The organism is Candidatus Nanosynbacter featherlites (assembly GCF_005697565.1).
Classification (GTDB): Bacteria; Patescibacteriota; Saccharimonadia; order Saccharimonadales; family Saccharimonadaceae; genus Nanosynbacter; species Nanosynbacter featherlites.
Window position 1 is genome coordinate 1 of sequence record NZ_CP040004.1, and the last position, 57,671, is coordinate 57,671.

Sequence of the window (57,671 nt, forward strand, 5' to 3'; positions counted from 1 at the left end):
ATGAAAGAACAAGCAATCTGGCAGGGAGTGTTGGGTCAATTAGAATTGACCATTCCGTCTTCTTCATTTTCTGCATGGTTTACAAAAACAAAATTAGAACTAGTTTCCGACAAAGAAGCCGTTATCATCGTTCCAAATATTTTCGTAGAGGCTCAGTTGGAGAAAAAATTTCATACCGATATTCAAGCGGCTTTAAAATCAAATGGTTTTGAAGGAGTGGTGCGGTATCGGATTGGTTCTGGTTCACGAAAAAGAACTGTCAACCGGGAGCAACCAGAAGAAGTTACCCGTCCAAAGGAACGTCGCATCATTGCGCCGACGCAAAAAAACAATAGTAATCTCAATCCGCGTTACACTTTTGATAATTTCATCGTCGGATCAAGTAATGACCTGGCTTACGCTGCATGCCAAGCGGTCGCGTCGCACCCTGGTCTTAAATATAATCCACTGTATCTATATGGTGGTTCGGGTCTTGGTAAAACTCACCTCATGCAAGCAGTCGGTAATGAGATTATCAAACAGCAGCCGTCAGCTCGAGTGTTATACACAACAACTGAGGCTTTTGTGAATGAATTCCTTGACTATATCCGTTTCAAGAAAAAGGGGTTTTCTGATAAATATCGCAATGTTGACGTGCTGATCGTTGATGATATGCAGTTTATTGCCGGTAAAGAAAAAACTCAGGATGAATTTTTTCACACGTTTAACGACCTCCACCAAAACAATAAACAAATTATCATCAGCTCCGATAAACCACCCAAAAGCATCCCTACCCTCACCGACCGACTGCGCAGCCGTTTTGAATGGGGCATGGCGATTGATATTCAAATGCCTGACTATGAAACGCGGTGTGCCATTGTCAAAGCAAAAGCTGGCCTCAGTGGCACTGAGTTAGAATCAGGTGTTGTTGAATATTTGGCAGCTAATTTTAAAACTAACATCCGAGAGTTAGAGGGCGCGCTTAACCGTCTGTTGGCCTATGCTGACATGCAAGGCTTCGTGCCAGACGTAGCAGCAGCTGAAAGTGTTCTGGGAGACATGAAACGGGTTCGCCCACAACACATTACCGCTAAGCAGATCATTGATCGTACAGCACGCTATTTTAATCTGGATCCAAAAGATATGTGTTCAGCCAGGCGCGACAAGTTCATCGTCCAGCCACGACAAATCGCCATGTATCTGTTGCGTAGCGAATTGAAAATGAGTTTTCCAAAAATCGCTCAAGAACTTGGTCGTAAAGACCACACCACAGCCATGCACTCTGTCGAAAAAATCACCAAAGAAAGCTTAACCAACCAACTGGTGCGTGAACAAATCAATGACGTCAAGGATAAACTCTATGTGCAAAATTAGTGGAAAACCTGTGCAAGACCTATGGAATTCTGTCCGCAGCCTGCGACTAACCTTGTGGCAAAATTTAGTAGACTCTGCACAGCTGTGGGTTACCACCGCTTTATCCACTGCTATATACCACACCCATCCACACCGCTATCCACAGCTATTTTTGCCTAGCCACCTCTGTTTGAATAATTGTTTTACTCAGTTTCCACAGCACCTATTATTACTAACACCAGATAAAAAATAAGAAAGGTTATATAATAGTAACTATGAAGCTTTCAGTCACACAAGAAAATTTTGCAAAAGCGCTTAGTAATATTGGAAGAGTGGCTTCTGGTCGCGTTGAACTTCCTATTCTGAACAATATTTTGCTTCGTACGGACGGAGGAAGATTATTGATTGCAGCTACCAATTTGGAAATTGCTTCCACCCAGTATATTGGTGCCAAAATACAATCGCCAGGTTCGATCACCATCCCGGCACGACTGATCTCAGAATTTATCTCAACCTTGCCAAGCGGTACTATCGACCTGGAGACCAAAGACGATCATCTGCACATCACTTCTGGTAAATTTAAATCAGTTATCAATGGCGTCATTGCTGATGAATTTCCAGAATTACCAACCATCAATGAAGATACAGCAGTGCGCTACGAAATCGCCACTGATGATCTGAAAAAAGCAGTGTCACAAACCATTTTGGCGGCCAGCTCTGATATGGCTCGGGCAGTGCTGACTGGCGTGTATTGGCATACGTTTGAAAATGAGCTATATCTAGCGGCGACTGATGGCTACCGGTTGGCTGAGCGAAAACTCATGAAAGCGGATGGTGAAGTTGCAGCCATCATCCCGACGTCTGCGCTACAGGAAGTGATTCGTAGTTTAAGTGATGCCACAGAAACCATCGTGATATTGTTTGGTGATGATCAAGTTTGTTTCCAGACACCAGAACTAGAAATTATTAGTCGCTTGATTGACGGAAAATTCCCAGACTATCGCCAGCTGATTCCTCAGCAGTCACAGACGGAAATCATCGTCTCACGCGCCGACCTCAGCCGCATCACCAAAGTTGCTAGCTTGTTTGCTCGAGAGTCAGGCGGCGGCGTTACTATCAATGCTTCAGCTGAAGACAATATCATTTCCATCCACTCCATCGCCTCAGAACTTGGTGAAAACACCTCAGAAGCAACTGCTAAGATTTCTGCTGACGGTCAAATTACGCTCAACTCTCGGTATTTGACTGAAGCTTTGAATGTTACAGACGGAGAGGAAGTATCATTTGCCTTCAGTGGTAAGCTCTCCCCGTGTATCATTCAGTCCACGGCTAAGAAGCGTGACTATATTCACATCATTATGCCGCTAAAAAGTTAGCTTAACGATCACGGAATTTGTAGCACCACGATGGCTGTCCATTGCCACACGGTACAGCGGCTCGACTATCTTTTTCTTTCTTGGTTGGTATGATGTAGTTATTAATCTTCAAGTCGTAGTTATCTGGTGTCGCGCCAAGCCTGGCGAGTCGTTCTAATATTTGACTCAGAAGCGCGTCACCGTTGCGCCCGACCATGGTGATACAGATGCCGATTTTATGCGATTTCTTGATATCCGTGCGATATGGCTGACACGAGAAGACTCGGTAATCTCTGTCTTCAAATGGTAGATGCTGCAATATTGGATTAGCCTCATCGATTTCCTTACCGACCCTGTTTACTTGTCGACTACCTAGTCCATCCAAGACTTTGGCATATTTTTTCTGCTTCAGTTCATTTTTTGCTTTATCACTTTTCGGTGTCAGGGCAAACAACAGTTTTCGTTCTTTTCCCTTCTCCAGGTCAAGTACAATAGTATATGTTTCATAGCCATCAGCACTGAAACTGAAAGTATGTTTACCGCTTTTAACCGTTACGGGTTTATCAGAGGTGATGGTCTGGTTTTTCACTGAATCATAAGACATTTTGACAGTTTCTGGCGCAAAGGTTGCCAGCAGTGTGGTATCGCGGGTGACGGTTTGGAATACATAGTATGAAATGAAAGCAACAAGCAGCGCGCCAATGATCACTGCACCGCCAATAATTTTTTGTTTAGTAATGACTGGCTGCATGATATTTCCTTTCTAGGTTTTGTTTGATTGAATGACGCGAACTAAGATGTTGCCTGCCTGGCTGAGTTGGTAATCAACTGATCCTTGCTTGATGAATATCGGCACCGTATCATCAAGTGAGGCATTAGCGGCGACATACCCTCCGCCGACGTCACCGGTGTAAATCAAGGTATGTCCGTAACCACCATGGCTTGGGTGGAGGAGAATATCACCCGGCTGCAAGTCTGAGGCAGATGGGCGCTCGATGATTTTGAATTTTTCTGGATGAGATTTTACATAAGAATATTGTGCTGTAGTGCCAATCGGTTCATAATCTTTATCTGCACCAGAGGTACGCATCACCGTCGCTATAAATCGACCGCAGTCAGTGTCTGAACTACCGACGACACTCGGGTTATTTTTCTTGACCGCATCAATATATTCAGCTTTAGCCGTGTGGTTATTAGCTCCTTTATCAGTGTTTGGATTCCATGCTAATTGTTTGGCTGTATCGACGATACTTTGTCCGGCGACGCTTGACCCATCACCACTACAACCAGTTGCTGATGCTGAACTAATTTGTGCGCCGCCCGAATCACTACCAGCGCTTGGCGCGATTTTCGATGGATCGCCATCTTGGATTTTACCCTTATAACTGTTGAAAATCTCAGAAGCATACTGGGCACGGTTACCTTCTTCATTTGGGCCATAGCGCTCAAATGTTTCACCAAACTCGACCGCCAAAGCGCTGACACTACTTCCTGATTTATCGGTGTGTTTAAGTAATACCTTTAAACCAGCGTTTTCTGCTCCATTTAACTCTTCCCAGAGATATTCTAATTGTCCTTCAATGGTACTGTAGTTTGGCTTCTTTTCCAGATTCGTGCGGCGTCCACCCAGCCACTGAGCGATGCCGAAGGCACCGATGCTGTTGAGTGCACTTGGATCAATGCGAGACTCCTGTTGGAGGTTACCAGCCACAGCTGCTGCTTGTACCAAAGTTAGGCCCTTACCGGTAAAGAATTTAAGAACCTTTTCTACATTTTCGCCAGAAAGTTCACCAGTTGCGGTGTTTTGGGTTGAGCAGATTTGGCTATTTGGATTGGTAATATTAATGTCGTTTTTAATATAATCTTGGTAAGGGATGCCAGCTGGCTGATTCTTCTTTTCTTCTTTTTTATCTTTTTCTGGTGCTGCTGAAGAATTTGCGGTCAAAAATATGATACAGCCCGCCAAAGCCAACAGTAGACCAACAGTTACTCGTTTCATTGTACTCTCCTTGCGTAATCCCAGTGCCATGGTTCATCTTTATACCAACCAGGATTATTGCGATCCCTTGCCCATGGTGGGTTGACGAAGCCGTATTTTGAAGCATTGGCGGCTAGCCATAGGTAGATTGGTGTATTAAAACTAGAGCCACCAACATTAATATCCAAGGCTAGCCCATGACCGTGTTTTGAAGTTCCTGGAGATGCCTGTGTTATGCCGCTTGAAAAGTAATCCTGTTGAGTCGCTAGAGTTCGGTATGATTCAGTAATGGTCATATGTTGACCACCGTGTTCCTGGGCGTACGCTTCATTCATCGCGTCAAAGGCTTGAGCGGCCTTTGGATGCATATAGTGACCTGGCGCGGTTTTTAGCTCACTCATGGCTGACAGCGGAATCTCACCGTTTTTATGTCCACCCCATGATGCGGGCTCAGCGCCAAAGGTTTGTGCTTCTTCAAGTTCTGGCGGGCCAATGGCATCTCCAACCGGTCCGCTACTTGGCTGTTGCGCTCCAGTGTTAGCTGATGGATCATCAATTTCCTTTGGGTAATATTTACCTTCCTTGTCGTCGGCCATCAGCGCCAGGTTACCAGCCACTGTTAATTCCAGTGCGCATGGGTCAGCTACACTATATGTTGGAACTAAGTCACCTTCGTGAATTCCGTAACTTTCTTCACGTGCTTTGGCTTTGGCTGAACAGACATTGTCGGTGTATTGACTTGGGTCGGCTTTATAGACTGCTTCATCACTAAAGCCATGCCATGTCACGCCAAAGGCCCGTAAGACGGCTGCTTGATCGTATTTAGCAGCGTGAGTATGAGCCGGTGTGACGGCAGACGCCAAAGCAACTGGCGCGCGTGCAAGTAGTCGCGCGGTCGAAAATCCAGACGTTGGCATGACGGCTAGTAATTGTCCAGCTACTGAGCGTTTGAGCGTTGGGTCGAACAATTTTGCCATCAATGGTTGTTCACGGAATTCTTCGTCGCGCTCCTGCTCAATTTGTTTTGCCAGTACACTAACCTGCTGGTTGGTTAATCGCGCTCCACCAATTCCATCCGGCTGTTTGGAGCCTGAATCAGCCCCAGCCTGCCCAGCTTCAGTGCTACTTTGCATGGTTGTTGTGAGTCCACCATGGAGAGCCTCAAAGTTATTATTACCTGGAGCATCAACTCCCACCTCTGGTATACCGAACAGTAGACTTACTGCCCAGCCCATGGCTTTTTCAATCAAACCTTCCGAAAGTTCAACAAGCTGCTTCAATCCTGGTAGTTCCTGTAGATAACTAAAGAACCAACTGAATACCTTGCCGACTGTGTCGCCAACAAAGTCGATGATTGCACCAAAGGTGCTGTTCCAGGCTTCGGCAATTCCTGCTAGCACTCGCCAAACAGGATATTTCGTAAAGGTAGTGTAGTCTTTGACGATTTTTTTCTCTGGACAGACAAGTTCACCAGGATCCAAAGCAACAACCTTTTGTTCACCACCAACGTCACATTTGGTGCGAATACCACCGTCCTCAGCATATGCCGTTGGATATAGTAGTGAGGCTGCGGTGTTATTACCGCCAAACGTCGCTTGGAATATTGGTGCTGATTCAGCGCCGTCAAACAGTGAGGTTGCTAATTCAACGTGCTGAATATTGTCGATTGTTCCGGCACGAATTTGGTCTCGGGTTAAGACTGGGCTGGCTTCCTCGTCATAGGTAAAAGCGGTGTATAATTGCTTCTTCTGGTCCGCTCCAACGATCTCAATAATTTTTTCATTAACCGCTCCCACGATTTTTGCAACAAGGTCAATTGCTCCAATGATGGCATTGGCAGCCGCTATTTTCTTAAATAATTGTTTGCTGATAATTTTACCTAGTGGTGTGTCCGGTGCTGCTTTGGACAGAGAGTCGATATTGTTAATGGCTTCTTTTTGACCTTTAATTTTCTTCACTTTTTCATCAGCTTTTGTCTTATTATCGCCAGTGGCCTTTTCAGCCTCTTTCTCCGCCTCGCTGATCTTTGAATCAAGATCATTATTTAGTTTATCTAACGTATCTTGACATTTTTTAGCGTCAGTACCATCTAAACATCCCAAATATGCTGCAAAGCGAGGTGACATTTTGGCAGTGATGCGGGTATTCATGTTCAGTTTAATTTTAGCCTTAAAATCAGCATATTTCTGACCAGCTTTTTCCGGTATGATATTAAACTTTTTCACCCCATATTTTCGGTACAAAACACGTTTGGATAGATAGCGCATGAAGTAATTACGGCCATGAACTTTACGTGTCATCTTTTTGATGTGACGACGCATATCTTTGTGAGATAGTTCTTTCTCTACCCCCTTTAAAACAGAGTCCATATCTTTTGACTCAAGATGCATAGAAAATGATGTTGCCTTACCACCCAAGGTATTTCGCCCGCTGGCATTAAACACAACTTTAACCTTTCTTCCTTCTTGTTCAAACTTAGCGTCAAGCTGTTCCTCAAACCAGGTACTGTACTTTGTGGCTCCTAAGTGACACAACACACCACCGCCAGCACAAAATACGATGTTTGCGTCACCCGGATATGCGGTTTGCATCATTTTCATGGCAACCCAGCGTGTGGTGATATATTCTAGCCGTTGGTTAATGGCGTGTTGTGGCACAGAGCTGAGCTGGTCGGTGATGGTGGAGACCATGGCATCAAGCTTATATGGCAAAATTGTGAAAAATAACATCATTAAGCCAAATAATCCTCCACCAATGCCGGCTGTGGCACCCCATTTTTTGCGAGTCATATTCGCCAAGAGGTTGCCGCGCTTTTTACCGCCAGCCTTACCCAAAGGAGACCGAGAATATAGCTGCTCTTGATTGTTAACACTGTCCGCGGCGTTTAGTCCATCATCTTTCTTGTCGTCGTCATAGAAATTATCCTTGGCGGCATTGTTTTCCATGGAATTAAGATATTTGGACGTTTGTTCAGAAGCCGGATTGAGCCGTTCATCAATATCTGGATCGGTCGTATAGTCAATCCGTGGCATAATTATACTGCTCCATAACCACCAATTGGTGTTTCAGACGGAAGTTGCTTCGTCGGTGAGGTATTGATCAGATCGTACTCGGTGTCACTGGCTTGAATTTGGATGTGTACGTGGTTTTGTCCAGCAAAGAACAAACCCTGTCCAACCGGGAAATTCGCCAGGCGTTTCTGTTCTTCCTCGGTCAACTTGAACACACTGGAAAGTACATCAACGGCACTTGATGACTGTTTGAGAAGCAGCTGCATGGATGAGTTGGCGACGATGGCGCGACCCATTTTACTACCCACAAAGTCTTCGACGTCCTGGGTGATTGTGGTGAGGCCTAGTTGATATTTTCGGGCTCGCTTAGCTAGGCTAAACAAGAAGCTGGCTGAATCTTCATATTTCATCAATTGCCACGCCTCGTCAACGATCAACATACGCTTTTTCTGGTCGGTTCGAGTGATATTCCAGATGTGATTCAATACAATATACATAGCCGTTGGGCGTAGTTCGTCTTCTAGGTCTCGGATATTAAAAACTACCATGGCGTTATTGATGTCAATGTTGCTCTGCTGGCTGAAAATACCAGCAAATGTACCAGAGGTAAACTTACGCAGACGCTGTGCTAGTTGTGGGCCAGTACCGCCCATGTGTAGCAGCGTGTCGTACAAATCGTGAATGGTTGGTGGTGTTGAATTGTGCGTTAGTGGGTCTGACGTGATGCCGACACGAGCGTAGGTATCAATCAAAGCCTGATCAATATCCGCCTCCTCTGCCGCGGTGAGTCCAATTGAGCCAGCTACTGAACCGCCCAACATCTGACGCAACAAACCGTGCAGTGTAACCAAGTTAGCACGCAAAGCATCGTCCGCCTCCTCAGTATCAATCACCCGTGGTAAATCAAACGGATTAATACGCGTGTCACTGTTCAAACTCAAGCGTATGTGACTACCACCAACCGCATCACACAACTTTTGGTATTCATTTTCTGGGTCGATGATGACAATGTCAGCGCCAGTCATCATACTGCGCAGTGCTTCCAGTTTCACTGTAAACGACTTACCAGCACCAGACTTGGCAAACACCACCATGTTGGCGTTTTCTAGAGAAAATCGGTCAAAGATCACCAAACCATTGTTGTGCATATTGATGCCATACAATACACCCTTGCCGTCAGTTAAGTCAGCAGATGTGAATGGGAAGCTGGTGGAGATGGCACCAGTGTTCATGTTGCGGCGAATCTGTAGTTGGTCCATCAACTGAGGAACGGTACTGTTCAGTCCTTGCTCTTGCTGATTTGATGCTACCTTACTAAATATGAGCTGCTGACCAAAGATTGTTTCAATTTTATGTTGAATAAAATTCAGCTCATCAAGACTGTCGGCATAAATCGTCACATATAACCCATAACGGAAGAATTTCTCTGAACCAATCTGTAGCTGGTTACGCAGTTCTTCGGCATCCTGTAAGGCAGCTTCCATGGCCGGGTCACGCACACGCCCCTTTTCTGCGTTGATATTCATACTTGCTTCCAGCTGAGTCACTTTTTTACGCAAATTGTTAAGCACCACCTGAGTGTCGACTGGGTAGATGAACATGCTGATATCCAGCACTTCGTCGATGTTAATCACCGAGCTCAACCAACCAGTGTAAATTTCACGAGGATAGCCATAGACGTAGATAGTGCGACCATATTTGGCACCCAGTCGGAAATAGCTTGCTTGAATTTCCACACTGCTTGGTGCAATAAAGTCGCGCAAGGTTCTCACACCGGTCAAGAAAGCTTGCTCAACTTCAGCTTGTTCACGAGCACGCTGTTGAGCGGCAATGTCGATGGCGTCTAATTTTTTCTTAGCCATTATAGGTCTCCTCCATATGGTGATTCACCATTTCCCTTGCGGATATAGGTGGTTGTCAAATCATTAGGGTTACGCACCAATGGCTGGCGTGCTGCAGTATCAGGATTGTACGAGATATAGAACAATTCTCCAAGCTGCCTGGTGTTAAGTTGTAAACTCTTCACACCCATGGCAAATAAACCGTTCATCACCGTATCGATGCGGTTTTTGATTTCATCTTTTGCCTTCTCGTACATTGGCTGATCAATCCTGGTGATCAACGTTTCTTTCTTGCCGCTAAAGAAGCTGTCAAACAGACCCCTTGCCTGTTGTTTCATGGCATTAACATCACCACCAGGAAAATACGGCACCACAATAAAGAAGCGTTTATCCATGATGTTTGCCTCTTGTGACAAAACGTCGATGAAGTTCATGTAGTCATCCATCAATACATTTAGTAACATATTGTCCTGAGAGCGGCGAATGTGTGACAATCGATCCAGATATGGGCCAATGTCAACGCGCTGCGACCGCACTAGGATCTGAATTGGGAAATAGAGTGAGTTAAGCAGGTTCTGATAGCTAAATTCAATAGCTTCTCGCTCGCGGGTGCTCATCAGGTCAAAGTTGATGGACTGACATTCTATCACTGCTCGAAAACTACCATCGCTCATGATGATCATATTTTCGCGCATCTCTGAAAATAGCAACGTATTTTGTGTGCTAATGGCGCTCTTTTTATCTTTAGGCGCTGGTTGGGCCTGCGGATTTGGAGCTGGTTGACCAGGCTGAGTCATACCGGGCTGCATTGGTAGCATCGGCTGACCAGGTTGTGGTTGCTGTGGTTGTGGCGGTAAAGCTTGGCTGGGCTGCCCAGAAACAACCGGCGGTGTCGTCGGGTTGGGTGGTAATTGGTATGGTTGTTGATTATCTGGTTGCATTTCCCACCTACCGTAGTGAAATCACCACTTCCTCCTCAGCTGTTTCCTCTGAGCGTTTATGTATCCGATCTGCTTCTTTTTGTAGGGTCGCGATGGAAAGATCAGAATGATTATTTGCAAGGTCTATTATACCAGGGTCAATAGGTCGTTGTATAGGTTGATTTTGGTCGGCCGGCGGGGTGGTGGCAGGTCGCTCCCCTGCTGGAGATAAGACACCCTGGCGCATGTGAGGATATGGATTGACGGTTAATTTTGGCATGTCTTCCTCTTGTGCAGCCATGAAGACTGCTGGCTGAGCTGGTGACTGTGCTGCTGGTGTTTGAGGTTTTTGCATGCGCTGCATCAACTCTTCTCGTCGCTGATGGTCGGTCTCAGCGATCATATCAGCAATTTGTCGCGAAGTAGTATTACCTCGGTCTAAAATATCTTCCTCTGCTTGGACAGCCGTATTATAAAAATCAGCCTGCAATGAACTGGCGGTGTCCAAGTTACCCGTCGCTTCCGGGTTACCAACACCACGAACCGACCAACCATGTGTGTCAACGATATTTGCTAGATATGACAATCGTCGCTGGATTTCTCGTTGATCATAATTTTTACTCAGATTTTCTTCCTTAGTTTTTGGTGCCACCACTTCTATCAGCGTTTCCACTCCGTCTGGTTCCCAGAGGCGAACACGCGGTTTTAAGAAGAACGATATCACCGCTGCGATATATATTTCCATCGGCTGTTCCTTACGTAGCGGTAAAGCCAATACGGTAAAGAACACGCCAAACGGCAAAGGAATGATTGCCAGTGGCAACAAAGCAACTCCCAGCGCCCACGCTATACCAAAAAAGCCCACCGCAATAATGAGAAACACAAATTGCTTAAAACTGAACGGCCCAAGCAGCTTATCTTCTGCTTCCACATCCTGGGGCACTCTATACACAGCCATATGATACTAGTATAGCAAAGATAGTTTAACTAGTTAAATCTTCGGGCTTAATCCCCAGAGAAAGAGAGATTTCTCGAATTGTACCACCGGTCTTACCAATTCGACTACTAAATCGAGGATCAGTTTGTGCTAAAACAAGGTTCTTGCGCAGCGTGTCCAGTCCAGTTTCATTGATTTGTGAGACAAAGCTTTGGTCGCTCAAGGCTTCCTTGAGCGGTTTCAAGTAAGCCAGGTCTGAACCAACAATTGCTTCGGTCGATAAGCCACCAATATTCAGGTTATCAAGCATAAGCTTCCTCATGTAGTCTGGACCGTTCATGTCAACCTTATTTGCCTTAATGGCCGCGGCAGCTGCACCACCCAACCAAGCTGGCTTAGCAGAGTTGGATAGCAACGCGTCACCATATTCTTGCGCGAAGTCGTCATTAAGTGCGCCAAAGTCGGTTTTTTGCAGTAAGCTTTGAATAGCCACAGCGTCCTTACCGCCCAGCACATGGTGAATTGCCGCATAGCGGATATCATCAGTAACCGTCAAGCCGCGTCGACTAACACCATTGGCCAATTCCACCATATCATCATTGCTGACGTTCATGGCATTGAGAATAGTCATAGCGTTCTCAATCGATTCCTTATTAGCCTTAGTGATGGTGCTACGTGCCGTTGACCACACACGCTGTGAACCACGGTCATTGCCGAAGTACATGTTTTCCACCGAACCCGCTTGGGCCCGCAAATCCTCTTGATTTGCTAGGTCGTTTGCCAAAATGTAATCATTAACACGCTGGATACTGTTCTTTCGCAGCCCTTGAATTGCAATACTGCGCGCTTCTCGTTGAGCTTCTTCCTGTAATGTCTCATAGCGGCGAGCACCTCTCTTCTTTAGGTTGGCTGGTGTTGGTGTTCCCTCGACCTTCATTTCCTCATAAGCATTTGCGGTTGTAACATCGGCCAGTGACAATTGGTCAGCGGCAGCCCGTGACTCAATGTCAGCAATTTGATTGGCGCGGGAAAGTTTGTATGCTGCATCAGCACGCTTTTGGTAGGCTTCTGAACGGGTTTTGAACTTACGTGAGCGGTAATTAGCCCAGCGCCCCATTTTACGGAGGCCACTGATTTTCTTCAATTCATCATCTGATTTACCTAATGAATTCTTGTGTGCTGCCAATTGGCTACGGTCACGAGACCAGTTTTTGGTGCGGTCAATGACGCCGCGGTTCTTGTTGTTGACGATACCAGCCACTCGACCCAGTACGCCGCCGCTCAACTTGAACACCAGAGGTGCGATAGCCAGAGCTGAGACTTGAACTGCCAGCCCCAAGATCACCATAATCCATGAGTTGGCGTTTTGTAAAATGATCATTCCTGCCAACTGTGCACCACCAAAGACCACTGAAAATGCTGGGAAGAATATCACCAGGGTGAACATTAAGTTTCGCCATTTTTCAAAGAATTTCTCGGTGCCTGGTAACAGATAGCACACGAAAGCCAGCGGTGATATGACCGTCAGAATGATCAGTAATGCTTGTCGTGCCGCCAGGATGATAAAGACGACTGTCAAAGTTAGTAAGATACTGGCAATGATGGGCAGCAACCAATAAGCGGCTGAAGCTAACGACCCACCAGTTACCGCTAGTGCGCCATATACTCCCGCTGTTGCTGCGCCACCAGACAGAACCATGGCTACCAAGTCGCTCCAAGTTGGCAAAGGAGCACCGTTAAATGCACCGTTTGCTGATACTTGAGAACGGATTTCGTTGAACATATCTTGTAAGGCAACACCGAAGATGTTTGATAAATCAATCATCAAGGCACAAATAATGAAAGACAGGTTGACTAAGATTGCGGCAATAACCACTCGTGGAACTAGTTTTTTAATACCATAATTACTGATGCCAACTGAGGTGAGCTGTGAATAAATAACGATCAAAAAAGCAATGATGAACGCTGCATTGGCAATGTTTCGCATGATGTCCCAGGCGACCTTTACTCCAGAGCTATTGTTGGAGCTGTCTATCGCCGGTGTAGTCATCAGGTCGGAAATCCATGTATAAACTTCATCAATTCCTGAGGCGATTCCGTTAGAGATTGGGCAAATAAACCAACCGGTTCCCCCTCTCACATCACACTCTGCCTCGCTGGGGTTGCTATCCTGTTTAACTTCAATGTCCTCTGGCTCGCCTGCCGGTGTTGGTGTGCTACCGTTCAGGGCGTATTTGACATATTTAGCGGTAGTAGCGGTTCGTGGATTGCCGTTTCCAGCGAAAAAGACCACTGTTGATTGATTGCCTTCGGTAGCCTCATAGACCCAGTCTTTACTGTCGCGACCAAGCAGTTTTTTACGAGCTGTGTCGTTAACTGGTTTGAGGGTTTTGCCATCAACGACCAGTGAGTCGCTTTTCCACTGAGCCTCAGCGGCATAAACTGAGGTAGAGTTGATGAGTATACCACTAAAAAACCCGACAAAAATACCAATAGTCAGTATGGCAAACCACTGCGACCGACGTATTTGCGGACGCACTCGCATTTTCAACCACTCCATTACTGTAAATGGTAGCATTTTTTAGCGTAAAAGTCAACTATATGAATCTATCGGCCAAACGCAGTAGGCGGTCGGTTGCGTCGGTGCTGTGACCGTCCAGTGCCACTGGTGCCACCCTGGTCAATATAGCTCGGTGGAATACTGGTAGCACTCGTCGGATCAGAGGATCTGTCTACCTGCACAGTAACGTTAACCTGTGGAGCTGGAGCTTGTGTTTGACCACCTGAAGACAATGAATCTGGCTTTGGAGCTTCTACTCCTCGTGCCTGCTCTTTGATGGCGTATTGACGATCAGGGGCCATGCTTGGCGCTTGAGAAGGTGTTGACTGTGCCACGCCCTGTGGAGCTTGATTTTGCTGCAATGGTGGTACGGATGGCGAACTAGCCATATTAGACTTTATTGTGTCAATTGCTGCCTTAAGATTAGTTTGACCCTTTTCTCCTTTTTGGCCCAAGGCTTCAAATACTGGTGCGGTTTTACCATTAGCTTGACCCATGTATCGTGAGCTGTCAGACACTTCGGCAGCCCTACTGTTCGCCAGACCTCCCTTATCGTAAGCATTGACAAGTGCCTCTGCACTCTGCGTAGATAAATTATCTACAGAAAGGTTCTCAAATGCTTTACTTGTCATTTGGGCTAGCTCATCTCGACTGACGCCGTAAGCTTGCTGTCCTTTACCTATTGCATCAAAGCCGGCCACTCCGGCAGCGGCCACTCCGGCATCATATTTCTTGACATTAGTGAGGGCATCCCCCATCTCGATACTGGTAATTTTACCACCCTCTTCCAGATATTTACGCAACTGTCCTGTTCCCCAAGCACCTTGTTGAGACAGTTTTTCCGCCGCCGCCGCCTGAACGTATTTGTCATCTGATCGTAAAGCCTCAACTGCGTTACTATTATATTCAAACCGCAATTTTTTGGCTGCAGCTTCTTGAGATAGTTTATGAATATATTCCTGACCACCGGTAGTAGCTGCTGCAAACCCCAGGCGCTTATCTAGTTCACCTCCAGAAGCCTCAGCCAACCCTGCTCGGTAACGCTGTTGCTCGCTCTGTTCTGCCAGCGATGCTCGAGTTTCTCGGTCAAGTGAGCGTTGACGTAATTTTCTTAGACCTCCTTGCAAGCGTCCCCTTACTGGGTTTTTACTAAAATCTCTAGCCATAAATTCACTGCGCTTCATACTTGCTCTACGTTTGGCGAATTTATTTCCTGCATTAAGTGCAGGTGCCGACGCTTTGTTCAACAGTCCACTGGCTCGCCCCATTAGGTTGCCAATGATAGCGTTGGATTTTAGTGCCATACCAAGGATGACGAAAGTACCAACAAACAAGAGGGCTAAGGCCATTAGTTGTTGTATCACTTCGGTATTTTTGTTCATAAGGGCGCTAAAAGCTAATAATTTTAATCCACCATAATACACAGCCGCCAAAGGATAGAGGAACACCATACCAGTGAAGACCTTCTTCCATTTGTCAAAGACGCTTTGAGTATTTGGCAAAATCCAGGCTGCAAAAGCTAGTGGCGCCAAGATGGCGAGGACCGGTATCACTGCTGATCGAAATACCAATGCCAATAATCCTGAGACGATACCGATTACACCTGGAACGATCGCCATCAGTACGAACATAAACAGGGTTCCAATCCCGAAAACCGAGGCCGCAATTGCTCCACCGACTATTGTCGCTCCAGCCGCTGTGCCACCGCTTGCTAAAATTGCCGTCAATAAGGCACCCCAACCAACATCTTTGTAACTCATAGTTTGTATCGGAGCTGTAATGATTCCTAACAGAGTACTACCAAGGATATTTGCGGCATCAACGATGACTTGGATGACAAAGTAGGATATATTCACTGCAACTGCAGCGATGATGAAACGAGGCAACATCTTCTTGATGCCGTAGTTAGAGATACCCACATTCGACACTTGTGAGATAATGATCAAGATAAATACCAGTGCTAACAGGACATTAGCAAGGTCTCGCATAGTTTTCCAGGCATCATATGTATTTCCTATTGCCTGTAAAGGACTTGTTACTAAATATTCCTCCAACATTCCCCAGACTGAGTCAGCAAAATCAGCCAGCTTGTCAATGACTGGACAGATAAACCACCCGATACCCGTTAGCTCACTAGTACACGTTTTTTCTTCTTTTTCCTCCCCAGCTCCTTCTGTTGACTGGGCTGTAGCGTCAGCACTCTTTTCTGGTGAATCCTCCACAGAAAGTTCTTTTTGTTCGTCTTTATGTTCAGACGCATATTTTGCGAACTTATCAAACGCGGATTTATTGTTTTGTAGCCAAGAACCAATATCACTACAGCTTACTTCAACTAGTGTACCCTCGGAATTATTGGTTGCTGCCAACCATACCTTTTCGTTGCCCTTAGAGGTTTTATATATCATGTCGGCGGTTTTGCCACTTGTACTGGTAAATGGAATTTTATAGTAATAATACCCCGAGCTATCTGGATTTTCTTTGGGAATTTCCTTGAGAGATTTATCACCGCTAGCAGAACAACCGCTAGCAGAACTAGTAAATGTCTTTGAATACATATACCATTGTTCGGCGCTGCCTGAAGCTATAGAAGGTAGACTGCCGGTGGCATTTTTAATCCCGTCTTTGAAACGTTCCTTAATGGCCGCACCACCCTTTTTTGGTGCACAACCACCCGGAGGATTTTCGTCAGGAGATAAATTACTACTAGAATAGTAAACAGTGTATGAAGTAAAATAATTTGGTTTTGATACACTCCGTAAGTCGTTAACATTTTGTGTAAAACGACCCCAGGAATTCCATTCATACTTTTTACATCTTTCCCAATTTCGAAATACCCAGCCAGCTTTGGTTTGATCAATAAAAAATTTACCACCCATATGCCGGTAGAAGTCAGCATATTTAGAAGAGCCTTCCCAAATGTCAATCCCCGCTTTTAGGAGACTAGCACAACTGAGATCTCCACCGATTTGTTTTGTGATGGGGTCGACGCCTGAGTAGGATTTAATACCGCCTTTGGTATTTTTTCCCACAAAGGTATTTGCACGCTCTTCATTATCACCATTAGAGGGCGCCCAGTTGGAGTCGGTGCTTGTCGTGTTTCTATACCGCATCCCCTCGAAATCGGTCATACATGTCCAATCGTTGGTGCCACGAGTCATCAAATTAGCGTAAAGTAATGTTGACTCAACTTTTTGTTTCAGCTTCAAGTTTTTCGCAGCCTCTGCCTGCGGAGCAAGCAGCACTGCTGATATGAGTGCCACCACTAGCGTAGAGAGTACTATCAACCCTCGCTTTTTACCCATTGTTTTGATGCCCTTTCAGAAAAAACATATACACTACAAATTGTAGTGTATATGTCCCAAAAGCGCAAATGCTTAGAAAGTCGGCTTATGCTTTACCTTCTTCACGCAATTTTGAATACGGAGCATTTTCTTTACGACTAAACTCTAGCTCGCTAATAACAACAGTACCAGGGCCGGTTTTCTTAAATGAAACATTACCCTGCATACCGCCAACTCCAGCCGTTAGTACCCATTCCACAGGCATCGTACCAACGCTATTGTTAGCAAGGAAATCAGTAATTTTCTCAGAATGTTGGGCGCCATTATCTGGTCGGAATGAGAAAGTCATAGAAACAGTATCACCATCGTATTTTGGCTCACCATGTTCCATTCCCGCAATAGTGACAGGCCCCAATATCATCTCTGGGTCTATTGGGTTCGTATAGGCCGTCCTGTGAAGACCATTCTCATCATTTTCAAGGTGAGTGCTGTAATCGATCCGTAATGCTTCTTGTGCATCTATAAGATTTTCCAAGAGACTCTTGAAACCATTCCCGTACTTAATTGGTTGTGATTTTCCACGTGCGTCATTGCCTGGAGTTTCAAAAACTCCTTTTATGCGATTGAGGATATATGGGGTTAGTGTTGATCCGAAAGTAGGAGGTGTGCTGTTTGCAGAACGATCTTTCTGTGCCAAATAACTGAACCTTTTTTCGTCATATACCCTACTATATTCAGATGACGGTGGATTTTCCTGATCTTTTTTATCAGCAACTACGTTAACTGTTGTTTCAATTATAGTACTCAGGTGTCGCATTAATTCGTCGGGGCTTTCGAAAGCACTAACGGGAATGGTTAATTTCTTAGCCTCTTCTTCAGGGAATCTTGTGTCTACATACGATTCGCAAAGCTCTACCTCTGTTGAAGGGTCTAAGTCTAATTTAGGCATCCCTTCAGGAGTTGGAGACACTTCTGGTGAAGGAGTATTATTGCCGCTTTCTACATGTTTAGACAGTTGTCCTGATGTTGGCTCTGTAGGGTTTTCCTTGTTACCGCAGGCTGCTACAGCCATTGTTCCAGCACCGACCACACAAAGCTCAATGAACCTTCGGCGGTTTAATTTGTCTTTTTGTGAATCGCTTGGGTTACGCTCGTTCATAACGCTTGGGATTCTTTCTCTGGTTTACTACCAGGTTAGTTACATGTATCATATCTACAATCGATATGGCGTGATTATAACACAAAGTATATGAAAATACAAGTATGAAAACCAGCAAAATAAAAACACCCTGTCGCTTGGGTGTCTGTGGCGCGCCCGACCGGATTCGAACCGGCGATCTCCTCCGTGACAGGGAGGCGTGATGGACCAACTTCACTACGAGCGCATGTCAACTAGCTCGATAATACCAAAGACTTCCCTAATATTCAAGAGCCATCAGGTGAAATGTTGTTTGCATTTTGCGTGACAATATCTTACAATTAGTCACATATCAACCTAATATTGGTAGAACAATTCAATGGTAAACAGAAATTTCTTTACAAAAACCATCATTGCCGTAGTCTTACTGGTCGGTTTTGCTGTGTCGACCCCGGTATTTGCTGAGGAGGAGAGTGCGAAGAAATGTGCTGGCGTCGATACTTCAACCATAGAATGTGGCGGTAAGAGCGGTAAAGACGCTATTTTTGACATCGTCAGGCAGGCAGTGAAAATTTTGACCATGGGTGTAGGTGTCACAGCTGTTGGTGCGGTAGTTTATGGTGGCATATTATTTTCATCATCTGGAGATAAGCCGGAAAACATCAAAAAAGCTCGCGAGATTTGGATTAATGTTGTGATAGGTTTACTACTCTATGCATTTTTCGTTACACTCACCCAATTCTTAATCCCAGGAGGAGTATTCTCATGATCAAACGAGCAATTGTAGCGCTGACCTTGATAGTTACAGGTAGTTTTGGTATGGCGTTCGTCAATACACAGCCTGCTCTGGCTGGTGTTTGTGACGAGCGTGGTCGTGTTATAACTCTAAAACCTTGGTTTTATAACTTAACATCTGGTAATTCGTGTGATTTAAAGAGTCCGAGTGAGGTTGGCGGTTTTGGCCCATACATCTGGCGAATTGCCCTGAACCTCATTGAAGACTTGTTCCAAATCACGGGTTATATTGCAGCAGGATACATCATATACGGTGGTTTTCTGTTCATTACTAGCTCAGGATCGCCAGATCGGGCGGCTCGTGGGCGAAAAACAGTTTTTAATGCCATTATTGGCTTAGTTATAGCTATCGCCTCAGTAGGTGTAGTAAACTGGGTATCAGGAGCATTATTGTAACTATGGAAAAGTTTATCGTTCAAATTGTTAGCCAACTAGGTTCCCCAAGTGACGTAGGAATTCCTGATCGTAAAGATGATAAGGTGGCATTACAAAGTATAGCGAACCTGGTGTTTGCTATCTCAGCGGTCGTAGCTATCATTTCCATCATCATCTATGGCATTATGTACAGTGTATCCGCTGGCGATCCAGGCAAAGTCTCGAAAGCTAAAAACGGTATCATCTATTCGGTGGTTGGTTTGCTGGTGGTATGGTGCGCTTTTGTTATTACAAATTATGTCGCAGGGAGGTTTAACTAATGAAAAAAATCGTAACTATTACCGCTACTCTGGCTCTCGCCATAGTCGGTGGTTTTTTGCTGTCACAAGCTGCTTCAGCGGTTGGTATTTATGACGCGTGTAGTACTGATCCAAATAACATTGTTTGTGCTAACAGTAGTGAATCAGTTGACCCTGTCATCAAAACAGTCATCAGATATCTGCTGATTATCTCTGGTATCGTATCAGTTGTGATGGTTATCATTGGTGGGTTGAAATATAGCACCTCCAATGGCGACAGTGCTAAACTAAGCTCTGCTAAGAACACCATCATGTACGCCATCATCGGTGTGATCATCTCTGCCCTTGCGTATGCTATCGTTGATTATGTATTTCTTCGCATCATTGGTAAATAAATGGAGCTCAACACAGTATAGACAGACCGTAAAATATGGTATAATGAAGTAAAATAACAATCAATTTCCCAAGGAAAGGAAACGAAATTCATGAAAAAAACCATTATTAAAATAGCTGGCGCGTTTGCCCTTCCTATGTTGGTTATGGGTGTAGTATTTTTGGCTTCTGGTGATAACGCATTTGCCCAGGTTCGAGAAGGTTTGAATAAGGTTCAAAATGCCAACACCGGTGCTACTGCTAACGTTGACGACATCATCTCAAAGTCAATTAACTTTGCATTGATGGCCATTGCGATTGTCTCTGTGTTTATGTTGATCCTTGGTGGTTTTAAATACACCACGTCAAATGGTGACAGCGCTAAGGTGACATCTGCTAAGAACACCATTATGTACTCTCTGATTGGTTTGTTGATTGCTATCTTTGCGTACGCTATCGTTAACTTCGTGGTCAATAAGGTTACTGGTAACTAATCCACTCAGTTACATTTCAAAAACACCAGTCATAACGACTGGTGTTTTTAGTAGAAATCAGTGACTGGTTACAGAACTTGGATCTTCTTAGCTTTTTCTTGTTTTACTTTTTCAAAGGTGATTGTCAATACGCCGTCTTTTAGTTCTGCTTTCACGCCCTCTTCCTTGACTGCAACTGGAAGAGCTAGGGTGCGCCTAAATTCGCCCCAGTAACATTCTTGAATGTGCCAGTTGTTAACTTCAGTCTCGTCACCACTAGACAAGGTACCAGAAATGGTCAAGATGCCGTCAGAGATGCTGACATCCAGGTCGTTGCGATCAACACCAGCGGTGCGCGCTTTGATGACCAATTCTCCTTCGGTCTCAAAAACGTCAACCGCCAACTGACCCATCAGGTCATCGGCGTCCTCTTCCCAGTTGTCTTCGTTGGCAGCAATGGTTGGTGCTACTGGTGCTTGTGCTGGAGCTGACAAATCAGCTTCATCCAAAAATGCAGCAGTTAAATCGTCGTCGGTAAATAAATTATCGTCCTGTTTCCGGGCCATAGTTGTTCCTCCACTCTATTTGGCTCAATTGACAATGTTCTCTATTAGTATAACGGTTATGTGCGTTATAATCAACAGTGAAAGGCGAAAAACGTAAAAAATACAATGTTTGATGAGTTATTGTCAGTTATCGCTCCCCACTACTGTTATGGGTGTGGGAAAACTGGCCAAACTATTTGCCCAAAATGTAAAAAATACATCACACAAATGACCTATACCACATGCGTTTTATGTGATCGGCGTCCCAAACATGGTAACTATTGTGGTAGACATCACTTCCCTGTCGGGCAGGTTTATTGTTTGCTGCTCAGGCGGGGTGCGGTGTTGCAGGCAATTGATGCACTCAAGTTTGAGCGCAAACGGGCTGTGATTAACGACTTGGTTGCAATCGCCGACGAATTGTTGCCGCAGCTGCCGGCTAACAGCGTACTAGTCCCCATCCCGACGACGCCACGCAATACACGCATCAGAGGATATGATCACATGAAGCTCATCTGTCGTCAGCTGGGACGAGTCAGGAACATCCCCGTTGAGCAGGTTATCCGACGGTGCAACAACGTGACGCAGCATTTTACCAAATCAGCCAAACAACGAAGACTGCAAGCGAAAGAATTTTTCCGGGTGGCGGGTAATATTGATCCATCCAAGCATTACTACCTGGTTGATGATATTTTCACCACTGGCGCCACGGTGCGAGAAGCTGCTTACTGTTTGCGTCAGGTGGGTGCTACCTCTGTGACAATCATAGCTCTAACGCGGCACGACTCACAAAAATCTACGGTTGATTAGACATGGTGATATCCACTACCTTTGGCAATTTCCTGTGCACGATAAAGTTGTTCTGTCAGGAGTAGACGCACAAGTTGATGCGGAAACACCAATTTTGACAGCGACCAAACGACATCAGCCCGCTCGCGTAGTTCCGAAGAAACACCAAATGCCCCGCCAATGATGATGACCACTGACCGACTGTGGGCGAAGCACTCTTCCAGGAGAGCTGATAACTCCGGAGACGACAGATTGTTGCCTCTTTCGTCCAGTAAAATGACAAAATGGTCTGGTTTGATTTGCTTGAGTATCCGTTCAGACTCTTCCTGACGCGCTCTGGGGCCTTCCAGCGAAGAATTAGCCAACAATACCCATTCGACATTCCACGGGGCTCTCAGGCGCTTCTGGTAGTATTCTAGGCCATCTATGACCCATGAATTATTTTTCTTGCCGATTGTGATAATTTTGAGCATAACTAATGGTAAGTATAACCTACCCTCTGGTATAATGAAAAAGTCAATCACGGAGAGGTGCAGGAGTGGTTGAACTGGCCGCTCTCGAAAAGCGGTAAGCCGCAAGGCTTCGAGGGTTCGAATCCCTCTCTCTCCGCCATGGAATATTTATTAAACCCTCGCCACGGTGAGGGTTGTGTACTACCACAGAAGAATTATGATACAATGATATTGAAATATCGTAAAAAGGAGATGATAATATGGATTTTAATTATGGTATAGACTATAAAAAGTTGCCTGAATATATTAAAGTTGCCGAGGAGGTTATTAGGGGCTTAGGAGGAGCAGCAGCTCAAGAAACAGCAATTGAAGAAGCTCAAGAAGTAGTTGAAGAAAGAACGGATGAACAAATACCACCAGTTGACATTGTTCAGTTCTATACAGCAATGGGAGAATACGGTATTTCTGCGCCAGGCGCACTTCTTGCTGCTGATACTGCAGACTCCATTAAGGTAAATCATTTTGAGAACACAGTTAAGTTAGTGCCTGAGCTGTCTCCTGAAGAGGAGCCGACAGAAGAATAATTCGCGTGAGTGATTTATCATAAAAAAACAACTCTTCGTTAGGGAAGAGTTGTTTTGATAATGCTTATTGGTACACCCGGCACGATTCGAACGTACGACCTTTGGCTCCGCAAGCCAACGCTCTATCCAGCTGAGCTACGGGTGCATACAGCCTTTCGGCAAAACCGATTGGCCATAACAAAAATATAAGGTACCTTCTCTGCTCACGTCATGAACATCGAACTTTTACATTCTAACATATATCAAAAGCTAAGAGCAAGCTAAAGCTTAATGATTCGGATGAGTTTTTCCAAAGCGTCTGGTTTTATCTCTTGCATGGGGAGGCGTGTGCCTAACATATCGACAATTACTTCCCCTTCTGTCTCTGAAAAGTAAATGGTTAGCCCCGGTGAGAAACGTTTAACGGGAAGTAGTAATACTGAGAATTGACCTTGATATTCGATAACTCCAAAGGCTTTGAATTCACTAAAATCGTATAACTTGTCCGCCACATAAACACCTTTAGGGCTAATGGCATAGTTGATCATGCGAGGAGTCTTGGTAGACAGAGACAGTAATGCTACTGCCATGATGGGTATCAACACCGTGAATGTCCAGCTTTTGATCCAGAAAACAGACAGCGCCATGAGCACCATGATGACTACGGCAAATGATAGATACCAGCCTAGACCACGTACTGGACCCCTGGTCTCTGGGGCGTGCCAAGAAAACGGTTCAGACAAATCATGAGCTGTTGCTTTGGTTGGTTCTGCTTCCATGGTTTTAGTATACCATGAGCATGATGTGCAGGCTAGACGTCAGTAGAGCCACCACTGACGGCGAAATTGATGACAAACTTGATGATGGCATAGGCAAAAAGAGCAATCAATAAACCAATGACAGCATACAAGATGGTGTTCTTGGCGGCGGTAACCGATTCTTTTCGTCCACCAGATATGACATAACGAAAACCACCAAAGATCAGCATAACAACGCTGACTACCGCGATACCGATCAACATGAAGTTAATAACCCGACGCACTAGAGAGCTGTCACCGTTCCATAGGTTGGTTGGCACGCCATTGCCGCGAGCTGCCTCCACACCTTCTGCAAAACCACCCTCACCAAGTGCCAGAGCTGGCAGACCAGTGATGGTTAATGCTAACATGGTTGTTATGATGATGCTTGCGCCAACGGTTACAATCTTTTTCATAATAGCTATATTATCCCTGTTTGGTATTAAAAAGTCAACGCTATGGTATTTTGTACAGGTGTGGTACAATGTAACCAGGTTTCATGGTGTACATTTTGGAGGAGTACCCAAGTGGCTGAAGGGGACGGTTTGCTAAATCGTTAGTACGGAGAGATCTGTAGCGGGAGTTCGAATCTCCCCTCCTCCGCCAGAAACTGATATGAAATTCTCAACTTACGGGTTGGGAATTTTTATTTGTGAACAGGAGTATGGTATAATGTGAACAGATTTCTGGAAGGGTGACCGAGTGGTTGAAGGTACCGGTCTTGAAAACCGGCGTGCGGTAAAACGTACCGAGGGTTCGAATCCCTCCCCTTCCGCCAGAATGATACATAAACACCTCGAGTAGGTGTTTTTATTTGCTACAACGTGAAATATACTTGACATAAAATAAAACTTATGCTAATATGATAATCAGGTTAACAGCGCTCAGTGCGCGTTAATAAAACATAAACAGAGAGATACATGAATATATTACAACAGATTATTACACAATTTACCATATTTGTGAGCCTGACTACTGCTTGTGGTGTACTAATGCATGACACCCACGTAGATAAGGCGGTGGTATCAGTATTTAGTGCGGTTGATTTTCAGGGGTCAACGGGCGACGATGGTATGAAAACGACAAGGATTGGTTCGTCTGCGCACACACATCCAGAGCATACATCACTCAGTAGTATCATTCATGATGGATCGGCAAATCCTCGTTCAACACCACGAAACGATGACCGAAAATACATGAAAGTCAAGCGTGCCCAGGGTAATGGCGGTCCTGAGTTTGATGGGCAACGCTTGTGTATCGGTAAGATTTGTTTTTAGTTACATTTGATAACTTCCAACTCGGTGATAAGTCGTTGGATGAGCGCTTGCTGATCTGTAATGTGTTGGCGAGTCTCTTCCACTAAATGGGCCGGTGCTTTTTCGGCGTAAGATGGATTGTTGATACGCGCTTCAAGCCCCTCGAGGCGTTTTCGGGCTTCTGCGAGGCGCATTTCTAGCTCAGTCTGGTGTTGATAGAGCGTCTCATCATCGATATCCAGCCACACTTCCCTGTTGGCTGCGGCCAATCTGAGACCACGCGGTTGATCGGTGTGCTCAATTGAGGCAAGGCGCATCAGGTGTTTGATGGTGTCGGCGTTTTCTTTGACCAAGCTGTCATTGCCGTACAGTAAGCGATATTTTTTATTGCCCGGTAGCTCTGTGATCACCCAGCGACCTTCGGAGACTAATTCTTTGATTCGTTCAAATTGTTCAGCTTCAATTTCATCGTATTGTTCTGGTGTTGGCCAGCTGTCGCGCATCAGAATACCGTCGGTGTAGTTGAGTGTCTGCCAAATTGTCTCAGTGACGAACGGTGCGAATGGATGAGTAATCCTCAGGCTGGTTGCCAGTACCCATGACAATAATGGGCGGTTGATGGCGGTTTTTGATGATTCAATATACCAGTCAGCGACGTCATCCCAAATAGCGTGATAGACGGTTTCGGCGGCCTCAGAAAAGCGGTATTGTTCCAGACGGACAGCGACGTTGTTGGCGGCGTCATTCAGCTGGCGAATAATCCAGTGATCAGCTGGGGTTTGTGGCTGTAATGGCACGATGACGTGATCGTCGCCAATTTGTGCTTCAACAAAGCGAGCAATATTCCACAGCTTGTTGCAGAAGTTACGAGCAGCGATGACCGCACCCCGGTTGAAGGCTTGATGCTGAGCTGGCGCTCGCCCAGCGATGATACCCATGCGGGTGGCGTCTGAGCCAAATTCTGACACCAGTTCCATTGGGTTGATGACATTACCTTTGGATTTGGACATTTTTTGATTGTGCTCGTCGTTGACCATGCCGTGTAGGTAAACGTCTTTGAATGGTAGCTTACCAGTGCGGTACAGGCTGAGCATAATCATGCGTGATACCCATGCCCGCATGATGTCCATACCAGTTTCCATCAGGCTGGTTGGGAAGTATTTGGCTAGTTCCCCACCATTGAGGTAATCGGTCACGATGTACGGCCATTGACCAGATGAGAACCAGGTGTCAAAGGTGTCTTCTTCTCTGATATATGTTGTGCCATTTACAACAATACGCTTTTCTGTCACCCGAGTGTCAAAGATCCAGTCGTTTGAGTCGGTTTCATTAACAAAGGCTGGAATTGGGATACCCCACGGAATCTGTCGGGAGATGTTCCAGTCTTTGAGCTGCTCCAGGTAGGCGATGAGTTCTTTACGCTTTGAGGCTGGGTGGAAAGTAATCTCCCTCTTCTCCAGCGCCTCAATGGCTGGCTTGGCTAGTGGCTGCATTTTGATAAACCACTGCTCTTTGACCATTGGTTCAATGACGGTGCCACACTTGTAGCAATGACCGACGGCATGTTCAATGTCAGATTCACCGCGGCGTAGCTCCATGGCTTCCAGGGCGGCTAGGATGCGGCGTCTCGCTTCTTGTGGATCTAGGCCTAAGAATTGTGGCGGCACGTTGATTAGCTTGCCGTCGTGGCTGATGATACTTTTGATCGGCAGGCCATGGCGTTCTGCCATCTCAAAGTCATTTGGATCATGCGCTGGGGTTATTTTGACGGCTCCAGTACCATAGCTCATATCGACGTATTCGTCAGCGATGATTGGGATTTCGCGGTCGATAATTGGCAGGAGAATGCGGGTACCAATGAGTTTTTTGTAGCGCTCGTCATCAGGGTGAACAGCCACAGCAACGTCGCCCAACATGGTTTCAGGACGGGTGGTGGCAACTACGATCTCGCCAATTTTGTCCAATGTTGGGTAGGCAATTTTCCATAACGTACCCTTCTCTGTTTTATGTTCGACCTCAATGTCAGCAAAACTAGTTTGGTGGACAGTACAGTAGTTAACGATTCGTTCACCTCGGTAAATCAGATCATCTTCCCACATCTGTCTGAAAGTGTCGTACACTGTTTGTATCACCTTATCATCCAGGGTAAATGTAAGGTGTTTCCAGGAGGCGCTTGTGCCTAAAGCACGTAGTTGTAACTCCATATTGCCACGCTTTTCTTGGACAAAATTCCACACCTGGCTGTACAGTTGTTCTCGCGAAAAATCAAAGCGACTTTTCCCCTGCTTTGCCAGTTCTTTTTCGTAAACCACCCATGTTTCAAAGCCAGCGTGATCTGCTCCAGGAATGAACACTGCGTCATCACCCTTTAGTCTGTGATAACGAATCAAGATGTCTTTTAGGTTCATGTCAAGCGCGTGTCCAATGTGCAGGTTACCGTTGGCATTTGGTGGTGGCATGACGATACTATATGGCTTACCTTCACCTGTGGGCGCAAAAGAATCACTCGTCTCCCACAGAGCATAGATATCTGGTTCGTAGTCATTTGGAATGTATTGTTTGGCTAATTGCATATGATCTGATTCCTATATATTTCACGGGAAAAATAATACACACAAACCATTCAGTACTTTTCACACGAAAAAGTACTCAAACGAGTTTATGTGTGTATTCTCCCATGTTTATTTCTAGTTATAGTATACCATAGAACTGGGATTTTGGCGTCATGGCTTACGCCGCGTCGAGCATGGATAGACTTGGCTGGACTTCCATATTGTATGGGTCGGTGGGCTGGTCGATGTGGGCGCGGAAATACCCGAGTGCGGCGATCATGGCGGCATTGTCGGTGCAGAGCTGAATGGGTGCGTATTCAATGTCGATAGGCAGGGCTAGGCTTAGTTGGCGGCGCAGTTCTTGATTGGCGGCGACACCACCAGCGATGACGACGGAAGCAGGCTGAAAATTGTCATAGGCTTTTTTGGTTTTATCAACCAAAGTTTTGATGGCGGTGTACTGGAAGCTGGCAGCCATGTTGTGCTGTAATTCGTCGGTCACCAGGGCAGGGAGCTCGTGTGATGGGAAGGTAAAGTCTTTACCGACTTCGCGCTGTACGGTCCTTAGAACGGCTGTTTTGAGGCCAGAAAAGGAGAAATCATACTCACCAGCGAGTTTGGCGATGGGTAGATGAAAGGTCTGCGAATCACCGAGCTCAGCTGCTTTGGCGATGGCCGGGCCACCAGGGTAGGGCAGGCCGATAATCTTGGCAACCTTATCAAACGCTTCACCAACAGCGTCATCTTGAGTTTGGCCAATGAGCTGGTAGTCACCGTGGTTTTGGAACAGGACGAGCTGTGAATGTCCACCAGAGACGATGAGGGCAAGGAGAGGGAATACGGGTTGGTTTTTTGGCAGTGTTAAAGATAAGGTGTCAGACTGTTGGTTGATGAAATTAGCGTATACATGAGCCTCTACATGATGTATTTTGTACAACGGTTTGTGATGAATAATGGCGAGGGTGCGGGCGGCAAGAGTACCGATGAGTAGTGAACCAATGAGACCAGGCGCGTAGGTGACGGCGATGGCGTCGATATCGTCCCAGGTACAATCAGCATCAGACAGAGCTTTGTTGATGACTGGGCTGATGACTTCCAGGTGTGAACGAGCGGCTACCTCTGGTACTACTCCACCGTATGCAGCATGGATGTCGATTTGTGAGTTAACGACGTTTGATAGTAGCATGTGACCGTCTTCAATGACGGCGGCAGCTGTTTCATCACAGCTTGATTCAATTCCCAAAATCCTCATAACTATGGCATAGTATATCACATAGTCGCCTCTGTTGTCTGGAAGTGTGAATCGGCGCGCAAAAAATGTTATCATGGATATATGAAACAGATTCTTGTCAAAGCAGCCAGAAGTATTTTGCCCGCCAGTGCTTTGCATGGTGTGGAGAATGGATATCGCCGAGTCAGAGTACGACTATTGAGCGCGCGGTATGGTAACCCGTCAAAAAACTTGCGAGTTATTGCAGTAACTGGCACCAATGGAAAGACAACGACCGCCTGCTACATCAATGAGATCTTGAAGGAAGCTAAATTTAAGACAGCGATGTTCACGACAGCGTTGATCGAGGTGGCAGGGAAGGCTCAAGTCAATGATTTGAATGCAACAGTGGCTTCGACTGGTAGGATGCAGCAGTTCTTTCGTGATGCAAAAAAGGCCGATGTGGACTATGTCGTGTTGGAAATCACGTCGCACGCGCTTGATCAGCATAAACTTGACGGCGTGCCAATTGAAGCAGCGGTGATGACCAATTTGACGCAGGATCATTTGGACTATCACAAGACTATGGAGAATTATGCAGCGGCTAAGAGTAAATTGTTTGCGCTGGAACCGCGATATATCATTTTGAACCGTGATGATGAATGGTATGACTATTTTGATCAATTTGTTGCTGGTGAACAAAAAATGACCTACGGCAAACATCCGGAAGCAGAGGCGCAGATTCAGCGAGTTAAGCTGTACCGCAAGGGCACTGAAGCTGATGTAGTTTTGGATCATCAAACGCATTTGGAGCTGGCGACAGCGCTGCCGGGCGAGTTTAATGTGCACAATATGACGGCAGCGGTGACATTGGCGTATCTGCTGGGTGTCAAGCTGCAGGATATCCAAGAAGGAGTGGCGAATGTCGAAGCGGTTCCTGGTAGGTTTGAGCGAGCGGTGGAGGGCCTTGGGTATGACGTAATTGTTGATTATGCTCATACGCCTGATGCATTGGATAAATTATTGACGGCTGCTCGTAAGATTGCCAAGGGTCGAGTGATTTTGGTATTTGGGGCTTGTGGTGATCGTGACAAGAGTAAGCGGCCAACTATGGGCGAAATTGCTGCTAAAAACGCAGACAGGATATTCCTGACTGACGAGGAGAGTTATAACGAAGACCCTGATCAGATCAGAAGAATGGTTTACGAAGGAATTGAGCGGTCTCATGGTGACGCTAAGACGACGGAAATTCCTGACCGGCGGCAGGCGATTGAGCGAGCGCTTGGCTCTGCTCAAAAGGGTGATATGGTATTGATCACTGGTATGGGGCACGAAAAATACCGAATTGTGAATGGACAGCGACTACCGTGGAATGATAGTCAGGTAGTGCGCGAGATTTTAGGACAGGAAAAAGCAGAATAATCAGCTCAATGACTTACCGAAAAAAGCTTGTTTTTTGCGGAGCCATTCTTTAGATTGGCGGACGAGTTTCTTGCTGTCGGTAGAGTTTTTTAAGAGTGGTTTGATGGCCTCTTCAAGATAGACGCCACCTTGAGAACCTTTGAATAATAGGACGGTATCTTGACGAGCCAGGGATTGTAACAGTTCTACGGCGTCAGTGGCTTTATCAAAGGAGGTGACAGTACAGCCGTTGTCTTTGGCGGCTGGTGCCAAGAATTTAGCTGTGTTGGGGCCGATGGTGATGACGTGTGATAGATGTGCTGGGTCGCATAGTGTGCCGAGTGTGCGGTGCTCAGCCGCTGTCGTGCCACCAAGCTCGTTCATGTCTCCCAAGACGGCAACTTTGGTCTTGGCTGGTAATTGATAGAGCGTTTCAAGGGCTGATTTGGCAGCGAGCGGACTGGAATTGTATGAATCATCGATGATCGTTGAGTCATTAATGCCGCTCAGGAGGTTCATTCGTCCCGACACGGGAGTAAAATTCTCCAGGGCAGTAATGACGCTTTCGACATCAAGGTTGAACTCCAATGCAACAGCAGCGGCTCCAGCAGCAATTCGTAGTTGGTGTTTGGCAACAACGGGCATGATGAACTCACGGGAGGTTTGCTCGCCGTGCGTTAGAGTACAGGCGTATCCTTGGCTGTGATTAAACTGATGGGCGGTAATGTAATAGTCAGCATCTGGCTCAGTGCTATAGGAAAGATTGCGCTCAGAATTGGCAAAAGCGATAAATCCAGAATTGATATCATCACGGTTGTACAGGGTGACAATGCTGTGGCTGGACAGAGCAAATTCTTCCTGGGCTACCGTTTTGAGATTACCAAAAAACTCCATGTGTTCAGGGGAGATGGCGGTAACAACGAGAACATCAGGGTGAGCGTAGCGACCAAAGGCGGCCATTTCACCGGGGTGGTCGATACCAAATTCTTGGACAATGACGTTGATGTCGTGAAGCTGGCGGGCTGAGCGGTAGGCGCGGTAGATGGTCGATAACCAATTGGTAATTGACCGAGGATTCTGTGGGCCGTCAATGCCAAGCATCTCAAGTGGCGCACTAAATTCAGCATTGAAATTACCTCTGTTAGTTCGAACCTTTTTGTTGTGTTTGAGAACGTCGACGATGGTTGATTTGGTGGTTGTCTTACCAACACTTCCGACAACGGCGACCAGGCGAACGTGTGGATTGTTGTGGAAAAATTTACGCATGATTCGCACTAATAGGCAAGAAATGAGAGATTTGAATAGCTTCATATGATTATTATAGCAATATCGGGGCGGGAGGGCTATTTTGAAAAATTACCGACACCAAGTTAGCACTCACGCTTGACGAGTGCTAACTTGGTACGATACAATTAACTACATTGATAAGGAAACGGAGGATGATATGGATACACCTATCAAGCCTCTCGGCGACCGCGTGGTAGCGGTGCGCGAGGAGGCAAAGACGCAGACGGCCAGCGGGATTTATCTGCCAGACAGTTCGAAGGAAAGGCCGGTGGTAGCTGAGGTCAAAGCGGTTGGCGGCGATGTCAAGAATGTAAAAGTGGGCGATAAAATTGTTTATAAGGAATATTCGACCACGGACTTGAAAATTGACGGTACGGAATATTTGATCGTCCGCGAGGAAGATATTTTAGCAACGGTTGTTTGAGAAAAGGGGAGTTTTTAGTATGGCAAAAAAAGTTTTTTACGATGACGATGCGCGCGCTCGCGTGTTGGGCGGTGCCGAGGCGCTGTATAACGCAGTTAAGGTAACCTACGGGCCAAAGGGCCGCAATGTGGTGATTGCCAAGGGGTTTGGTGGGCCAACCGTGACGCACGACGGCGTGACGGTGGCGGAAGGCATTGAGCTGCCAGAGAATGATGATGAGACGCTGGGCTACAAGGTTGGTGCGGATTTGATTAAACAAGCGGCCAAGAACTTGAACAAGCAGGCTGGTGACGGTACCACGACGGTGACGGTGCTGACCTATTCGATTTTGAAGGAAGCCAACCGGCTAATCGCAGCGGGCCACAACCCAATGGAGCTGCGCAAGGGTATTGAGCAGGCCGGCGCGGAAATTGTCAAAGAGCTGAACAAATTAGCGGAGCCAATTGAGGGTAAGTCTGAGCGCGTGGCGGAAGTAGCAACCATTTCGGCGGGTGACGCGGAAATTGGTAAATTGATTGCTGGTGTCATCGAGAAAGTTGGTAAAGACGGCGTGGTGACGGTCGAAGCAGGCCAAGGCTTGGAATTAGAGGCCGAGGTCGTTGAAGGCTTTAGTCTAGACAAAGGCTGGGTCAGTCCGTTCTTCGTCACCGACACTGGTCGGCAAGAGGCGGTTTATGAAAAACCAGCGATTTTGATTACCGATAAGAAAATTTCCAGCGTGCAAGAATTCCTGCCAATGTTGGAGAAATTGGCACAAAGCGGCAAGAAGGACGTGGTGCTGATCGCTGATGAGGTTGAAGGCGAGGCGCTGAGCATTTTGGTACTGAACAAGCTCAAGGGCATATTTAACACCGTAGCGGTCAAGGCACCAAGCTTCGGCGACCGCCGCAAGGAGATTTTGCGCGATATCGCGGTGCTGACCGGCGCAACGGTGATTTCTGAGGACCACGGGTTGACGTTTGAGAATGCTGGCCTGGAGGTCTTAGGTTCAGCGCGTAAGGTGATTGTCGGTAAAGATGAAACCACCATCGTTGAGGGCGCGGGTAAGCCATCAGCCGTGAAGGAACAGATCGCTCAGATTAAGGCACTGTCTGACAACGCCTCCAGCGAATACGAAAAAGAACAATTCGACAAGCGAGCAGCGGCGCTATCTGGCAAAGTGGCCGTCATTAAAGTCGGCGGCGCGACCGAGACCGAGATTGACGAAAAGAAGTTCCGCGTGGACGACGCCGTGGCAGCTACTAAGGCAGCCTTGGCCGAGGGAATTGTCGCTGGTGGTGGTGTGACGCTGGTAAACTTGGCTGGCGGGCTGAAGGTGACTGGCGCGGATAGCATCGCGGCTGGCCGGCAGATTCTAAAGGATGCCCTAAAGCAGCCATTCCTACAGATTATGCGTAACGCTGGCTTGAACGCCGACGCACTACTAGCGCAAGTCGAAGTGGGCAAAGCTGGCTTTGGCGTTAATGTTATGAAACCTGCGAACGAATTGGTGGATGTCAAAAAAGCTGGTGTCATCGACCCGGCGCGTGTCACCAAGGAAGCAGTGCAGAATGCGGTATCTATCGCCTCAACCGCAGCGACCATGGGCGCACTAGTCGTCGACGTACCAGAGCCAGAAGCTCCAGCTGCACCTGGCAGTATGCCGGGCATGGGGATGATGTAGCAGGCTACATCAAACAAAATAGGGCCGGTAGCAGGCCCTATTTTAATGAATTGAAATGACTATTTTTGTGGATTTGACAGGTAATCTATCTCTTTGATCACATCCAGCAGAGCTTGGGCGCGGCGAGATTCATCGGCGATGGCACCAGCTGCTGCGTGTGCTGGAGCGATCAAAGCGCTGTCATCTGTTGAGCGTAATAATAGTAGGTAGGTGTCAAACTTTTCTTCTGGGGAGATATTCAACTTGTCAACCAGGGGACGGAGCTCTAACAGTGCTTGTTGCTTGATGGAGTCCAGGTTTGAATCACTCACTGGGGCTACAGGGGTCGTAGTATCGACGGAAATAGGTACCGCTGGTGGCGGTGCGACCATCAGATCATCTGTTGTTACTGGGATTGAGTTGTCTGGTGGCGGTGCGACTACCTGGGCGTCGTCTGACTGCGGAGTTGTCCCCGTCTCTTCAAAATTCAAATTGTCATCTGTTTGTTGTGTTACACCTGCCAAAACCTTGGCAAGCTCTTGGTCATCGGTAACTGATTGGTTTTGCATGTCCCCACCCATCTTATTAATGATTATGCTTATATATGTTATACTTTAGCATGAAGAAAGGTGGTATGACAAGATGCTTGATGATCCTATTATGATTCGGCGAAAAGATCCAGCCGACACGTTGTCTGGTTTGATGCAATTATCAGCGCAAACGTCTTTTGAGGCAATTATTGAAGGAAATGAGTATATAGCGGGAAATATCAATGCGGTGGTGATTGCTGGTATGGGTGGTTCGGCGCTGGCAGCAGAAATGGTAATTGCGTTAACGAGGGGTTGGCTACATATTCCTCTGGTGGTAACAAAAGGCTATGATCTACCAGGTTTTGTGAATGATAATACCCTAGTTATCACCATCAGTCACTCTGGTAATACAGAAGAAACCCTCAGTTGCTATGATCAAGCGCGTGCCAAAAATTGTCAGCTGGCAGTAATCACCACAGGTGGAGCCTTGTTTGAAAAAGCAGCAGCTGACGGCGTAAAAAGGATAAAAATACCGGCTGGTGCACAGCCGCGCATGTCGACAGTTTATCATCTGCGAGGACTGTTGAAAATATTACAACATTTTTTGATCATCGATGGTGATTTGTATCAAAAATTGGAAGAAAGCGGCGAATGGTTATCTGGTCAGGTAAAAGCTTGGGCACCAGAAGTGCCAACTGAGCAAAACATTGCTAAACAATTGGCAGTCAAGTCGGCTGGCAAAACCCCGGTGATTTATGCTGGTGAATTAACATGGCCGTTGGCATATAAGTGGAAAATCAGCTGGAATGAATCGGCAAAAAATATAGCTTTTTGTAATCAATACCCTGAATTTAACCACAATGAGTTTATCGGCTGGTCATCTCATCCGGTTGAAAAGCCATTTGTGATTTTTGATTTGATGAGTCATTTGGAACATCCGCGTATTCGCGAGCGTATGGAACTGAGCGATCGCCTGTTGAGTGGTATGCGTCCGCACGCTGTGTCTGTAGAATTACAGGGAGAGACCTTGCTTAAACAACTATTGTGGGGCTTGGCGCTTGGTGACGCCGCAAGTATTTACACAGCAATCCTGAACGGCGTTGATCCAGCGCCAGTAAAACTGGTAGAACGTCTGAAGAAAGAATTAAGCTAAATAGTCTGGATTACTTAGTTGCGCATCGCTTCAATAGTGTTGCGGTTGGCAGCGCGTACGGCTGGATAAATACCAAAGACGACACCGACCAGCATGGCAGCGCCAATACTGACGACAGCAGGCTGCCAGCTCAAAATTGGTGAAACTGGTAGGAAAGTACTGACTGTGTATGCACCAATTAAGCCAAAGATATACCCCATGATACCACCGGCTAAGCCAATGATTACTGACTCGATCAAGAATTGATGGATAATGTGTCGGTTAGTGGCACCAATAGCTTTACGGATACCGACCTCACGCTGTCGTTCGGCAACATTTACCAACATAATATTCATGATGCTAATTCCACCGACGAACAGCGATATGATTGATACAGCAATCATGATTGCCGACAGTGACAACAGCATAGCATCGCTGGTGGCGGTAATATCTTTACCGGTTATGATGTGGTAGTCATTAGCATCGTGGTGATTTTGATTGAGCTTTGCTGTAATATCAGAAATTGCTTTCTCAAGCGATGAGTCGCCGTCAGTTTTGATGGCAATTTGCTGAATTTGTGCGACATTTTGTGTTAGCTTCTTACTGACATCCAGTGAAACGATGGCTGAGTTATTGAAATTAACACCCAAGTAAGTAAGCGGTTGTTTGACTGGTTTTAAGACACCCATGACAGTAAACGGCTTATCCTGAATACGCAGTACATTACCAAGTGAATATTCGGTACCAAACAAATCAATTGACAATTGATGACCAATCACCACGCCGTTGGCTTGCCCAACAAATTGACCATCGCGTAACTCTAACTCTGCAAGGTCCTTGATTTTTTCAGTAGTGCCAATGATGGCAGTTTTGTTGGCGTCAACGCGTGAATTAGTGGTAGTGATGGTGTTATGAATAACTGACATTGGAGCACTGTTTTGGGTGATGCGAGCAACGTCCTGTACATCATATTCAGTTAGGGTTGGTAAAGGTGTAATATTTTGCGCTTGAGACAATGAGCGTTCAACATTACCACCCAAACCAGACCGTATCAATGCTACACTGTCTTTGGTTGTTGAGAACTGTTGGTTAATCAATTTATTGACACTAACAGACAAAGACATAATCATGGTGATGCCCATGATACCAATGGTGATGCCAGTAACAGTCAACGTTGTCCGACCACGGCTGGCACGGAGGGATTGCATGGCATTTTCTATGTGATTTTTGAATAAAAACCTCACTTGGTCGTCTCCTTTTTGGAAGCTTGTGTCTTCTTGGTGGATTTGGTTGAAGATTTTTTCTCGGACTTTTCAGCAGGTTTATCATCTTCTTTTTTTGGTTTCTCAACAGGTTTGGATTCTTCTTTCTCAGGCTGTTCAGTAGGCTTTGAATCTTCCTTTTTGGACTTCTCAGTTGTTTCAGTAGTTTTTTTCTCAGACTTCTTAGGCTTGTCTGATGGTTTAGCCTCTTTTTTCTCGTCAATAATTTCCAAGTTTTTCCTGAATGGTGCTGATTTCTGCAGCTGTTCATCTGTATCGATCCTACCGTCAAGCATGGTGATGACGCGGCTGGCGTACGAAGTCAACTCAGGGTTGTGGGTTACCATGATGATGGTGTTGCCACGGCGGTGAATATCGGCCAACTCTTCCATGATGATGTGGCTGGCTTTACTGTCCAAGTTGCCGGTTGGTTCATCCGCCAAGATGATTGACGGGCTGTTCACCAGGGCGCGGGCAATTGCTACGCGCTGAACCTGTCCACCTGACAATTGATGTGGCATGTAATATTCACGCTCGCCCAGGTGGAAATTCTTTAAGATTCGGCTGGCTTCTTGTAGTCGTTTGATTTTACTCATTCCTTTGTAGGTCAGAGGTAGAGAAACGTTTTCCAAGACGCTTAAGCGAGGAATCAAGTTAAAATTCTGAAACACAAAACCGATGTCATCTGAACGGATTCGGGCTAATCGTTTTGAGCCGAGATTGTCCACTGAATCACCGTTGAGGAAATATTCACCATCTGTTGCTTGATCTAGCAATCCGATGATATTTAAGAGAGTGGTTTTACCGCAACCACTTGGCCCCATGATGGCAATGAATTCGCCCTTCTCGACGGTCAAGTTTACGTCGTCAAGAGCATAGTGTTCCGCATCGCCGATACCGAAACACTTTGTAATGTTTGTGAGTCTTATACACGGTGCAACTGGTGTATCCATACTATATTTATTATATGCAGTACGGGAGGATATGCAACCATAATAGTTATGTAAAATGTACATCATCAGCCTATCATTACATTGTTACTGTGGTAGTTGGTTATTTCCCATAAAGTCTTGTATACTAAGTCAAGACGGAAGGATGCAGGAGTGGTTGAACTGGCACGCCTGGAAAGTGTGTAGACTCTTCACGGGGTCTCCGGGGTTCGAATCCCCGTCCTTCCGCCAGAGTTGATACTTACCTCTCAGTGCCATCGATACCATGGAGATTATGACCCTATCAAAACTCGTTCAATTCCACAATGAAGCAAACGTTGGCGTCTTTTTGCGTGGGATTCATTTGATTGGGGATGGATGGTGGTATGCCCAAGGGCAGTCGGGAATTGACGACTGCTACTGGAACTACGCTTACCGCGTTGATGGGAGGGCGCCTTCGAAGGGGGATATGGCGCAGATATCCACCTACTGTAGGCAGTACGGATATCCTTTCAACATCTGGACTACGGATTCGCTTAACGACATGTCCTTTTCTCTGGAATCTCGTGAAGCATGGATGGTCTTGGCCGACAACACTGCGCTAACAGACGATTCGACCACCGATTCTTCGGGAGCTTCCACCACGATCGTGGCTCGGCCCGATAATGATATGTTGATGGTCTTCGAGGCCGCGTATGGCACTTCCGAGGAGGAGGGCGAGGGGATTGGTTATTCTGGGCTACCCTTTGCATATGTGCGGTCGTATGCACAACAGGAGCCCAAGCATCCGTTGATTCATGCCGTACATAGCAAGGTTACGGTAGACGGTCGGTGTGTCGCAGTCGGCTCGGCCCTGGTTGGGCCAGATGTTGGAGCGATCTACTCGGTAGGAACAGCCCCTGATTCTCGAAGAAAAGGCTACGGCTCTCTTGCTACAAAAGCAATAGTGCGTGAGGTAAATGCGCGGTTTACGCACGACAATCCTACAATTCTGCTGCAGACTGAAGCGGACTCGCCAGTGGAGGAGATGTACTCGTCTCTGGGGTTTGAAAGAGTGACTTGTGGAAAGCTGTATAGTGGTGAATGATGGATGAATATGATTCTCGGTTAATGGAGCGTGCGCTAGGTGCGGCTCGTAGCGCGATACAGAATGGCGAGAACCCCATTGGCTGTGTCCTGGCAGTTGACGGGAAAGTGGTTGCTATTGGAGAGACTCGTGTTGCTTGCGGAGGTCCTGCATGTCACGGAGAGAACTCAATGATCGAATGTCTTGGACATCGAATTTGGAGCGTGGCTTCAAACGCCGTGTTGTACTCAACTCTTGAGCCTTGCTTGATGTGCATCGGAGCCTGTATTAATGCTGGAATTACGAAGATTTACTATGGTATGGATGCGGTCGACGGTGGAGGTTATGCTCTCGGTGCCATTAACGCTGGCCTGACTAATAAGCTGATTATACATGGGCCAACAGCGCACAGCCAAGTCGTAAGACTCTTTCAGGAGTATCTAACGATCTCTCGTAACGAAGGGGGAATTCAGTATGCCCGGTCTTTGCTCGCTTTTCACGACACCTTTCATTGTAAAATTAACAAAACCTATTGCAAACCCTACATTTAGTGCTTATCATGGTATATATACGCTATATCTATAGCGGGTAGACAAACAAAAACCAAGAGGTGAGAAAAGCTGATACCACGGGGGAGGTGCTGTTGGTATTTTTCTTGTGTCTCTATGACCAATATAGTTTAAGGGAGGTATAATGAGTGTCATTCATGTCGTCAAACGAGACGGGACGAAAGAGCCGTTTGATGCAAACAAAATTAACATAGCGTTACTGAAGGCAGCAGAGGGGCTGCCTGACCAAGTATCTAAAGTCGTGCAGGTGGCTACTGAACTTCAGCTTACACTGTTTGACGGCATTACGACCGAGCAGCTCGACCAAGCGGTCATTCAAACAACACTGCAGAATGTTAAAGATGATCCAGATTATGATAAGATTGCGGCACGACTGTTACTGAAGACGATTTATAAGAGTATTTTGGGCGACTATCAGTCGGTGGATGAACTCAAAAAGTTGCACGCAAAAGAATTTCCGAAATTTGTGAAAGCAGCCGTCAAAGAAGGCCTGTTAGACACTCGCATGGCTGACGGTAGGTTTGATTTGAAAAAGCTTGGTGAAGCGCTTGATCCTGCCAAGGACGATCTCAGTAAATATCTGGGAGTGATCACCAACCGCAACCGTTACGCCCTCCGTAAGCAAAATGGTCAGCCAATGGAGACGCCACAATTTACTCACATGCGCATTGCCATGGGGCTGAGTTACAACGAGAAAGATCCTACCGCCGCAGCGATTGTGTTTTATAATCACATGAGCAGTTTGGAATATGTGCCAGGCGGCTCAACCCGCGTCAATGCTGGTGGCTCGTTCCCGCAGCTCAGTAACTGCTTTTTGCTAAATGTTGATGATGACATGGAGTCAATTGCTAAGGCAGTGCGCGACACTATGTGGATTGCTAAGGGCACCGGTGGCATCGGCATTGGCTTTACTAAGTTGCGGGCAGCTGGTAGTCCAGTTAAAACCACTAATACTGAGTCAACCGGCCCGATTCCCTTTATGAAGATGATTGATACCGCACTGTTTGCCGTCTCTCGTAAGGGTAAGAAAGCTGGTGCAGCAGCCATCTACATGGAAAACTGGCATCTTAACTTTCCGCAGTTTATCGACCTACGCTCGAACTCCGGCGACCCGTACATGCGAACGCGTTTTGCTAACACTGCGGTGTTTATTTCTGACGAATTTATGAAGCGGGTGCAAAAAGATCAAGATTGGTACTTGTTTGATCCAGCAGATACGCCAGATTTGCCAGAGCTGTACGGTGAGGAATTTTCAGCGCGCTACAAAGAGTACATCAAGCTGGCTGAAGCTGGCAAAATGCGTGTCTTTGAAAAGACATCAGCTCGTCAGCAGTTCAAGCAGATTCTGACCAGCCTGCAGGCTACCAGCCACCCATGGCTCACCTGGAAAGATACTATTAACGTTCGAGCCCTAAACAATAACACCGGTACGATTCACCTTTCTAATCTCTGTACAGAAATTACCTTACCGCAAGACAAAGACAACATCGCTACCTGCAACTTGATCAGTATCAATTTGTCAGCCTTTTTGAACGAAGACAAGACGTGGGATTGGGATCGACTCAAAGAAGCGTCACGGGCTGCTGTGCGCCAATTGGATAATTTGGTGGATATCACCAAAACACCAATCACCGAAGCTATGCACTCAAACAATCAAACTCGGGCAATTGGTTTGGGCTTGATGGGCTTTACTGATGTGCTGGAAAAACTTGGGTATTGCTATGAGTCCACAGAGGCATATGACTTGATTGATAAACTTACCGAATTTATCAGTTATCACGCTATCGACCAGTCAGCAGATTTGGCACAAGAGCTAGGCAGCTATCCTACCTATAAGGGTAGTGGTTGGAGTAAGGGTATTTTGCCGATTGATACACTAGAGACGCTGTCTACCGACCGCAAAGTTAAGGTGAAAATCGATCACAAGTCGAGCCTCGATTGGGACGCACTGCGGGTGAAGGTTAAAAAGGGTATGCGTAATGCTACTTTGATGGCTATTGCGCCAACGGCTAACATCGGTCACATTGCTGGCACCACGCCAGGTATTGATCCGCAGTTTGCGCAGATTTTTAGCCGCTCAACGTTGAACGGTAAGTTTTTGGAGGTGAATAACAACCTGGTGCGCGACCTTAAGGCGCTGAACTTGTGGGACGACATCAAGGAGGAAGTGTTCGCCAATCAAGGTGATATTCAACACATTGACGCTATCCCACAGAAATTGAAAGATGTGTATAAAACCAGCTTCCAATTAAGCCCATATGCATTTATTGAAGTGGCGGCTCGGGCTCAAAAATGGGTTGACCAGGCAATTAGCCGTAATATGTACCTTGAGACTCGTGATATTGATGAATATGTGGAGATTTATTCTGAAGCGTGGCGTCGTGGCTTGAAAACGACCTACTACCTACACGTTAAGCCACGCCACCAATCAGAACAAACGACGGTTTCAGTGGAAAAAATTGCTGAGCAAAAGATTAGAACAGGCGCTGGCAAGGCACGTGGCTTTGGCTTTGCGAAAATTAATAAATAAAAGGGGGATATTATGGCAGATTACACACATCCAAAAGGTGGAATATTAGGTTCAGGACTACGCGATGGGCTGAGCTTGCACCCAATTCGTTACCCATGGGCATACGACTTATACAACCAAGCAGTGGCTAACACCTGGTTTCCAAACGAGGTGCAGTTGGTACAGGATTTGGCGGATTTTGAAAAACTCAGTGACGAGGAAAAGCATGCGCTCAAAACCGTCATTAGTTATCTTAACCCAAACGAGTTACTGATCAACAAGTCGCTGGCCTTTGGTATTTACCCATATGTCAACGCTGCTGAAGCGCAGCTCTATCTGTCAAAACAGATGTGGGAAGAGGCCAACCACTTCATGACCTTTGAATATATCATCGAGACGTTTCCGTTTGACCGGGAGGAGATTTACGCGGCGGGCTTTGGCAAAAAATCGCTGGCTGACAAGGCAGATTTCCAGAACAAGCACCTGGATGTGATGCTGGATCCAAATCTTGATATCTACACGCTGGAGGGTAAGAAAGATTTTGTCCGCTCACTGGTGGCCTATAACATTGTACTGGAAGGCATTTGGTTCTACTCAGGCTTTATGGTCGGTATGAGTTTCCGTCAGCGCAACTTGCTGCGCAATGTCGGTACACTGCTCGACTGGATCACTAAGGATGAGAACTTACACCTGACCTTTGGTATTAATTTGCTACTGACTATTTTGGACGAAAACCCAGAACTGCAAACCCAAGAATTTGCTGAGGAAATCCGCAACCTCATCCTGCAGGCGGTGGAGCTGGAGAAAGAGTACAACAAGGACATGTTACCAAAAGGCATCTTGGGTCTGAACGCTGATTATGTTAACCAGTACGTTATGCACATGACTGACCGCCGCTTGGTCGAGCTTGGGTTTGAGCCGGAGTACAACGTGGCCAACCCAGCCAAATGGATGGCGACGGCAAACGACACTTTGGAGTTGGTCAATTTCTTTGAAAGTACTAACACGAGCTATGAAGTAAACACTACGAAGTAACTGCCATGGACAAAATTACAACAGATATTTTAGACACAGTTGAAATTGGCGCTTTGGCGACTGTTAATCGTGACAGAACGCCGCTAGTGACGCCGCTCCACTTTGTACGTTATAAAAATGACAACATTATCTGGATCTCTGACCGACAATCCCGCCACGCCGTTAATGCGTACCGCAGCGGTGTTGTAGAATTTGTAGTGTGGAATGATCAAAAGAGTGCTGTCTTTTTGACAACAAAGGTACGAGAGTTGCCAGAGGAAGAAGAGGCCGCGGCTTTGGAAGTGTACGCCAACAAACTGGGCGACTTTATGCCGCGTGTGGAGAATAGGCAAATTTACATCATGCCAATTGGTAATATTGATGAAAAAACTACAACAGGAAATTGGCTGCACTATATTGCATAAACGCTACATATAGCGTATTATAAGCATAAGCAGATACTAAATATATAGAAAGACAGGAACATGAACGCAAGTCAAATTATTTCTGACGACATGACATTGGAAGAAAAATTAAGCGCTATTGACGCGGCGATGAAAGCAGTACAGCAGGCAGCTGATGACCAGGCAAAAAAATCTGGTGGTATTGCGGCGCCGCTCGATCCCGCAAGTTTGACGGTGTGTGACGGTTGTGAATAAAACAACAGAGGTGCCGATTCGGCGCCTCTTTTGATAGGTTGGAGAAGTGATGACGAAGAAATATATTTTTGTAACTGGTGGGGTGTTGTCTGGTGTTGGTAAGGGAATCACGGCGGCAAGTATTGGTGCAGTGTTGCAAGCCAAAGGCTTGTCGGTGTCAGTACAAAAGTGTGATCCGTACTTGAATGTTGACGCTGGATTGTTAAATCCCAAAGAACACGGTGAATGCTTTGTAACAAAAGATGGTGCCGAGACTGATTTGGACCTAGGACACTATGAACGCTTTTTGGATTTGGAGTTGACGTGGAAAAATACTACCCTGTCAGGTCGACTATTGCGTGATCTCATCGCTGATGAACGAGCTGGTAAATTTGGTGGGCAAACGGTGCAGCTAGTGCCACATTTGACCAATGCTATTAAAAAATCTATTCACGAAGCAGCTGAGGGCGATGTTCACATTGTAGAAATTGGCGGTACGGTCGGGGACTACGAAGGTCTGAGCTTTATCGAAGCAATTCGTGATTTTTCACAAGAAGTAGGTAGGGATAATTGTCTCTTTGTTCATGTGGTGTATGTGCCGTTTTTGGAAGCGAGTCAGGAGTACAAAACAAAGCCTGCACAAAATGCCATGGCGGAGCTTCGTAGTTTTGGGATCATGCCAGATGTCGTGGCGGTGCGGACCGAGGGTCATGATAAACCTCCGCGTAGTGTTGGCGAAAAAATTGCTATCTCATCTGGTGTACGTCCTGAAGGTATCATCATGATGCCAAATGTTAATACCGTGTATGAGGTGCCGCTGACGGTTGCACGCGACCTGGGACCAATGTTGAGTGAATTTACTGGAGTAACAACGGAGCCTGATTTGACTCGTTGGAAAAATCTCGCCACGCGTGACACGACTGACTATGCTCGTGAAGTAACCGTTGGTCTAGTGGCAAAATATATTGACAATACCGATACGTATTTGTCGGTGACTGAGGCGTTGAAATCGGCAGCCTGGGCGGAGAATTGTGAGGTCAATATACGGTGGATAAATTCAGAGACCGCCAGCGATGACGATTTTGCTAAGGTTGATGCTGTGTTGGTGCCAGGCGGATTTGGCTCACGCGGTGTTGAAGGAAAAATTGCAGCGGCAATGTATTGTCTGGAGCACAATAAACCATATTTGGGCATTTGTTTGGGTATGCAAACAGCGGTAATTGCCGCGGCGCGTCGAGGTGGCGTGGACGGTGCTAATAGTGAGGAATTTGGTGCAGGTCAGGGTGCGAACGTGATTTATCTGATGGATGGGCAGGCAGGTAAAGAGTCGACTGGTGGCACGATGCGCCTTGGTGATTATCCAGCAGTGCTGAAAGAAGGCTCACTCGTGGCAAAGACGTATGGCACAACAGAGGTGACAGAGCGACACCGCCACCGATATGAGGTGAATAAGGATTTTGCTCAGGCGATTGAACAAGGTGGTTTGGTTATTTCGGGCACCTCGCCAGACGGTAGATTGGTTGAATTTGTGGAATCGCCACACTGTGACTATTTCATCGCTACACAAGCTCACCCAGAGTTTAAGTCACGACCATTCCGGCCACATCCACTCTTTTCGGGGCTAATCCGAGCAGCTGTTTTGGCAAGAAACGCCTAACAACCGCGCTATATTGACAAAAAGATGTAATAATGCTAAAATGGTAATCAGTTGTATGCTAAAAATAAAAAGGAAAAGAATGGCTGAAGAACAAGCATTATCACAGCAATCACATGTGTTGCCAACACAGGATGATTTATCAACCTTGTCGTATATTTTGCGTCATGTCCGGGGATCAAGTTTAATCTCTGCCACGGCGTTAGACTTGGATATAGTGGAAGACTAGTTGATCTGGTGGTATACTGGTGCTGATGGAACACACAATTCAAGAAGTTATTGCAAAGCTATTTAATATTGAAACAACAGTGCAGTTGACGCGTCCTGACCCAAAGTTTGGCGATTTTGCGACGAACGTGGCGCTGCAGCTGGCCAAACCGCTGGGTAAGAATCCGCGCGAGATTGCTGAGGCGATTGCCGAAGAGCTGCGTGGTCACGAGGAGCTGAGCGAGGTTAGCGTGGCTGGTCCGGGCTTCATCAACGTGACGTTAAGTGACCAAGCGGTGCTGGAATCGCTGAAAATGCGGCCGGCGACTAATCGTGCAGGAAAAAAAGTGGTCATTGAGACCAATTGTCCAAATCCGTTTAAGGCTATGCACATTGGCCATGCGTTGAATGCAATTTTGGCGGACACCATGGCGAATTTGCTGGCGGTAGATGGTGCGTCAGTACACCGAGTGAGTTACCACGGCGACGTCGGTACACATGTCGGCAAGAGTATGTGGGCGATTCTGCGCGAAATTGACGGTGATGTCAGCAAACTGGACGCTATCCCGGCTGATAAGCGCAACGAATTTATGAGTCGTATGTACGTTGAAGGGGCGCGGGCAGCCAAGGAATCACCAGAGGCGCGGGCAGAAATTGATGAGCTGGCCAAACAATCGTTTGTGCTGGACGATCCGCTGTATAAGCAGGTGTACGAGATTTGTAAAGCCTGGAGTTTTGATGAAATTGACGCCAATGTGGCGCGGCTAGGTAATATGCCAATTGAACGGCGCTATGTCGAGAGCGAAACCGAAGTACCGGGCAAGGCCTTGATCAAAGCAAAAACCCCAGAGGTCTTTACCAAATCAGATGGTGCGTATATCTTCAAAGGTAGCCAATACGGTGCGTTTGATAATGTGTTCATCGGTTCACACGGCAACGGGTTGTACGGTGCGCACGACATGGGACTAATTCAGTTGAAGCATCAAGATTATCCAAACCTGGACCTATCGATTACGGTCAACGGCGAAGAGCAGGCGGCGTATTTCCGCGGGGTGATTGCCGCTAGTGAACTCGCAATTCCAGAATTGAAGGGTAAATTGTTTAATTATGCGACTGGCCTCGTCAAACTAACGACTGGTAAAATGAGTTCGCGTACTGGCGAGGTGATTACCATTGACTGGCTGTTCAACGAATTCAAAAAAGCTATCACCCAAGCTGGTGGCGAACCAACCGACGCGGTGGTGGCAGGTGCACTGCGCTATCAATTTTTGAAGGTGAAAATCGGTAGCGACGTGGTATTTGATATCAATGATGCAGTGAGTCTCACCGGTAATACCGGTAGCTATCTGCAATACGCGCACGCTCGGGCGCGGGGAATTTTGGCAAAGTCTGAGCAGACAGCTGCTTTCCCGACGGAATTGTTTGACGAAGATCGGCTGCTGGTCAGAAAAATGAGCGAATACGCGGAGGCGGTTAACCGAGCTACTGAAAGCCTGGAACCGCATCATGTTTGTGCCTACCTGTTTGAGCTGGCACAGGAGTTCAATCGTTATTACGAGAAAAACCAAGTCGTCGGCAGCGACAAAGAAGCGCACCGCGTTGGTCTGGTGGCGGTGTACGCTGATATCTTGAAAGCAGGGTTGACTGTTTTGGGTATTGTAGCGCCAGAGAGGCTATAAGTCGCTCTACATTAAATATGGTACAATCAAGGTGTTACTTAACGTAAAGGAGTTTTATGGCGGAGAAAAAAGTAGCCAAGAAAGCGGCAGTCAAAAAAACGGCAACCAAGAAGTCAATTATTAAAAAACCAAGCGTAGCGGCGTTGAAAGAAAAAGCAGGCGCGGTAAAAAGCCATGGCGGTGGTTTTATGACGTTTATCCGTGAACAAGGCGTCGTTGGTCTGGCTGTCGGTTTGGCGATCGGTACTGCGGCTGGTGATACCGTGAAAAAGTTGGTGACAGCATTTATCGACCCGCTTGTACAGTTGATCGTTGGTTCGCAACAAGGTCTTCAGGCAGCGTCATTTACTGTTGAGATCGCTGGACGTCGGGGTGAATTTTTGTACGGAGCATTTATCAGCTCATTGATCACCTTGCTGGCGGTTGCCTTTGTAGTATATGCAATTGTCCATTTCTTGAAACTTGATAAATTAGACAAGAAAAAAGACTAAAACGCTTACGTTTGCCATTTTGCGCTCTCCTATCTACAATGTGAGTATAAAGGAGAGTGTAGCGTGAAAGATGGAGTCCGGAGGGCGGGTTATTTACATAGGTCGAAAGAACCGAGTAGTAGCCATTTGTTAAGTCAGAATATTGAAGGTCCTCGACGGTCGCCATATAACTATGGCGAGTCTCCCGAGCAGAGAAGACAGCGCCTCGAAGAATTGCGAAAACAGCACGGGAAGTTACCGGAAACTCCTTTTGCTAACTACGATCTTGGTGACAAAGAATTGCCTGCGTATAAGCACAAAGCAGAGATATTAGATACACTCTCAGAGAACAAAATATCTTGGTTATGTGGACCGACGGGTAGTGGTAAAACGACACAAACCGCTCAGTATGCACTGGAGCGGTTTGATCGTGTTGTGGTGTTGATGCCGCGACGGGTGATTGTTGATAATGTTACTGAATATGTCGAGCAAAGTTTACGTGGACAGTTGGGTAAGCAATATCCTGATCACCTGGTGGGAAAGATTCATGGACGTGCCACTGAGGCGACGCCGGACACCAGGCTTTGTTTCATGACAGCGGCAACCTTTACGAAGAAGCTGGAGCAACTTTCTGGTGACTGGCATGATGAGAAAACACTGGTGCTGGTTGATGAAATACATGAAGCTAACTTAGAGATGGAATTTGCCACCGCACTGGCTGCAAAATCGATTGAGAAGACTGACAAATGGCACATGGCTTTTTCCAGCGCCACGCCTGATACCGAAGTTTCCCAAACTATGTACGAAGATATTAACGGATCGGAGCTGCCCGTCGTAACCATTGAGGGCCGACCGCATGAGATCGACATCACAGAAGATAAGGTGAGTACCGTGTCTGAAGCCTATCTTGAATATGGTAAGGACTCGAAAAAATCATTGGTCTTTGTTGAGGGGGTGAGGAGTATTGAGGAGACTATTGCTTCAATCAAACGCCACACTCGCCATCAATCCGGGAGGATACGATTCTTCAAGCTACATTCTGGTATATCAGAAGCTGCCCGCCGAGAAATTTTTACTGCTGAACCGGCAGAAGATGAATCATTTGTCATTGTTTCAACTTCGGCTGGACAGTCTGGTATCACCATCCCTGAGGTTGATTTGGTGCTGTCAAATGGCCTGACAAAGAGTAAAGAGATTGGCGAAGAGGGTGCAGAAGGATTGCCACCTCGGTTGTGTACTCAGGCCGAGTTGATGCAACAAGCGGGGCGCGGTGGTCGTGATATTGATGGTGCAAAGTTTGTGCTGGCGCGTCCAATTTCCTACGGCAAGATTTATCTACCAGAGGAATTAAAAGGGTTCTATGACATTACATCCCGTGAACAGCACATTCCACCGGAGATATACCACACTAATGTTGTGCGTAATGTCTTGTCAGCTATTCATTTGAATGGTGATTTTGAAGACTTGAACCAGTACTTGATGTACCCTGTTGCTAGTAAAAAAGTTATTCAAGAATCGTACGATTTGTTGGAAACGCTGGAGGCGATTGACGGAGAGGGGCGGATTACAAAAATTGGTGAATTTATGGATAATCTACCGTTGTCACCAGAATTGTCTCGAGCATTAGCAGAAATGATTAAACGTGGAGGAAGCTTGCGTGAAGTGCTGGCGCTATCAGCGATTGCGGCTTCTATCTCTGGTGGTGGCTTTGCTGCATGGCATCAACCAAAGGAATTGTTCCAGGAATTTATCAGCCCAGATACAACAGATGACTTTTTTGCCGAATACGATGCTTTTTTGAGAACCAGAGAGATCTATGATGGTCATCACACTGATGGTCGTGCCTATCTCGCAAATGGCATTGATCCGAATAAGGCGGACAATATTCACTATCAATTTAGTAAAATATGTCGGCGTCTGTCGGTTAATCCAAACGACATCGACATGGGTGAATTAAATAGTGAGGAAAAACACAATATATCAGTGGCTTTGGTGCGCGGGTTTCAGGAATTATTGTACGCCAAAGCTGGTAGTCGGCGCATTGGACGAACAACGGTCAACCAATACACCAACATTCATACTGGCGAACGTGGTATTTCTGAGTACGAAATTAGTTCGTATAGTTTAGCGCGGCGCATGGGTATGGAGGCGCTGAAGTTGGTAGTAGCCTTTCCATGGTGGTATGACGCGCATGACGGTCGTCGACATACGCTTAATACGATTTTGCCGGTGACGAAGGACCAAATCACGCAAGCTTTGAGCGGCAGTGCTGTGCCTGAGTTCCTTGGTGACAGAGTTGCCCCGAATGGTGATTTGGTTCATGTGGCGCAGCCGAAAGTTGGCTCACTGGTAATCGGTCCAGAGCAACAGCAAAAAATCCCCGCCACAACAGATGAGCAAATCGCGCTGGTAGTGGACACGATGAAAAACAGGGCCAATAAACAAGTAAGAGTATTGTTTGATTTACAACATCAGCGAGTTATTACTAAGGGTCAATTGCGTCAGGTCCTAGACGGGTCTGCGGTAAATAGTCACAATGTCCATGAAGCGGAGGCTAAGGTTTGGGCTGTGGTGCAAGAGGTATTAACGAGCGAACAGCAAGAAGCTTTTTATGGTCAAATAAACAGATGACGAGTGTATGATAGGTAGTATGAGTAAAGCGAAAAAATATTGTGGATCGACCTGGAGATGACTGGACTAGATCCAGTCCGTGATGAGAGGACTTCTTTGTTTGACTTTTTAAATAATTTATGCTAAAATATAATACGTGGAAAAAGTAAGCCCGAACCCGAGCGATATAGGGGCTAAGATGCATCAGCCTCGTGCTTTGCAAATGCTTGATAGTGGTGAACACTATACGGATTTAGGGGTGGCGAACCTTCAATTAAAAGACTGTGATTGTGAGCAACTCGGTAACCCGGAAGCTCGCTGCAATGAAATATATGAGTATGAGTTGCCTGCCGATGCTATTGAGCGGGCTAATTTGGGTTTTGATTTAGATGAACTACCGTCATTTATTGGTGTAAAGGGCGGGGCGGCTCGCCAGGTTTTGGAGGCATTAGTACACAGTGACCGTCAGTTACCACCTCCTCGCGATGTCGATTTGGTAATTTTAGAAGAAGTTATTGCTAACGGCGATTATGATCCAGATGAGATTCGGGCGGTAGCGAGCGATCTTTCAATGCGCTTTTCGCCGCGTGATGCAATGAATGGCTATGGTGCGGAGCCTGTACAGTCTGCCGCTGAGTTTATGAGGCAGCATGATTTTACAATCAATCAAGTGCTTATACGCAAGGATGGTGACACTTGGAGGCTGTTGGCCAGTACTCAAGCAGTGCTGGATACTGCTGAGCACGTCATCAGGCCAACGGTATTTGAGCACGATCCTGGTAATAGCTATCGCATTGGTAACAAATTAGCTCTCAAGGCTGTGCGGCTTCTTTCAGATATGCAAGTTCAAGGAATTGACGATGCAAGTATTAAAAGCGTCCAGCTGCCAGACGATACTTATGGCGATCCAAAAGACGATTACTTCATGCAAACGCTGCAATTGGACAAGGCGTTAGAAGTTAGCGACGAATTGGCCGAACGCTACGTAAAAAATCTGAGGTCGTACAGGATGTTGCCATATGGCTGTGAAGATATGAGTGCTGCCGAATTATACTATGAGTTAGTCAATCGGACAAATTTTATTCCCTCTGACGGCAACGCATCTGATGTTTTTCTGGCTGAAAGAGAAAATGGTGGCGTGGTAAAGCTTGATGACGTTATTGAAGGGTTATTACGGCAGGTGCCAGAGCGGTTTTCTCGTGACTACTACGACTCTAAAAAGTAGTATAATAAAGATATGAAAGCAACTTTTAAGCCAAAAAAAATTTTATGGATCGACCTGGAGATGACTGGACTAGATCCAGTGCGTGATGAGATTTTGGAAGTGGCGGCGATTGCTACGGATTGGGATTTTACGGAAATTGCGACCTATGAGGGTGTGGTGCGACATGAACCCGAGAAGCTGGGTAAGCTACTGGACCGAAATGCTAGCTTTTGGGACCAGCATCCAGCAGCGCGGCGCGGTTTGGAGGAACAAAATGCTTCGGGTAAGCCGTTAGCCGAGGTGGAGCGTGAATTATTGGCATTTTGCGATGAACATTTTACAGATGAGCCACGAATTTTGCTTGGTGGTAATTCAATTCATCAAGACCGGCGATTTATCGACCAATGGTGGCCTATGTTGTCAAAAAGACTACATTATCGGATGCTGGATGTCAGTGCTTGGAAAGTGGTGTTTGAGGGTAAATATGGTAAGAAATTTGCCAAGCCAGAGGATCATCGGGCGCTGGAGGATATTCGTGGCAGTATCATGGAACTTAAGTATTATTTAAAGAAAGTGAAACCATGACCCATAAACAATTTGAAGAATTTATCTTGAGTTTGCCCGGTGTGTGGTTAGACTATCCGTTTGGCGAGGATATCGCGGTGTATAAATTTGGCAGGGGCAATGATAGCGCAGGGAAAATGGTGGCATTGGTGGCGGAAGGCTCAAAGCCGCTCAGGGTGAGTTTGAAATGTGACCCATTGCTGGCGCAGAATTTGCGGGAAAAATACGAAACGGTATTGCCAGGCTATCATTTAAACAAAAAGCACTGGAATACTATCATCTGCTCAGGGCAGTTGAGTGATGAAGAAGTTTTTGATTTGGCGCGGCTGAGCTGGCAGTTGGTTAGCGGTATTACACCGGAGAGCTCTCGAGACGCTTCTTGATGGAAGTAATATCTGACTGTGTTTTCTCTAAAAATTCTTTGACGTCAGATTTTTTGGCTTTTTTCGATAGACTGGATAATTCTGAACTAAGCAGTTCAAGCTGATAAGCCATCTCTCGGGTATAGACAGCATCAAGCTGGTCATTCAAAAAGGCATCATCTAGCTTCTCACTCAGTTTTACCTCAAAGTCTGGCACCTTGAGGGCCTTGTTGATATCTAGCTTTTCCGACTGAGCAATTGGCGTTGCTTTATTGACGGCGGTGGTGAGTATGGCATCAAGGGAGCTGTTAATATCAGTAACGGTGCTGTTTTTTAGACGCTTTTTCTGTAATTCAGTGACTGTTTGTAGGCGGGCAACTCTCATGATGGCGTTGGAAATGGTTGGGCCAGAGCCTGATTGACTGGCCGCCCAAATGAAGCCAAGACTGAGCACACCGACTAGCGCAATGATGATAATGATGATCTTAGTCTTCTTATCAAATCCGGCTGGTTCTGGTGGAGCCGCGATTTGATTAAGATAATCAATACCAGATGGTGTTGGTGGTTGAGAATATGGATCATTTGGATACATAGTACTATTTAAGCATAAACATAAACAGAGGTAAAGGGTGATATAATAAAGATATGCAAGATGCCAAAGAAGAAGTGCGGGCGCGACTGAATATTGAGGACGTGATTGGTGAATATGTTCAGCTGAAACGGGCGGGTCGTAATCTCAAGGGACTCAGCCCGTTTACTGATGAGCGAACGCCGAGTTTTATGGTGAGTCCGGAAAAACAGATTTGGCATGATTTTTCTTCGGGCAAGGGTGGTGATGTGTTTTCATTTGTGATGCTGGTGGAAGGAATGGATTTTCGTCAGTCGTTGGAGCATTTGGCGCGCAAGGCGGGCGTGGATCTGAGCTTATTTTCCCGCGGTGATGGACGAACGGCCAAACGGCGAGCCCGGGCAGCTGAAGCATTAGAGCTTGCTGCAAAATTCTTTCAACAATCACTGCTGCGGACACCCAGAGCCTTGGAATATGTGGTAAAAAAACGCGGTTTGACTCGACAAACAATTCAGGATTTTATGATTGGGTTCGCGCCAGACGATGGTTCGTCATTGGTGACAGCATTAACTAAACGGGGTTTTTCAAAGCAAGAATTGGCGGACGCTGGCCTGACTAATAGGTTTGGCGGCGATTTGTATCGCGGTCGGATGGTGGTGGCACTGATGGATGCTACTGGCAGAGTGGTTGGTTTTACGGGTCGGATCATTCAAGATGAGATAGATGCCCCTAAATATTTGAACACGCCACAAACTCTTTTGTTTGATAAGTCACGGCACATCTTTGGTTTGTCTCAAGCTAAAGAATCGATTCGAAAATCAGATGAAGTAGTGATCGTTGAGGGTAATTTGGATGTGGTGAGTAGCCATCAAGCGGGAGTGCGGCAGGTTGTAGCTACGGCTGGAACGGCCATCACTGAACAGCACCTCAAAACTTTGAGCAGACTGGCTGGTAGAATCAAATTAGCATTTGATGGCGACAAGGCAGGGTTAAATGCCACAGAACGGGCCATTAAACTATCACAAACCATTGGCGTGGAGTTGGAAGTTGTTAGTTTACCAGAGGGTAGTAAGGATCCGGACGAATTGATTAAAACTCAGGGTGTAGAGCAGTGGAAATCAGTCATCACCAAAGCTATGCCCGCTGTGGCGTGGGTGATACAACAATATTCGCAGCGAGAAAATCTCACGACTGCTGAGGGGAAGCGACGATTTTCAACGGCGTCACTTGGTTTGATTCGTAGTTTACATGATCCAGTGGAACAAGAGCATTATTTGCAGGTGGTAGCCAAAAAAACAGGGGCCAGCATAGACGCTCTGAAAGCAAAGATGTCTGGCATCACAACAAACAAAACGGTTCTCCGCCACTCAAAAACCAAAAAAACCGCGCCGCAAAAACCATCAGATGAGACGCTCGATATGTTACTGGGGCTTGCAGCTCAAGAACCAAGCGTGAGGCGTTGGTTGGCGTCAGTTCCAGAAGAAGTCACGGATAATGCAAACACCCGAGAATTGTTGAAATATCTCACCCAGAACCCGAACGCAACACTGGATCCGATACCCGAAAACTTGAAAAATATTGAGGAGTATGTAAAGATAGTACAGTTGAAATTCGACACTCGTTATGCCGACTGGAAACAAGACGATTTACCAGGTGAGATGGCACGATTGGTCAAACATGTAATATCTAAACACCGTGAAAACAAAATACAACAATTAATGAGTAATTTGCGTGACGCTGAAACTGCAAATGATGAGTCGTTGGCTCAAGATCTGCGACATCAGCTGAACGCACTAATTAAGGAGAAAGCGTGACCGACGACCCAATAAAAAACAGGCCATTAGCAACTGATGAGACGGAGTTTGATGAACCAAACATCAATGATGTTGATGATGACGAGGAAGCTGAAGACCTTGATGCTCTGAATGCTGGGCAATATTTGGATGACATATCGGATGACTCAGTCAGATTGTATTTGCGTGAGATTGGTAAAATTCCGCTGCTCAGCGCTGAAGAAGAAATGGAATTGGCACAGCGTGTAACTCAGGGCGATAAAAAGGCTAAAGATAAGATGGCTGAGGCCAACATGCGTTTGGTGGTGTCAATTGCCAAGCGGTATTCAGGACGTGGTCTTGATTTTCTGGATTTGATCCAGGAGGGTAATACTGGTTTGCTGCGCGCGGTGGAGAAATTTGATCCAGACAAGGGCTTTAAATTTTCAACCTATGCGACGTGGTGGATTCGCCAGGCAATCACCCGAGCAATTGCTGACCAGGCACGAACCATTCGTATCCCGGTGCACATGGTGGAAACCATCAATAAATTGTTGCGCACCCAGCGACGGATGACGCAAGAGCTGAACCGTGAACCAACCATTGAAGAACTGTCTAAAGAGCTGGATATGGAGCCAGAAAAGATTGAATATGTGATGAAAATCAAGCAAGACATTTCAAGCTTAGATGCTGGCGTTGGTCGTGATGGTGATGAAGAAGATTCGGTGTTGGGTGACTTTATTGAAGATGAGGATACGGTATCGCCAGAGGAGTCAGCCACCAATCAGTTGCTCAAAGAGCAGGTTAATGATGTGTTGTCGAGCTTGAGCGATCGTGAGCAGAAAATTGTCCGTATGCGCTTTGGGTTGGACAATGGTAAAAGCCACACCTTGGAAGAAGTTGGTCAAGAATTTGCCGTGACCCGCGAACGAATTCGTCAGATTGAGGCGAAGGCTTTGGCGAAACTGAGGAAGCACAAAGACGCCAAAAAATTGTATGAATATTTGAGCTAAATGAGCAAGTGATAAGAAAAAAGCCAGGCGGATGTATACCTGGCTTTTTTGATGCGTTGTGTTTAGCACTGTTCAGGCGCCTTACAAAAATGTTCGTGGTGAGTGACGGCTTCCAGCTGCGCGTATAATTCGTCCAGTCCGCGGTCGTTTGTCACGAAATAGTCGGCAATGGCGATTGGCCCGCCTTTTTCTAGGTTTTCAATTTCCGACCAATCACGTTGGTCAACTTCGCGTGGCTGCATCGGCCGCTCGGGGCGTTTGGCCATGCGTTGATAGCGCAGGTGTTTTGGTGTGACGACGGCGATGACGGACATCTGGCCAGGGAATTCGTGCTTGAGGATTTTGTATTCGCTCCAAGTGTACAAACCGTCCAGGACGATGAGCTTTTGGCCAGCGTCAATCAAGTCGTGCGCGGATTTGACAATACGCTTGACCACGAAATCTTTGCCTTCACGCCGGCGAATTTCCTCACGGAATTTTTGCTGATTATCCCAAGTTGGTTCAATGCCGGCCTCTTCCATGGCTTTGTAGATGACGCCACCAAAGTAAATTTTTGGAATACCCTTTTTGGTGAAATATTCGACCGCCGAACTTTTACCGCTACCAGCCAGACCGACCAGGGCGATGATTTTTGCGTGTGGTTGTATCATGTTGTTAGTATAGCAAATTTGATATACTGAGTATATGAAACGTTTGGCAGTTATCGACGGAAAATCAGTATTTTACCGAGGGTATTATGCCATGCCGGGGCTCAGTACGGCGGATGGTACGCCGACCGGCGGGGTGTATGGATTTGTAAGTTTGGCGATTGAGCTGATCAAGAAATTGGAGCCAGATTATGTGGCAGTGGCGTGGGACAAGCGCGGTACTAATATCCGTAAGCGGCGGGAACTATATCCAGAATACAAGGCGGGTCGTAAGCCAGCGCCTGATGATTTTTATCAGCAAATTCCGATTTTACACGAACTGCTGGATGCGTTCGGCTGGCCGCTGTATGAGCTGGATGATTATGAGGCGGACGATATTATGGGCGCGTTTGCCAGGCAAGCGGAAGCGCGCGGCGTACAAACGTGTTTGCTAACGTCGGATTTGGATGCGCTACAATTGGTGTCGCCGCTGACCAAAGTCTATGCCATGAAAAATGGCCTGAGGAATATCGAGGAATTTACGGCGGAATATTTTGAACAAAAATATGGTATTCGGACGGACCAGTTTTTGGATTTGAAGGCGTTGAAAGGTGATGCGAGCGACAATTTGCCAGGTGTGCCGGGCGTTGGTGAAAAGACTGCGGTGAAATTATTGCAATCATATGACACGCTGGACGGGGTGTACGCGCACTTGGACGAGCAAAAAGGCGCTTTACGGACAAAACTGGAGAGTGGTCGGGAATCGGCATATTTGACTAAGCAGGTGGCGGAGATTTGGACTGACGCGCCAGTGGAGCTGGACTGGGAAGTAGCCGATGTTAACGACTGCGACTTTGCGCAGGTGGCGGAGATTTTGCGAAAATTGGAGTTTCATTCGCTGATTGGGCGATTGCCGCGGACAATGCAGGCGGTGGACGAGGTGGCGGAGACAGTGGAGTTGAAGCTGCCGCGCGTCGAAAACTTGCCAGCTGAGCCGCTGTTTGAGACGGAAAACATTATTTATATTGATTCATCGGATCCGGACATAGTGTATATCAATTCCAAGCCTGGCGTGGCGTGGCGGGCGAAGATTAGTGAGATTGGTCAACATATTTGGCAACTGTTGGCGCAGGGCGTAGTGATCGCGGCGGACGTCAAGGAGTTGTATCACGCGCTGGATGATCACGGTGTGACGGTGCGGTTTCATGAAGTGTGGGATGTTGGACAGGCGGCATTTTTGATTGATCCACTGAGGCGTGACCGTAGTTTGATGGCGCTGGCGGGTGATTTTTCTGAGGACAACTCCCCAGCGCGGCAGCTGGCACGGCTCCATCAAATTTATCGCCAGCAGCAGGATTATATGGCGACGCATCAGCAGATTGCCAGGGTACTACGCGAGTTTGATTTTCCGGTGATTTGGCCACTGTTTCAGATGGAAAGGCGCGGCATGAAGCTGGACACAGCACTTCTTGAACACATGGGTCAGGAGCTGGCAGCAGAAGTCAGTCAGCTTGAACAACAAATGTATACGATGGCTGGGCGCGAGTTCAATGCCGCTAGTCCGGCACAGCTGTCTGAGGTGTTATTTACCAAGTTGCAGCTGCCGACGACTGGTATCAAAAAAGGTAAAACCGGCTATTCAACGGGGCTGAAGGAGCTGGATAAACTGCGCGGACAGCACCCAATTATTGAGCTGATTGAGCGGTAT

51 protein-coding genes, 6 tRNA genes and 1 pseudogene (1 of these 58 running past the window's edge) are annotated in these 57,671 nt (G+C 46.5%); 35 read left to right on the forward strand and 23 right to left on the reverse strand.

Going from position 1 to position 57,671, the window contains the following annotated elements:
• Together dnaA and dnaN are read left to right on the forward strand one after the other, a co-directional pair.
• On the forward strand, positions 1-1,353 hold the full coding sequence (gene dnaA, locus FBF37_RS00005) for a chromosomal replication initiator protein DnaA (protein WP_138078272.1): 1,353 nt from the start codon (positions 1-3) through the stop codon (positions 1,351-1,353).
• Positions 1,354-1,607: 254 nt separating this feature from the next.
• Complete coding sequence (dnaN, locus tag FBF37_RS00010; protein WP_138078274.1) at positions 1,608-2,708, forward strand: DNA polymerase III subunit beta; 1,101 nt, start codon at positions 1,608-1,610, stop codon at positions 2,706-2,708.
• Between the two features lies 1 nt (position 2,709).
• On the opposite strand, the gene FBF37_RS00015 is transcribed toward dnaN, so the two are convergent.
• The 10 genes from FBF37_RS00015 to FBF37_RS00060 form a co-directional block, all read right to left on the reverse strand.
• Complete coding sequence (locus FBF37_RS00015; RefSeq protein WP_138078276.1) at positions 2,710-3,438, reverse strand: peptidase associated/transthyretin-like domain-containing protein; 729 nt, start codon at positions 3,436-3,438, stop codon at positions 2,710-2,712.
• 12 nt (positions 3,439-3,450) lie between these two features.
• Complete coding sequence (locus tag FBF37_RS00020; protein WP_138078278.1) at positions 3,451-4,686, reverse strand: phage tail tip lysozyme; 1,236 nt, start codon at positions 4,684-4,686, stop codon at positions 3,451-3,453.
• Positions 4,683-7,697, reverse strand: a complete 3,015-nt coding sequence (locus FBF37_RS00025; RefSeq protein WP_138078280.1) for a M15 family metallopeptidase — start codon at positions 7,695-7,697, stop codon at positions 4,683-4,685. Before FBF37_RS00025 ends, FBF37_RS00020 begins: the two co-directional genes overlap by 4 nt.
• Before the next feature lie 2 nt (positions 7,698-7,699).
• A complete protein-coding gene (locus FBF37_RS00030) occupies positions 7,700-9,538 on the reverse strand; it encodes a VirB4-like conjugal transfer ATPase, CD1110 family (protein WP_138078282.1) in 1,839 nt (612 codons plus the stop codon).
• Complete coding sequence (locus tag FBF37_RS04115) at positions 9,538-10,458, reverse strand: conjugal transfer protein TraC (protein ID WP_236861246.1); 921 nt, start codon at positions 10,456-10,458, stop codon at positions 9,538-9,540. Before FBF37_RS04115 ends, FBF37_RS00030 begins: the two co-directional genes overlap by 1 nt.
• 7 nt (positions 10,459-10,465) lie before the next feature.
• Entirely contained in the window at positions 10,466-11,395 is a 930-nt protein-coding gene (locus FBF37_RS00040; RefSeq protein WP_138078284.1) for a PrgI family protein, read from the reverse strand.
• 25 nt (positions 11,396-11,420) lie between these two features.
• Entirely contained in the window at positions 11,421-13,934 is a 2,514-nt protein-coding gene (locus tag FBF37_RS00045; protein WP_138078286.1) for a TrbL/VirB6 family protein, read from the reverse strand.
• A 47-nt stretch (positions 13,935-13,981) separates the two neighbouring features.
• The gene (locus tag FBF37_RS00050) at positions 13,982-17,236 is read right to left on the reverse strand and encodes a TrbL/VirB6 family protein (RefSeq protein WP_138078288.1); all 3,255 of its coding nucleotides are present in this window, start codon (positions 17,234-17,236) and stop codon (positions 13,982-13,984) included.
• A gap of 85 nt (positions 17,237-17,321) precedes the next feature.
• Complete coding sequence (locus FBF37_RS00055; RefSeq protein ID WP_138078290.1) at positions 17,322-18,374, reverse strand: hypothetical protein; 1,053 nt, start codon at positions 18,372-18,374, stop codon at positions 17,322-17,324.
• Between the two features lie 148 nt (positions 18,375-18,522).
• Positions 18,523-18,600: transfer RNA gene (locus FBF37_RS00060), tRNA-Asp, on the reverse strand.
• A gap of 132 nt (positions 18,601-18,732) precedes the next feature.
• On the opposite strand from FBF37_RS00060, the gene FBF37_RS00065 reads away from it, so the two are divergent.
• From FBF37_RS00065 to FBF37_RS00085, 5 genes are all read left to right on the forward strand, one after another.
• Positions 18,733-19,122 carry a hypothetical protein gene (locus tag FBF37_RS00065; protein WP_138078292.1) on the forward strand — a complete coding sequence of 130 codons (390 nt, stop codon included), beginning with the start codon at positions 18,733-18,735 and terminating at the stop codon, positions 19,120-19,122.
• Complete coding sequence (locus FBF37_RS00070; protein WP_138078294.1) at positions 19,119-19,544, forward strand: pilin; 426 nt, start codon at positions 19,119-19,121, stop codon at positions 19,542-19,544. Before FBF37_RS00065 ends, FBF37_RS00070 begins: the two co-directional genes overlap by 4 nt.
• A gap of 2 nt (positions 19,545-19,546) precedes the next feature.
• Positions 19,547-19,843, forward strand: coding sequence for a pilin (locus FBF37_RS00075; protein ID WP_138078296.1), 297 nt, complete (start codon positions 19,547-19,549; stop codon positions 19,841-19,843).
• Entirely contained in the window at positions 19,843-20,217 is a 375-nt protein-coding gene (locus FBF37_RS00080; RefSeq protein WP_138078298.1) for a hypothetical protein, read from the forward strand. Before FBF37_RS00075 ends, FBF37_RS00080 begins: the two co-directional genes overlap by 1 nt.
• Before the next feature lie 90 nt (positions 20,218-20,307).
• Positions 20,308-20,688 (forward strand): hypothetical protein, encoded by a 381-nt coding sequence (locus FBF37_RS00085; protein ID WP_138078300.1) that lies wholly within the window; start codon positions 20,308-20,310, stop codon positions 20,686-20,688.
• 68 nt (positions 20,689-20,756) lie between these two features.
• Here the strand turns inward: FBF37_RS00085 and FBF37_RS00090 are convergent, their stop codons facing one another.
• Positions 20,757-21,233 (reverse strand): Hsp20/alpha crystallin family protein, encoded by a 477-nt coding sequence (locus FBF37_RS00090; RefSeq protein WP_138078302.1) that lies wholly within the window; start codon positions 21,231-21,233, stop codon positions 20,757-20,759.
• Between the two features lie 321 nt (positions 21,234-21,554).
• Here FBF37_RS00090 and FBF37_RS00095 point away from each other — a divergent pair, with 321 nt between their 5' ends.
• Positions 21,555-22,022, forward strand: coding sequence for a ComF family protein (locus FBF37_RS00095; RefSeq protein WP_138078304.1), 468 nt, complete (start codon positions 21,555-21,557; stop codon positions 22,020-22,022).
• On the opposite strand, the gene FBF37_RS00100 is transcribed toward FBF37_RS00095, so the two are convergent.
• Positions 22,019-22,474, reverse strand: coding sequence for a 23S rRNA (pseudouridine(1915)-N(3))-methyltransferase RlmH (locus FBF37_RS00100; protein WP_138078306.1), 456 nt, complete (start codon positions 22,472-22,474; stop codon positions 22,019-22,021). The genes FBF37_RS00095 and FBF37_RS00100 overlap by 4 nt on opposite strands.
• 51 nt (positions 22,475-22,525) lie before the next feature.
• Between FBF37_RS00100 and FBF37_RS00105 the strand changes: the two genes are divergently transcribed.
• Positions 22,526-22,613: transfer RNA gene (locus tag FBF37_RS00105), tRNA-Ser, on the forward strand.
• Between the two features lie 100 nt (positions 22,614-22,713).
• Complete coding sequence (locus FBF37_RS00110; protein ID WP_138078308.1) at positions 22,714-23,037, forward strand: hypothetical protein; 324 nt, start codon at positions 22,714-22,716, stop codon at positions 23,035-23,037.
• A gap of 68 nt (positions 23,038-23,105) precedes the next feature.
• Here the strand turns inward: FBF37_RS00110 and FBF37_RS00115 are convergent.
• The 3 genes from FBF37_RS00115 to FBF37_RS00125 form a co-directional block, all read right to left on the reverse strand.
• A tRNA-Arg gene (locus FBF37_RS00115) sits at positions 23,106-23,182 on the reverse strand.
• 115 nt (positions 23,183-23,297) lie between these two features.
• The gene (locus FBF37_RS00120; RefSeq protein ID WP_138078310.1) at positions 23,298-23,795 is read right to left on the reverse strand and encodes a hypothetical protein; all 498 of its coding nucleotides are present in this window, start codon (positions 23,793-23,795) and stop codon (positions 23,298-23,300) included.
• 32 nt (positions 23,796-23,827) lie between these two features.
• On the reverse strand, positions 23,828-24,229 hold the full coding sequence (locus FBF37_RS00125; RefSeq protein WP_138078312.1) for a VIT1/CCC1 transporter family protein: 402 nt from the start codon (positions 24,227-24,229) through the stop codon (positions 23,828-23,830).
• Between the two features lie 97 nt (positions 24,230-24,326).
• Here FBF37_RS00125 and FBF37_RS00130 point away from each other — a divergent pair.
• From FBF37_RS00130 to FBF37_RS00140, 3 genes are all read left to right on the forward strand, one after another.
• Positions 24,327-24,419: transfer RNA gene (locus tag FBF37_RS00130), tRNA-Ser, on the forward strand.
• A gap of 82 nt (positions 24,420-24,501) precedes the next feature.
• A tRNA-Ser gene (locus FBF37_RS00135) sits at positions 24,502-24,591 on the forward strand.
• Positions 24,592-24,733: 142 nt separating this feature from the next.
• Complete coding sequence (locus FBF37_RS00140) at positions 24,734-25,090, forward strand: hypothetical protein (protein WP_138078314.1); 357 nt, start codon at positions 24,734-24,736, stop codon at positions 25,088-25,090.
• Here FBF37_RS00140 and FBF37_RS00145 read toward each other — a convergent pair.
• Together FBF37_RS00145 and tsaD are read right to left on the reverse strand one after the other, a co-directional pair.
• The gene (locus FBF37_RS00145) at positions 25,087-27,642 is read right to left on the reverse strand and encodes a valine--tRNA ligase (RefSeq protein WP_138078316.1); all 2,556 of its coding nucleotides are present in this window, start codon (positions 27,640-27,642) and stop codon (positions 25,087-25,089) included. The two genes, FBF37_RS00140 and FBF37_RS00145, sit on opposite strands and share 4 nt — an antisense overlap.
• Before the next feature lie 157 nt (positions 27,643-27,799).
• Positions 27,800-28,873 (reverse strand): tRNA (adenosine(37)-N6)-threonylcarbamoyltransferase complex transferase subunit TsaD, encoded by a 1,074-nt coding sequence (gene tsaD, locus FBF37_RS00150; RefSeq protein WP_138078318.1) that lies wholly within the window; start codon positions 28,871-28,873, stop codon positions 27,800-27,802.
• An 81-nt stretch (positions 28,874-28,954) separates the two neighbouring features.
• On the opposite strand from tsaD, the gene FBF37_RS00155 reads away from it, so the two are divergent.
• Complete coding sequence (locus FBF37_RS00155; protein ID WP_138078320.1) at positions 28,955-30,253, forward strand: UDP-N-acetylmuramoyl-L-alanyl-D-glutamate--2,6-diaminopimelate ligase; 1,299 nt, start codon at positions 28,955-28,957, stop codon at positions 30,251-30,253.
• Here the strand turns inward: FBF37_RS00155 and FBF37_RS00160 are convergent, their stop codons facing one another.
• Positions 30,254-31,543 (reverse strand): glutamate ligase domain-containing protein, encoded by a 1,290-nt coding sequence (locus FBF37_RS00160; protein WP_138078322.1) that lies wholly within the window; start codon positions 31,541-31,543, stop codon positions 30,254-30,256.
• A gap of 133 nt (positions 31,544-31,676) precedes the next feature.
• Here FBF37_RS00160 and FBF37_RS00165 point away from each other — a divergent pair, with 133 nt between their 5' ends.
• Together FBF37_RS00165 and groL are read left to right on the forward strand one after the other, a co-directional pair.
• Positions 31,677-31,943: a co-chaperone GroES gene (locus FBF37_RS00165; protein ID WP_138078324.1), complete on the forward strand. Its 267-nt coding sequence runs from the start codon at positions 31,677-31,679 to the stop codon at positions 31,941-31,943.
• Positions 31,944-31,962: 19 nt separating this feature from the next.
• Positions 31,963-33,606, forward strand: a complete 1,644-nt coding sequence (groL, locus tag FBF37_RS00170; RefSeq protein ID WP_138078326.1) for a chaperonin GroEL — start codon at positions 31,963-31,965, stop codon at positions 33,604-33,606.
• A gap of 59 nt (positions 33,607-33,665) precedes the next feature.
• Here the strand turns inward: groL and FBF37_RS00175 are convergent, their stop codons facing one another.
• Positions 33,666-34,166, reverse strand: a complete 501-nt coding sequence (locus FBF37_RS00175; protein WP_138078328.1) for a hypothetical protein — start codon at positions 34,164-34,166, stop codon at positions 33,666-33,668.
• Positions 34,167-34,245: 79 nt separating this feature from the next.
• Here FBF37_RS00175 and FBF37_RS00180 point away from each other — a divergent pair, with 79 nt between their 5' ends.
• On the forward strand, positions 34,246-35,268 hold the full coding sequence (locus tag FBF37_RS00180; RefSeq protein ID WP_174843560.1) for a bifunctional phosphoglucose/phosphomannose isomerase: 1,023 nt from the start codon (positions 34,246-34,248) through the stop codon (positions 35,266-35,268).
• A 14-nt stretch (positions 35,269-35,282) separates the two neighbouring features.
• Here FBF37_RS00180 and FBF37_RS00185 read toward each other — a convergent pair whose 3' ends face one another.
• Together FBF37_RS00185 and FBF37_RS00190 are read right to left on the reverse strand one after the other, a co-directional pair.
• The gene (locus FBF37_RS00185; protein ID WP_138078332.1) at positions 35,283-36,491 is read right to left on the reverse strand and encodes an ABC transporter permease; all 1,209 of its coding nucleotides are present in this window, start codon (positions 36,489-36,491) and stop codon (positions 35,283-35,285) included.
• A 287-nt stretch (positions 36,492-36,778) separates the two neighbouring features.
• A pseudogene (locus FBF37_RS00190) lies at positions 36,779-37,462 on the reverse strand (ABC transporter ATP-binding protein); the annotation flags it as partial.
• 136 nt (positions 37,463-37,598) lie between these two features.
• Between FBF37_RS00190 and FBF37_RS00195 the strand changes: the two are divergent.
• The 15 genes from FBF37_RS00195 to FBF37_RS00255 all read left to right on the forward strand — a co-directional run bounded on the left by FBF37_RS00195 (position 37,599) and on the right by FBF37_RS00255 (position 52,005).
• Positions 37,599-37,690, forward strand: a tRNA-Ser gene (locus FBF37_RS00195).
• A 397-nt stretch (positions 37,691-38,087) separates the two neighbouring features.
• Positions 38,088-38,525 carry a GNAT family N-acetyltransferase gene (locus FBF37_RS04050; RefSeq protein ID WP_174843561.1) on the forward strand — a complete coding sequence of 146 codons (438 nt, stop codon included), beginning with the start codon at positions 38,088-38,090 and terminating at the stop codon, positions 38,523-38,525.
• 23 nt (positions 38,526-38,548) lie between these two features.
• A complete protein-coding gene (locus tag FBF37_RS04210; RefSeq protein WP_420887535.1) occupies positions 38,549-39,055 on the forward strand; it encodes a deaminase in 507 nt (168 codons plus the stop codon).
• Positions 39,056-39,197: 142 nt separating this feature from the next.
• A complete protein-coding gene (locus FBF37_RS00210) occupies positions 39,198-41,603 on the forward strand; it encodes a ribonucleoside-diphosphate reductase subunit alpha (protein ID WP_138078340.1) in 2,406 nt (801 codons plus the stop codon).
• Between the two features lie 12 nt (positions 41,604-41,615).
• Positions 41,616-42,617: a ribonucleotide-diphosphate reductase subunit beta gene (locus FBF37_RS00215; protein ID WP_138078342.1), complete on the forward strand. Its 1,002-nt coding sequence runs from the start codon at positions 41,616-41,618 to the stop codon at positions 42,615-42,617.
• A 5-nt stretch (positions 42,618-42,622) separates the two neighbouring features.
• A complete protein-coding gene (locus FBF37_RS00220) occupies positions 42,623-43,021 on the forward strand; it encodes a pyridoxamine 5'-phosphate oxidase family protein (protein WP_138078344.1) in 399 nt (132 codons plus the stop codon).
• 60 nt (positions 43,022-43,081) lie between these two features.
• The gene (locus tag FBF37_RS04055) at positions 43,082-43,255 is read left to right on the forward strand and encodes a hypothetical protein (protein ID WP_174843563.1); all 174 of its coding nucleotides are present in this window, start codon (positions 43,082-43,084) and stop codon (positions 43,253-43,255) included.
• Positions 43,256-43,304: 49 nt separating this feature from the next.
• On the forward strand, positions 43,305-44,891 hold the full coding sequence (gene pyrG / locus FBF37_RS00225; RefSeq protein ID WP_138078346.1) for a CTP synthase: 1,587 nt from the start codon (positions 43,305-43,307) through the stop codon (positions 44,889-44,891).
• Positions 44,892-44,970: 79 nt separating this feature from the next.
• On the forward strand, positions 44,971-45,117 hold the full coding sequence (locus FBF37_RS04060) for a hypothetical protein (protein ID WP_174843564.1): 147 nt from the start codon (positions 44,971-44,973) through the stop codon (positions 45,115-45,117).
• Positions 45,118-45,142: 25 nt separating this feature from the next.
• Positions 45,143-46,774 carry an arginine--tRNA ligase gene (gene argS / locus FBF37_RS00230; protein WP_138078348.1) on the forward strand — a complete coding sequence of 544 codons (1,632 nt, stop codon included), beginning with the start codon at positions 45,143-45,145 and terminating at the stop codon, positions 46,772-46,774.
• A gap of 56 nt (positions 46,775-46,830) precedes the next feature.
• On the forward strand, positions 46,831-47,265 hold the full coding sequence (locus FBF37_RS00235) for an MscL family protein (protein WP_138078350.1): 435 nt from the start codon (positions 46,831-46,833) through the stop codon (positions 47,263-47,265).
• Between the two features lie 126 nt (positions 47,266-47,391).
• On the forward strand, positions 47,392-49,875 hold the full coding sequence (locus FBF37_RS00240) for a helicase-related protein (protein WP_174843565.1): 2,484 nt from the start codon (positions 47,392-47,394) through the stop codon (positions 49,873-49,875).
• 136 nt (positions 49,876-50,011) lie between these two features.
• Positions 50,012-51,079: a hypothetical protein gene (locus tag FBF37_RS00245; RefSeq protein ID WP_138078354.1), complete on the forward strand. Its 1,068-nt coding sequence runs from the start codon at positions 50,012-50,014 to the stop codon at positions 51,077-51,079.
• Positions 51,080-51,091: 12 nt separating this feature from the next.
• On the forward strand, positions 51,092-51,643 hold the full coding sequence (gene orn / locus FBF37_RS00250; RefSeq protein ID WP_138078356.1) for an oligoribonuclease: 552 nt from the start codon (positions 51,092-51,094) through the stop codon (positions 51,641-51,643).
• Positions 51,640-52,005, forward strand: a complete 366-nt coding sequence (locus tag FBF37_RS00255) for an MmcQ/YjbR family DNA-binding protein (protein ID WP_138078358.1) — start codon at positions 51,640-51,642, stop codon at positions 52,003-52,005. Before orn ends, FBF37_RS00255 begins: the two co-directional genes overlap by 4 nt.
• Here FBF37_RS00255 and FBF37_RS00260 read toward each other — a convergent pair.
• Positions 51,974-52,576, reverse strand: a complete 603-nt coding sequence (locus tag FBF37_RS00260) for a hypothetical protein (RefSeq protein ID WP_138078360.1) — start codon at positions 52,574-52,576, stop codon at positions 51,974-51,976. The genes FBF37_RS00255 and FBF37_RS00260 overlap by 32 nt on opposite strands.
• 53 nt (positions 52,577-52,629) lie before the next feature.
• On the opposite strand from FBF37_RS00260, the gene dnaG reads away from it, so the two are divergent.
• Positions 52,630-54,366 carry a DNA primase gene (gene dnaG, locus FBF37_RS00265; protein ID WP_138078362.1) on the forward strand — a complete coding sequence of 579 codons (1,737 nt, stop codon included), beginning with the start codon at positions 52,630-52,632 and terminating at the stop codon, positions 54,364-54,366.
• Positions 54,363-55,337: an RNA polymerase sigma factor RpoD gene (rpoD, locus tag FBF37_RS00270; protein ID WP_138078364.1), complete on the forward strand. Its 975-nt coding sequence runs from the start codon at positions 54,363-54,365 to the stop codon at positions 55,335-55,337. Before dnaG ends, rpoD begins: the two co-directional genes overlap by 4 nt.
• Positions 55,338-55,399: 62 nt before the next feature.
• Here rpoD and FBF37_RS00275 read toward each other — a convergent pair whose 3' ends face one another.
• On the reverse strand, positions 55,400-55,987 hold the full coding sequence (locus FBF37_RS00275) for an AAA family ATPase (RefSeq protein WP_138078366.1): 588 nt from the start codon (positions 55,985-55,987) through the stop codon (positions 55,400-55,402).
• 34 nt (positions 55,988-56,021) lie between these two features.
• Between FBF37_RS00275 and polA the strand changes: the two genes are divergently transcribed.
• A protein-coding gene (gene polA, locus FBF37_RS00280) for a DNA polymerase I (protein WP_138078368.1) crosses the window boundary here: on the forward strand, positions 56,022-57,671 show its 5' portion. It continues 885 nt past the right edge of the window; the window shows 1,650 of its 2,535 coding nt (coding positions 1-1,650); the start codon lies at positions 56,022-56,024; its stop codon lies beyond the right edge, outside the window.

Excerpts from the sequence above, each read along its gene's own strand:
- dnaA (WP_138078272.1), top strand. The coding sequence starts at position 1 with ATGAAAGAACAAGCAATCTGGCAGGGAGTGTTGGGTCAATTAGAATTG.
- dnaN (WP_138078274.1), top strand. The coding sequence starts at position 1,608 with ATGAAGCTTTCAGTCACACAAGAAAATTTTGCAAAAGCGCTTAGTAAT.
- FBF37_RS00015 (WP_138078276.1), bottom strand. The coding sequence starts at position 3,438 with ATGCAGCCAGTCATTACTAAACAAAAAATTATTGGCGGTGCAGTGATC.
- FBF37_RS00020 (WP_138078278.1), bottom strand. The coding sequence starts at position 4,686 with ATGAAACGAGTAACTGTTGGTCTACTGTTGGCTTTGGCGGGCTGTATC.
- FBF37_RS00025 (WP_138078280.1), bottom strand. The coding sequence starts at position 7,697 with ATGCCACGGATTGACTATACGACCGATCCAGATATTGATGAACGGCTC.
- FBF37_RS00030 (WP_138078282.1), bottom strand. The coding sequence starts at position 9,538 with ATGGCTAAGAAAAAATTAGACGCCATCGACATTGCCGCTCAACAGCGT.
- FBF37_RS04115 (WP_236861246.1), bottom strand. The coding sequence starts at position 10,458 with ATGCAACCAGATAATCAACAACCATACCAATTACCACCCAACCCGACG.
- FBF37_RS00040 (WP_138078284.1), bottom strand. The coding sequence starts at position 11,395 with ATGGCTGTGTATAGAGTGCCCCAGGATGTGGAAGCAGAAGATAAGCTG.
- FBF37_RS00045 (WP_138078286.1), bottom strand. The coding sequence starts at position 13,934 with ATGGAGTGGTTGAAAATGCGAGTGCGTCCGCAAATACGTCGGTCGCAG.
- FBF37_RS00050 (WP_138078288.1), bottom strand. The coding sequence starts at position 17,236 with ATGGGTAAAAAGCGAGGGTTGATAGTACTCTCTACGCTAGTGGTGGCA.
- FBF37_RS00055 (WP_138078290.1), bottom strand. The coding sequence starts at position 18,374 with ATGAACGAGCGTAACCCAAGCGATTCACAAAAAGACAAATTAAACCGC.
- FBF37_RS00065 (WP_138078292.1), top strand. The coding sequence starts at position 18,733 with ATGGTAAACAGAAATTTCTTTACAAAAACCATCATTGCCGTAGTCTTA.
- FBF37_RS00070 (WP_138078294.1), top strand. The coding sequence starts at position 19,119 with ATGATCAAACGAGCAATTGTAGCGCTGACCTTGATAGTTACAGGTAGT.
- FBF37_RS00075 (WP_138078296.1), top strand. The coding sequence starts at position 19,547 with ATGGAAAAGTTTATCGTTCAAATTGTTAGCCAACTAGGTTCCCCAAGT.
- FBF37_RS00080 (WP_138078298.1), top strand. The coding sequence starts at position 19,843 with ATGAAAAAAATCGTAACTATTACCGCTACTCTGGCTCTCGCCATAGTC.
- FBF37_RS00085 (WP_138078300.1), top strand. The coding sequence starts at position 20,308 with ATGAAAAAAACCATTATTAAAATAGCTGGCGCGTTTGCCCTTCCTATG.
- FBF37_RS00090 (WP_138078302.1), bottom strand. The coding sequence starts at position 21,233 with ATGGCCCGGAAACAGGACGATAATTTATTTACCGACGACGATTTAACT.
- FBF37_RS00100 (WP_138078306.1), bottom strand. The coding sequence starts at position 22,474 with ATGCTCAAAATTATCACAATCGGCAAGAAAAATAATTCATGGGTCATA.
- FBF37_RS00110 (WP_138078308.1), top strand. The coding sequence starts at position 22,714 with ATGGATTTTAATTATGGTATAGACTATAAAAAGTTGCCTGAATATATT.
- FBF37_RS00120 (WP_138078310.1), bottom strand. The coding sequence starts at position 23,795 with ATGGAAGCAGAACCAACCAAAGCAACAGCTCATGATTTGTCTGAACCG.
- FBF37_RS00125 (WP_138078312.1), bottom strand. The coding sequence starts at position 24,229 with ATGAAAAAGATTGTAACCGTTGGCGCAAGCATCATCATAACAACCATG.
- FBF37_RS00140 (WP_138078314.1), top strand. The coding sequence starts at position 24,734 with ATGAATATATTACAACAGATTATTACACAATTTACCATATTTGTGAGC.
- FBF37_RS00145 (WP_138078316.1), bottom strand. The coding sequence starts at position 27,642 with ATGCAATTAGCCAAACAATACATTCCAAATGACTACGAACCAGATATC.
- tsaD (WP_138078318.1), bottom strand. The coding sequence starts at position 28,873 with ATGAGGATTTTGGGAATTGAATCAAGCTGTGATGAAACAGCTGCCGCC.
- FBF37_RS00155 (WP_138078320.1), top strand. The coding sequence starts at position 28,955 with ATGAAACAGATTCTTGTCAAAGCAGCCAGAAGTATTTTGCCCGCCAGT.
- FBF37_RS00160 (WP_138078322.1), bottom strand. The coding sequence starts at position 31,543 with ATGAAGCTATTCAAATCTCTCATTTCTTGCCTATTAGTGCGAATCATG.
- FBF37_RS00165 (WP_138078324.1), top strand. The coding sequence starts at position 31,677 with ATGGATACACCTATCAAGCCTCTCGGCGACCGCGTGGTAGCGGTGCGC.
- groL (WP_138078326.1), top strand. The coding sequence starts at position 31,963 with ATGGCAAAAAAAGTTTTTTACGATGACGATGCGCGCGCTCGCGTGTTG.
- FBF37_RS00175 (WP_138078328.1), bottom strand. The coding sequence starts at position 34,166 with ATGGGTGGGGACATGCAAAACCAATCAGTTACCGATGACCAAGAGCTT.
- FBF37_RS00180 (WP_174843560.1), top strand. The coding sequence starts at position 34,246 with ATGATTCGGCGAAAAGATCCAGCCGACACGTTGTCTGGTTTGATGCAA.
- FBF37_RS04210 (WP_420887535.1), top strand. The coding sequence starts at position 38,549 with ATGGAGCGTGCGCTAGGTGCGGCTCGTAGCGCGATACAGAATGGCGAG.
- FBF37_RS00210 (WP_138078340.1), top strand. The coding sequence starts at position 39,198 with ATGAGTGTCATTCATGTCGTCAAACGAGACGGGACGAAAGAGCCGTTT.
- FBF37_RS00215 (WP_138078342.1), top strand. The coding sequence starts at position 41,616 with ATGGCAGATTACACACATCCAAAAGGTGGAATATTAGGTTCAGGACTA.
- FBF37_RS00220 (WP_138078344.1), top strand. The coding sequence starts at position 42,623 with ATGGACAAAATTACAACAGATATTTTAGACACAGTTGAAATTGGCGCT.
- FBF37_RS04055 (WP_174843563.1), top strand. The coding sequence starts at position 43,082 with ATGAACGCAAGTCAAATTATTTCTGACGACATGACATTGGAAGAAAAA.
- pyrG (WP_138078346.1), top strand. The coding sequence starts at position 43,305 with ATGACGAAGAAATATATTTTTGTAACTGGTGGGGTGTTGTCTGGTGTT.
- FBF37_RS04060 (WP_174843564.1), top strand. The coding sequence starts at position 44,971 with ATGGCTGAAGAACAAGCATTATCACAGCAATCACATGTGTTGCCAACA.
- argS (WP_138078348.1), top strand. The coding sequence starts at position 45,143 with ATGGAACACACAATTCAAGAAGTTATTGCAAAGCTATTTAATATTGAA.
- FBF37_RS00235 (WP_138078350.1), top strand. The coding sequence starts at position 46,831 with ATGGCGGAGAAAAAAGTAGCCAAGAAAGCGGCAGTCAAAAAAACGGCA.
- orn (WP_138078356.1), top strand. The coding sequence starts at position 51,092 with ATGAAAGCAACTTTTAAGCCAAAAAAAATTTTATGGATCGACCTGGAG.
- FBF37_RS00255 (WP_138078358.1), top strand. The coding sequence starts at position 51,640 with ATGACCCATAAACAATTTGAAGAATTTATCTTGAGTTTGCCCGGTGTG.
- FBF37_RS00260 (WP_138078360.1), bottom strand. The coding sequence starts at position 52,576 with ATGTATCCAAATGATCCATATTCTCAACCACCAACACCATCTGGTATT.
- dnaG (WP_138078362.1), top strand. The coding sequence starts at position 52,630 with ATGCAAGATGCCAAAGAAGAAGTGCGGGCGCGACTGAATATTGAGGAC.
- FBF37_RS00275 (WP_138078366.1), bottom strand. The coding sequence starts at position 55,987 with ATGATACAACCACACGCAAAAATCATCGCCCTGGTCGGTCTGGCTGGT.